This window comes from Ferruginibacter yonginensis (assembly GCF_042651465.1).
Taxonomy (GTDB): Bacteria; Bacteroidota; Bacteroidia; order Chitinophagales; family Chitinophagaceae; genus Ferruginibacter; species Ferruginibacter yonginensis.
On the sequence record NZ_JBHSCZ010000001.1, the window covers coordinates 1,371,240 to 1,425,179 of the forward strand.

The following is a 53,940-nucleotide window of genomic DNA, read 5'->3' on the forward strand; positions in this document are numbered from 1 at the left end:
TAAGCAGTTGCTCTTTATTTAGAAAGAGTGAAAAATATGGTTGCCCTACAAGTGGCAGTGCTCAAGGTGCTGAAAAACTAGCATCTGGCGACCCTAAAGCTTTAAAAGCCGCTAGCAAATCGAAGTACAAAGGTGGCAAAAAGTTTTAATACAGTTTATCTTCAATGGTATCTTTTATAGTAAGGTAACTTGTGTAACGTTCTTCAGAAATAACCCCATCATTTACAGCCGCTTTAACAGCGCAGCCCGGCTCGTTATAATGCACACAGTCGTTGAATTTACAGTTGTTCATAACGGCCCTCATTTCAGGGAAATATTGCGCTAGTTCATGTTGTGGTACATCAACCAAACCCATTTCACGTATACCTGGCGTATCAATAATACTACCGCCTGTTGGTAAATCGAACATTTCAGCAAAGGTGGTGGTGTGTAAGCCTTTTCCGCTCCAATCGCTTACTTCTTGTGTACGTAGTAATAACTCAGGAAATACTTCATTAATAAATGTTGATTTGCCCACACCGGAGTGGCCGCTGAGCAGCGTAATTTTATTGGCTAATAAATTTTTTACAGCATCGATTCCTATTTTTTGTTGGATGCTCATTTTCATTATTTTATAACCAATGGCTTCGTAGCGTTGTTGTGCAGCTTCAAATTTTTGTTGTTCATCGTCTGTATACAAATCGCATTTATTAAAGACGATGATGGCTGGTACTTTATATGCTTCTGACGTAACTAAAAAACGATCAATAAAACCGAATGAGGTTTTAGGGTCTTTTAAAGTGGCAAAGAGTAATGATTGATCGAGATTTGAAGCTACAATATGGTGCAGGTTTTTGTTATGTGGTGAAACCCGATTGATATAATTTTTACGGTCGTAAATTTTTGAGATAACAAAGCTATCTTCTTCAGCATCTTCATCTAACTCCACCACATCACCAACCGCAATAGGATTGGTAGAGGTAATACCTTTAATTTTTAATTTGCCTTTAAGACGAGCATTTAAAAATTCGCCTTTATCGTTTTTTAAAATATACCAACTACCGGTTGATCTGTACACTGTTGCCTGCATAGTTGCAAGTTATAAATAAATGCTATGGAAATTTTCTAAAAACGAGGTAACGCAATAAAATTTCTATGAGTAAAAAAAAGGCTGCTCCAATGGCAAAAGGTAAAAATTTATCAGTAAAACGGGTAGTGGTGGTAATTTCAATTTTCGATTTTTCGAGGGCATCAATAGTAGCGTAAATGCCATTGAGCCCTTCATTATCTTTTGCCCTAAAATACCGTCCACCTGTTTCAGTAGCAATTTGGGTTAGTAGTTTTTCATCAATAGAAACCTTTACAGATTGCATTTGAACACCCAAAGGCGTTTGCACTGGCTGTGGCGCTAGGCCATCAGTACCTACACCAATGGTATACACTTTTACACCAAAAGCTTTGGCAATTTCTTTAGCTGTTTTTGGGTCAATTAAACCGCCATTATTTTCACCATCAGTTAATAACACCACAATTTTTGAGGCCGTTTTACTGTTACGTAGCCGATCAATACTGGTGCTTAAGCCAGAACCTATGGCTGTACCATCTTCTAATAAACCATTGTGAATGTTTTGAATAGAGGCTATAAGCACATTATGATCTGTAGTTAAGGGGCATTGGGTAAAGCTTTCGCCAGCAAAAATTACCACACCTATTCTATCTGTAGTACGTTTGTTCACAAAATCAATAGCTACGGCTTTAGCAGCTTCTAAACGGTTAGGGGTAAGGTCTTGAGCGGTCATACTACCACTCACATCAATACATAACATAATATCAATGCCTTCGCCTTCAGCATGCTGTTCATCGTTACGGGTTTGTGGGTTAGCCAATGCTACTATAATACAAGCTATGGCCAATAAACGAAATACAAAAGGTGTATGCCGCATACTTGCTTTAAAAGAACCTAACCCCTTTGCCGAAGTTGTTGATACTTTTATAGCTGCCGTTTGCTTATTATTTTTTATGTACCAAAAAATAAGTATTGGTATCAATAAAAACAACGCAAAAAAATAAGGTTGTGCAAAAATGATATTTTGAAAATAATCGAAAACCAAGGTTATTGTTTAAGAGATGATTGTTCTATTTCGTTGATGGTATTTTTTAAAAACGATAGTGCTACTTCGTTTTCTGTATAGCTCGGGTGATACTTAGCAAACTTAACTGCATCGCCTGTTTGCAGTGCTTCTGCCGTTTGTGCTGCGGTGGTTGCTTGCAAAGCCATGTTTTGCAAGGTACGCAACACTTCAGCCGTAGTGCTACTTTGTAAATTAGCTTTACTTTTTTTGCTACAATAATTTTTAAAAATGGTCGCTAATGATGTATGGTATTGTTTGGTAGATATACTTGCGTTTTCATTCGCTTTTTGTAGTTGCGCTAACGCCTCCATAGCTTCTTCATAAGCTGATAAAGCATTTGATAATACGGGTTTATTTTTTTTACGTTTGATGATGTATCGTATAATAAAGAAAAGCAATACCATACCCACCAATATAGCAGCACCAACATATACCCAAAACCAATCAAAAAATTCAACCTCTACAATTGATTTAATATCACGTGGGGTACCATTTTTATCAAGTGGCATGTAACCTACATTCACCCTAAAAGTATCAGTATACAATACTTGCGATGCGGTGTTAAGGTGATTTATTTTATAACTCAATGGAGGAAAGGTCCACGAGCCAGAATCGAAACTGGTAAAAATAATTTTTTGTTGCCATTGGTATTGCCCATTTTTATCAACAGTATCAACAGCCGTTTTTTGAACAACATCAAAATGTGATAAACTATCAGGTATATTGAATGCAACCTTATAAGTTTGATCAGGTAAGTTTATGCTGAACTGGTAGGTAATTTGTTCACCTATCAAAATATCTTTTTTATCAACAGCAGTTTGCATGGTTTGTGCCGAAGCCCATTTGACAATAAAACAAATGCAGCACAACAACATCAATTTTATATATTTATTGATTAGACCCATACTTTTATTACTTTCTTTTAGCAAAAAACTGTTGTAAAATTTTTACGTAATCATCATCGGTTCGTATGTGCAACAAATCGGCCCCAGCTTTTTTAAACGAAGTTTTGCAAATATCAGTTTGCTCAAAAAAGTGTTGTTGATAATGATACCGAACGGCTGCGTTATCACTATCTACCCACGTGAGCTTACCTGATTCACTATCCTGCAAGGGTAATAAGCCAGCCATGGGTAATTGCATATCCATTTTATCGTACACTTTTAAACCAATTACATCATGCTTTTTACCAATTACTTTCAAATCATTTTCGTAGCCGGTAGCCAAAAAATCACTTAAAATAAATGCAATACTTTTTTGACGGGTAGTGTTATTAAAATACTTGATGGCTTCATCAATATCAGTACCAGTTGATATAGGTTGAATACCAAGCAAAGTACGAACTATAAACAAGGCATGTGCCCTTCCTTTTTTTGCAGGGATATATTGTTCTACTTTATCACTAAAAAATATAACACCTACTTTATCATTATTATTGACAGCGCTAAATGCAATGATAGCCGCCATTTCAATAATTAAATCTTTTTTACGTTTGCCAACGGTTCCAAATAAATTGCTAGTGCTCGTATCTACCATGAGCATCAACGTAAGTTCTCTTTCTTCTTCAAAAACTTTTGAAAAAGGTGTTGAAAAACGAGCACTTACGTTCCAATCAATAAACCTTACATCATCTCCAGCGCTGTATTCTTTTACTTCTCTAAAGCTCATACCCTTGCCTTTAAAGGCTGAATGGTATTCGCCAGTAAATAAATGGGTTGTAATTTTTTTACTTTTAATTTCGAGCTCTCTTACTTTTTTTAAAATAGCAGCAGTAGCATCATTATTGGTAGATGCTTGTTGTATGGGTGTGTTTGGCACCGCTGCTGCATTTTTTTTTGAAGTAAAGAATTTCATTTTTGTAAATAATTAAGGTACCATTACTGCTTTTAAAATTTCGTCAATCACATTCTCTACATTGATATTTTCAGCTTCCGCTTCGTAGGTTAAGCCAATACGATGGCGTAGAATATCTTTACAAACATTACGAACATCTTCTGGCACCACATAACCACGTTTATTTAAAAATGCATAGGCTTTTGCTGCCAATGTAAGGTTAATGCTTGCTCGTGGTGAACCGCCAAAACCAATGAGTGGCTTTAATTTTTGCAAATTGTATTTCTCCGGAAAACGTGTAGCAAATACAATATCTAAAATATAGTTTTCAATTTTTTCATCAACATATACCTGACGAACCAACTCTTTAGCCGCAATAATTTCTGATGCTGATGCTACTGCATTGATGGTAGGTGCTACCAACCCTTGTGTATTTTGCCTAATAATTAATTGCTCTTCGGTTTTTGAGGGATACCCTACCACTACTTTCAACATAAAACGATCCACTTGTGCTTCGGGTAATGGATAAGTACCTTCTTGCTCAATAGGGTTTTGCGTTGCCAATACTAAAAAAGGCTCTTGTAATTTATAACTGGCATCACCAATGGTTACTTGTCGCTCCTGCATGGCTTCTAGCAAAGCACTTTGCACTTTTGCCGGGGCTCTGTTAATTTCATCTGCTAAAATAAAATTGGCAAAAATGGGACCCTTACGCACATAAAATTCATTTTTGCTTTGGTTGTAAATCATAGTACCAATTACATCAGCTGGCAATAAATCTGGCGTAAATTGAATTCTACTAAATTGGGCATGTATGGTTTGTGACAATGATTTTATAGCCAATGTTTTCGCCAAGCCGGGCACACCTTCTAACAATACATGTCCGTTACTTAACATACCAATCATGAGCCGCTCTACCATGGTTTGTTGCCCTACAATTACTTTACTCAACTCATCGTTGATACGACTCACAAAACCTGCTGCATGATTAATTTTTTCGTTCAACAGGCGAATATCTTCTGCGGTTTGTAACATATGCTATGTATAAATTTAAACTGATGCAAATTTGCAGTATAAGCTCATAAGAATAATGCCTTACAACATTTTTGCAACAAAATGTTTGTTAATATTTTATGTTCAAGTAATTGTATTGGTTTGATTGTATTCAAAAATGTGACCAAACATACCATCAACTCAAATATTTTCCTACAATGGGCATGCGCCTACCAACACCAAAGGCTTTGGGCGATACCCTTATTATGGGACAAAACTGGTTACGTTTGTATTCATTTACGTTCACCATTTTTAACACCCTATCAACTAAAGCTGCATCAAAACCTAGTGCTTTAATTTGTGCAGGATCTTTCTGTAATTCAATATATTGGTACAACACCGCATCTAACACCGCATACTCAGGTAAGCTATCGCTATCTTTTTGACCTGGTCGCAACTCTGCACTCGGTGGCTTGGTAATAATATTGTTAGGAATAACTTCTTTATGCCGATTAATGTAAGCAGCCAATTCATATATCTGCACTTTATAACAATCGCCTAACACACCAATACCGCCAGCCATATCGCCATACAAAGTGCCGTAACCAGTGGCTAATTCACTTTTGTTAGATGTGTTTAATAAAATATACCCAAACTTATTGGCAATAGCCATGAGTAAGTTACCCCTGCTGCGACTTTGTATATTTTCTTCGGCAATGCTAAAGGGTAAATCTTTAAACAAGGGTGATAGTGTTTGTAAAAAAGATTCGTACACATTTTCAATAGGCATTACATGGTATTCGTTTTGTAAATTTTTGCTCAGCTGTGTAGCATCATCAACCGAATGACCTGTTGAGTACGGCGAAGGCATTAAAATGGCAGTAACATTTTCAGGACCTAATGCTTCGCAAGCCAATGCTAATGTTACAGCACTATCAATACCACCACTACTACCTATTATTGCTTTTTTAAAACCCATTTTACCGAAATAATCTTTTATACCGAGTATCAATGCTTGGTAAATGGCTTCCATATTTAAGGCTGCTTGTAAAGTAGCCGGTACTAATTCTTTATCGGGTACATTGGTAGCTTGTTGCAACACTTGTCCTTCAATAGTACCATCATCATTCAATACAAAAGCATGAGCATCTTCTTTAAATGAAGCTAGTTTGCCACATAGGTTTGCATGCTTATCAAACACCAATGAGTTACCATCAAATACAATTTCTGTTTGGCTACCAACACCATTGCAATAAAAAAGGGGGATTTTATATTTGAGTACATTGGCTTTTACGGCGGCATGCCTGTCTTCATCATGCGTATAATCAAACGGTGATGCAGATAAATTCAGCATCACATCTGGCTGTAACGCCATTAACTGGTCCATCGGACAAACTGTGTACAGTGGATTATCGCCTAAGTTCCAAATATCTTCACAAATAGTAACGGCTAGTTTTTTGCCTTTATAGTGCACAATATTCCATGTAGTTGCTGGTTCAAAATAACGGTCTTCATCAAACACATCATAAGTAGGCAAACAAGTTTTATGTATAATTTGTTGTACTTTTTTATCAACCAAAAAGTAAGCTGCGTTGTATAAATCTTTTCCTTGAAAGGCTTCGTTTTTATGAGGAGCACCTACTAAAACAGCAATACCATCAGCATGTGTAGCAATGTTTTCAATGGCTTTGTTGCATTTTTGAATAAAATCATTGAAATATAAAAAATCTCTTGGCGGATAGCCACACACTGCAAGTTCACTGAATAATACCAAATCGGCTCCCTCTTTTTTGGCTATTGAAATGGCCTCAATTATTTTTTGTGTATTGGCTTCAATATTACCTATGTGATAGTTCTGTTGTGCTAAATATATTTTCATGTTCAGTAATCTGTTAATTCAATATTAACTTTACGTTGAAAAAGTTTTTATTTGTTTTGTAAAGTTAAATATTCAATGTATGCGTTTTATAATTAGTTTGATATTACTGGCTGTGTTATTTTCATGCAACAACCAACATAAAATACCCGACGTTAGTAATGTAAAAGTAACATTAACTACACAGCGTTTTGAACAATCTTTTTTTAGCATTGATACGAACCAAATAATACCACAGGTTGATGCCCTTATTGCAAAATACCCATCGTTCGGTGAAAATTTTATGGGTACTATTTTAGGGTTAGATCCTAAATGGTCTGCCGATACCACGGCGTTATTTTTAAAACAGTTTATTGTGTTCAACAAAACGGTATATGATACATCACAAAAGCTTTTCAGCGATTTTTCAACCTACGAAGCACAAATTAAAAAAGCACTTCAGTTTGTAAAATATTACTACCCACAATACAAAATACCTACAAAAATCATCACCTATATTGGACCGGCTGATGGCTACGGCGACATTTTAGATGAAGATGTTTTTTATGTAGGATTGCATGCACATTTGGGAGCCAACTTTGCCATGTACAAAACGGGTATGGTACAAGAAATTTATCCTGATTACATTACTGCTCGTTTTACGCCAGATTATATTGTGGTAAACTGTATGAAGAATATTGTACTAGATATGTACCCTGAAAAAAATGAAGACAAACGCTTGTTAATTCAAATGATTGAAAAAGGTAAACGCTTGTATTTACTCAATAAGTTTTTACCAGAAACACCCGAGCACCAACTTATTGGCTACACCGTTGCACAATTAAAAGATTGCTACGAACATGAAGCAGTCATTTGGAATTTATTTACCCAAAATAATTTTTTACAAACGGCCGATAATAATTTAATTAAAAACTACGTATCAGAAGGCCCCAAAACTGCTGAGCTTGGAGAAAAAGCACCAGGCAATATTGGTTCATTTGCTGGTTGGCAAATTGTAAAAAAGTATATGCAAAATAATACGGAAGTAAAACTTGATAGCCTAATGCGTATGGACTGTGAAAAGTTATACCAAACTACCAAATACAAACCTTAATTAAGCAGCTGCTTTTATTTGCATTTCATTTAATACACCTGGGCCTTTACCCAAATCTCTCATTACCCTAAAATGCGAAGCTAAAGCTGAAAACATGGTTGGGTAATAATTGTATGGCATATTAAACTCAGCACATTTTTGTTGTACAATTTTGCTGATTGCAGGGTAATGTACGTGACTAATTTTTGGGAAAAGATGATGCTCTACTTGAAAATTTAACCCACCAACAAACCATGAAATTAATTTATTGTTCATCGCAAAATTTGAGGTAGTTTTTAACTCATGCTCTGCCCAGGCACTTTCTAAATGTTTGGTTTCATCAAGAGCGATATGCTCAAACTCTGTATTTTCAACAACGTGGGCTAATTGAAATACGTATGATAAAGTTAAACCTAAAGAAATGTTTGCAGCAAGGTAACCCAATATCCATGCGCCCCAACCCCAAACCATGATAGGAATTACCATAAACACCGTGATGTAGTAAATTTTGGTGGCCCAAAAAATGATATGGTTTTTAGTGTTGAGTTTCCAAGCTTCTGTTGTATAAATTTTACGGCTGAAGTATTTTGTAAAATCCATGATAAACACCCAAAAAATAACTGATAATGAGTAAGCAAACGACATATAAATGTGTTGCACTTTATGAGCTGGCACCCATTTTTGGCTTTCACATTGGCGAATGATAGGGCTTTTAGCAATATCATCATCAATACCATCAACATTGGTATAGGTATGGTGAATAATGTTGTGCTTTTGTTTCCAGAAATAAGAGCTTGCTCCTAAGAAATTTGCAGACAAACCTAAAAAATCGTTTAACGTGCTGTTAGGTGAGTAACTACCATGGTTAGCATCATGCATAACACTAAAGCCAATACCAGCCATTAATAAACCACCAAGCACACATAGTAAAATTGCAGGTAATGCACTGATGTTGGTTAACATCAACACCAAATAGATACCTATAACACTGCTTAATAAAATAATGGTTTTTGAAAATAAACGCCAATCACCCGTTTTTGCTATTTTATTTTCGATAAAATAGGCATCCACACTAGCTTTTAGACTTTGAAAAAAAGCATTATCCTTGTTGTTAAAAACGAGTTTCGCCATAATAAATAACCTCTATGGTTTTTAAATTATAAAGTTGAAATTAAATAAATTACTAATGATTGTTAGTATTTGCACTAAAGATACGTAAAAAAACAATTCGTTAGTTAAGCTTAAAAGGAGTAATCATTTCAAATGCAGGAATAGCCACCGTAAAAGTTTTTTTGTTGTGTACGTTTTCAAAGATGTAAGTGCCGTGCATTTTACCGGCATCTGAATTAAGGTTACAACCGCTTACATACTGGTAGCGGTCTTGCGGATCAATAACTGGTTTTAAACCTATAACACCTTCGCCTTCTACTTCACGTTTGGTGCCGTTGCTATCAAAAATAAACCAATGCCTGCTTAATAATTTTATTGGGAAAACATTGTGATTTTGCATGGTTACTCTGTAAGCAAACATATATTCGCTATTAGCAGGATTGCTATACTCTGGCTGATAAAAAGTTTCAACACTTACCGTAACACCTTCTGTTATTTTGCTAACCATCACTTAAATTATTTTTGATTGCTTGTAACCATTTTTTAATAACCACTGCAAAATTTTTTCTCTATGATCGCCTTGTACTAAAATTTCATCATCTTTTACGGAACCACCAGTACCACAGGCTGTTTTCAATTGTTTACCAATGGCTTCTTTGTCAGCTTTTGTGCCTATAAAATTTTCAAGTAGGGTAACCATTTTACCGCCACGGTGCTTTTTATCTAACTTAATTTTAAGTTTCTGTTGTGCAGGAGGCAATGTGGCCTGCTCTGTACTTTCGTTTGTTTCAAATGAAAAGTTAGGATCAGTTGAATAAACAACGCCAGTATATGATTGATTTTTTTTTGACATGATTTGCTGAACAATAAACTAATTTATAAAATAGTAGCGTATTTACAAAAGATAAGCAACTAAATAATAACTGCTTTTAAACTTAAATCTAAACTAACGGCTTGGTGTATTACTGCACCACTTGAAATATAATCAACGCCAGTGGCTGCGTACTCCGTAATATTATCGTAATTAATACCACCGCTTGCTTCTGTTTCGTATTTACCATCTATTAATTGTACAGCTTCAACAATACGTTCGGGTGAAAAATTATCTAACATAATTCTATCTACCTTACCTATGGCCAAAACCTTTTTAACATCATCAATACTTCTGGTTTCAACCTCAATTTTAAGGGATAATTTATTTTGCTGAACGTAATCAAATGCCTTGTTAATAGCGTTTTCAATACCACCGCTATAGTCAATATGGTTATCTTTCAACATTATCATATCGTACAAACCAATACGATGGTTGGTACCACCACCAATACGAACAGCTTGTTTTTCTAACAGCCTAAAATTGGGCGTAGTTTTACGAGTATCTAACAATTTGGTTTTGTAACCAGCTAGTTTAGCAACATATTTATGTGTAAGTGTTGCTATGCCGCTCATACGTTGCATGGTATTTAATACCAAACGTTCACATTGTAAAATGGTATGCACTTTAGCTAATACCTCAAAAGCAATATCACCCACTTGCATAGCATCACCATCTTTTTTAAATGCAGTAAAAACAGCATTGGGTTGTACTTGTTTAAAAATAGCTTCAGCAACATCTACACCTGCCAAAATACCCTCTTGCTTAACTTTTAATATGGCTTTTCCGTTGGCATTGGCATCAATAGCAGCTAATGTAGAATGATCACCATCGCCAATATCTTCTTTTAAAGCATTTGTTATTAATTGATGTAAAGCTTCGTTGTATGTCATGCTTACAAAGTTAAGTGGCACATATATTCAAAAAAGTTAAATGCAAAAAAAAGCTCCTTCTGTGAAGGAGCTTTTATAAAGTTGATGTGTTTACTTTTCAAACTTAATTTCTTGCAACACTTGTTTATCTGCCTTTTGTTTGAGGTTGATGGTGGTTCTAAAACTACCATTACTAGTAACCAAAGTACCTATACAAAACTGTGCCCCACCACTTTCGCCTTGGTGTACAATACTAAATGATTTAACGGTGTTATTTGCAAAAAAATCTCTCAAAACCGCCTCACCTTGTACCTTACTGTAACTATTATTTTTACCGGGTAAAGTAATATCAACCGTATTATCAAAATACTTGGCAATAGTAGCAGCGTTCCCAGCTTTAATACCGCTTATTACATCATTTAAACCTGTTAATACGGTAAAAGCAGCCATTACTGTTGCTATTGCGTTTAAAGTAAAAATATTTTTCATCTTAATTTATTTATATACCTACAATTGGCTAAAAGTATGCCAATAATTATTAAAGATTGTAAAATTACAAGGAATACTACACTATTAAATGCAATCAGTTAAATTTGTTTTATGCAACAGAAAAAATCAATTTTAATTATTATGGATGGATGGGGCCTTGGTAAAGATAAAGCCAGTGACGCCATTCAAAACGCTCAAGTGCCTTTTGTAACTAGCTTATATAAAAATTACCCCAATAGCACTTTGGTTACCTGTGGTGAAGATGTTGGTTTGCCACACGGACAAATGGGTAACAGCGAAGTTGGTCATTTAAACCTTGGTGCAGGTAGAATTGTGTATCAAGATTTAGAAAGAATTAACGTTGCCATTCGCCAAAAAACATTCGAAAAAAATGAAGCCTTACTCAATAGCATTAACTATGCACAAACCAATAACAAAACCTTGCATTTAATGGGCTTGGTAAGTGATGGTGGTGTACATGCACATATTGAACATATTAAAGCAATTACCTCATTGTGTGCAAGTAAAAATTTCAACAACGTATTCATTCATGCTTTTACTGATGGTAGAGATACTGACCCCAAAAGTGGTTTAGGATTTTTAGAAGATTTACAACAACACCTGAACCAAACAACAGGTACCATTGCAACTGTTATAGGTAGGTATTACGCTATGGATAGAGATAAGCGCTGGGAACGTGTACGCATTGCTTATGATGCCCTCGTGCATGCCACTGGCACTGTAACAAATGATATTTTTGCCGCTATACAACAGTCGTACGATGCTGATGTTACAGATGAATTTATAATGCCCCTTATTAATGGTAAAGCTGGTGACACTACTATTAAAGCTGAAGATGCCGTTTTATGTTTCAATTTTAGAACTGATCGTTGTAGAGAAATTACCGAGGTATTAACACAAATGGATTTACCACTTGAAAATATGCACACTATTCCATTGCATTATACTACCATGGCAAACTATGATGCATCGTACAAAAATGTATATGTAATGTATGATAAGGATAATCTTGACCAAACCTTAGGTGAAGTAATTGCAGCCGCTGGTAAAACACAGTTACGCATTGCCGAAACCGAAAAATATCCTCATGTAAGTTTCTTTTTTAGCGGTGGCCGTGAACAAGCTTTTGAAGGTGAAACAAGGGTAATGGTACCATCACCCAAAGTAGCAACTTACGATTTACAACCCGAAATGAGTGCTCATGAAGTAGCTGAAGCAGCCATAGTAAAAATTAATTCACTTGAGCCAGATTTTATTTGTCTAAACTTTGCAAATGCTGATATGGTAGGCCATACAGGCGTTTGGGAAGCTGTAATTAAAGCAGTAGAAGCGGTAGATGTTTGTGTTGAAAAAGTAGTAACTGCTGCGCTTGAAAAAGATTACTGTATTTTTTTACTAGCCGACCACGGCAATGCTGATTATGAAATAAATGAAGATGGTTCACCTAACACTGCACACACTCTAAACCCTGTACCATTTTTTGTAATTGATAAACATTGGAGGGGCACCGTAAAACCTGGTAAGTTAGGCGATGTAGCCCCAACCATTTTAAAAATGATAGACTTACCCATACCTGTAGCTATGACAGGGAACGTATTAATTTAATGAAATGTTATTAAAAAAAAGCCGCTAGAGATGTTACTAGCGGCTTTTTACTATTATTTACTTTTTTTAAAACTGAGCCCTTACACCCAATTGAAAATTTCTGCCAGCGGCTGAAAAACCTGAGGCGAAATAACGGTAATTCCTGTCAAAAATATTTTCAACTGAAATAGTTGCTTGTAAATATTTGTTGATGGTAATCGTATTTTTAAGGTTCAAAGTAAACCAAGCTGGCGAACCATCTTTAGTGGCATATACTGCGTTATCTTCTCCATCAGGGTTGTATTGGTCTAAACGCTTCCAGCCATTAAACAATACAAACAAATCAGTGTTCAATAATTTATTTTCAAATTGTACGCCTGCTTTACCAAACGTTGGAGGAATATGATCCAACGGCTTTGTTGCTACATTTCTTTTTACCAATGCATACGTTCCGTTTGATTGTTTTTCGTAAATGGTTGTTTGTTTTGTTTCATCTATTTTAAACCTGCCTTTTGTAAATGAAACGCCAGCATAAGCGTTTAAATGATTGTTGATGGTTGCTTGTAAATTAAATGTAGCACCGTAAATATAGGCGTTATTGCTATTTTGGCTAGCCAATACTTGACTCTTTACACCGTTGTAAACAATACTATCTTGTCCGTTTAATTGAAAAGGAGCTTTAATAATACCATTATCAAAATACGTGTAAAAACCTGTGGCTTCTATTTTTAGTACGCCATTAAATTGTTGCGCAATACTTAATTCAGCATTGTAGGTATACTCTGGTTTTAAATTGGCATTTGGTATTACAACTTGCCTTGCAGTACTACTCGATTCAAAAATTTTTGCTAAATCATCAATATTAGGTGCTCTAAATGCAGTAGATAATGCTGTTCGTATAGTTGTACTTTTAGTAGCGTTAAATACCAAGCCAAGGTTACCGGTAACAGCTACATTATTTTGTGTAATATTGGTAATAGGTAAATTGAAAAAACTATTATTTACAACATTACTTTTCAGTTGTACGTATTGTAAACGAATACCATCGTTTAACACAAAACGAGTATCCTTAAACTTATAAATATGCTGTGCAAATACCCCTATGTAATTCATGCTATTTTTTCCATCGGGGTACCTTGTATCTAAAGGCACAACGGCATTGGTTAACAAGTTGGTTCGAGTAGCTTTTGATGTTACATCATTCAATTGCATATCAACACCAGCTACCACTTCATGTTGCGTCATTAACTTTCTTGCACTAATGGTAGCACCAAATACTTTCAATTTTTCAATCCTACTATCAAAACGATCATAACGCTTATAATCCCTTTGCTGGCGACTTTCTTTAATATCTTGGTAATTGATATTTACTTTCAGTTCATCGAAAAAACCAATTTTTTGTGCTGATAATTCATAAGCAGTTAACAAACGTTGTTGCGGCCCATAATACCAATCTGCAAAACGTAACAACCCTCTATTTGCACCTGTTGTAAAAGTATCTTGTAACCGATCGTACCTTGGCACATTACTACTATTTGAGTATTGAAAATTTAAAGTATGTATAAGGCACAGAACAAACCGTACATATTTATAAAAAGCCCTTTTTTAATAAAAAGCCCTACTGTATTGACTTTCATAAAAAAATAGCCGATTTTGTTTTAAATCGAATCGTAAAATTAAGTACCATTTAGTAACATTGCACTCCCATTTTTAATCTGTTAACCCAAAAGTAAGTGCTATAGAGTACCATTTATATTAAATAAAGCCAGTTTAATTACCATTAAAAGCCTTTTAAATGCCCTATTTTAAGCCATTTACGGGATAGTGTTGCCCTTACCCTGCTGCTGAACGTTTTTGCGAAATATCATCATCTTTACCCATCTCACGTATTAAAGAATTTAACGTTGCGTTACTGTCTTTTAAAGCCGCTATCTGTCCTCTCAAAGCCTCAATAACACTATCTTTCAGCTCAATTTCCTTTAATAAATTATTGTAATTAGTATTATAAATTGTTTGGCTATCATTTAAGCTCCAATTGTTGCCTTTTTTTTGAGCATCCCCACCCAAATCCCCACCCAAATCCCCACCTTTTCTGCTGTTTTTAGCAAAGTTGTTTTTTTGCAAATCCCCACCTTCTAATAAGTCAAATTCAACTAACTGACTTAATGAAACGTCAAAATATTTAGATATTTTGATTAAATCTTCAAATTTTGGAAAACTTTTTTGGTTTTCATACATATTCCATGTTGTTCGCTTAAAACCAATACCATTAAGTATTTCGGACTGTGTGAGCCCTTTCTTTTTTCTTAAATACTTAAGATTTTTACCAAAAAATATATTATCCATTGTCAAAATATTTGGATGTGTCAAATTATTTATACTATATTTGTCTTCTAAGAGAGGACAAAAACAAGAACATAAAAATAGATGATAAATGGAGAATACTGTAAATAAAACTATTGATAGCGTAAAAAACAGCCCTAATCAGCTCGCAAATAACACCCACAAAAAGGAAGGTGGGGATTCTTTTAATTCAAAAGACCCACACAAAACAAGCCTTGTTTACAAAACTGCTGAGCTTATGAAATGTGATATTTCATTAGTATATAAAGTGCTTGCAGGTGAAAGAAAAAACGACCAGGTCTTTGCCTGCTACATGGAATTGAAGCATGGCGAAACACTACTAATGAAAGCAGTAAAAGAGTTAATACCATTCGATTTATAACTATTAAAAGCAACAACTATGGCACTTAAACAATTTGCGGTGGTAGTATTACCACACCCTGACAACCTAAATGAAATTGAACCTGAGTTTTTTGATGAATTCCATGATGCATTTACTGCACTTACTGAGGATACTGATGGCAGCCTGCGCCAACCCAAAAAGGCTGAACCAATGCGCATTGAAGTGGATGGTTATGTAAGAGAATTATGGATAGTAGAGCGAAAAGAACCTGAATTAGTAGGCTCAACATTCTTATAAATGCTCAAAAAATCAACCGAAAGCATTAAAAAATGCAACAAAATCGGTAGATGAAAACTTTAAAAAGTCAATAACAACGGCACTTACAAAGGATTTTAACCATAAAAACACACTGTTTTTTTATAAAAAAATGCTGTTGCTAGCTAAAACCACCATCTGAAAAAGAGCAGCTGGTTACTGTAAGCCCTGAAATGAGCTTTGGTGGTTTTTTAAAAAGTAAACTTTTAAAACAAATGGTACAATTAATTGATAATAAACCTTACCTGCACAAGGAGCTAATTACTAGCTTAGGTATCACAACAGAAAGGTACCTATGGAATGGCAAAAAGAAGCCAGCACATTGGGATATTCGATTGAATCCCGACAATAAAAAGCAAATGCTCATTGGATATGAAGCTTTGCTTGATGAACATAAAAATAAGATAGTTGAAAGTATTGGCAACCCATACGAATTGGTGGTACGCCAACCAATACTTTCGATGATTAAACATAAAACAGAAGCTTACCAGTTTTTTACTAAGAAAGGTTTAACGTTAAAAAGAGTACTACAATACACAAGAGCTGAGGCTATACTTACATTCTTAATCAACCATACCAACATTAAAGATATTCGCAAAACCTTTGGTATGGATGCGCCAGCTTTCTACAGCCACATTACTGAAATTATTGATAAGGAAAAGGTTAATGGCTTCAACATTCAATACGAAGGTCAACAGCAGCTCGATGGTAAATTTCCAAGCAGCTACTCAAAGCTTATAAAACGCAGTCGTGAGTATGCTGCTACTAATTATGATTTTAACTTTTTTGTACACCCAAATTTTGGCAATGCTCACAGGCTAAAAGTAACTGATGATACTGAGCAGCTTTTGAATGATATATATGTGTTGAATGAAAAGCCTAATTATACAAAAGTACACACCATATACACTAAGTTTTTAAAAGGTAAAATTTCACTTGTTAATAGAGTTACTGGTGAAGTATACGACCATACTCAATATAAAGAACTAAGTGTATCAACGGTTTACAGCTACGTATCAGCATGGGAAAACAAAGTGGTTACCCAAAAGAAACGCAGCTCTGATAAAATTGCTTACAACGATACTCACCGCCCATACGTTAGCTTGGAACGCCCACACTTTGCTGGCTCATTAATAAGTATGGATGATAGGGATTTACCTTTTAAAACCATCAATAACATTAGAGTTAAAGCATACTTAGCAATGGATGTTGCCAGCGAGTGTTTTATTGCGCATTCATTCAATGCTACTGATAAAGATTTAACCCTTGTATATGATTGCTTTACCAACATGTACCACAATCTTGAAAAGTGGGGCTACAATCAACCAGCTGAGGTTGAGGTTGAGCAGCATTTAATGAGCAGCCTTAAAGAAGGCATATTGAAAGAAGGTGCTTTATTCCCTTACGTTCGTTTTGCACAAGGTGCCAACCCCCAAGAGAAAAGTATTGAAAATGCATTTAGACGGGTAAGGTATACAGTTGATAAACAAGTTGATGGTTGGATACCACGACCATTTGCTAAAGATGAAGCCAACCAAAGTCGTACTGAAGATGATATTAAGACTGCCTACACACCCGAACAAGTTATTGCCATCGCTAAAGCAAATATTGATGAGTGGAACAACCAGTTACACTTCAACCAAAAAGAATTTAAAGGCTTAACAAGGCTTCAAGTGTGGCAACAAAAACAAAACGAAAACCTATTACCAATTCGCTGGCAGCAGGTGGCAAAATACTTAGGTAAAAAAACACCATCGAGCATAAACAGAGGTGAAATAAGGGCATTTAATAGCCTGTATGTTTTAGATGATATAAACCAAAGGGCTGAGTTAGAAAATGGAAAGGATTTAACCATAAATGGGTTTGAAAAGGCTAATGGCTCTATTGATGAAGTATACGTGTATAAAAATGATGAATTGATTTGTACAGCCTACAAAAAATTACGAACACAGAAAGCACGTATCGAGCAAACCGAAGAAGACAAAATAAAGATGGCTCACCAACGCAAATACATTGCTGTATTTGATGCCAAAGTAAAAGCCCAAAAGCAACAGCTCAACGAATTAGCCATTATCAACAACGATGCTATTAATAAAATTGATGTTGAAGATGTACAAATTATTGAAACCGTAAAAGAGCAGCCTGTAGAAATTGAGTTAAACGATAATACCGATTACCAAGCAATGGCAATAGATAATTTATAACCTTTTAAAATAAAAAAAATGCAAAGCAACAGCACTAACAACACCATTGATGTTCAACTAAAACAAAAAGTTGTTGAAGCCATCATTAACAGTAAACAAAATTTTAGCGGCTCAGATAGTAAGCATGCTAAATCATTAAACATTAACAGCGCAGTATACAGCCAAATTAAAGCTGGTAAGCTCGATGGTAATTTACTGAGTAAAGGCGAATGGATACGCCTAGCTCGTGAGCTTGAAGTGCCAATTGGTAACGAAATCGTTTGGAAAACTGCCAATACCTCAGTATACCAAACCATATCAGCACAAATGAAGTTTTGTAAAGAAAATAGCCAGTGCGCTGTTTTCTGTGATGATGCCGATTTGGGTAAAACACACACAGCTAAGGATTTTGCAAAGCGAAACTTAAATACAGTATATCAAGACTGCTCTCAAACAAAAACGAAACAGTTACTGGTACGCACAATAGCTGAGTCGTTCGGTTTAGACAGCGTGGGTAAATACATTGATGTAAAAAACAATTTAGTGTACTACCTAAAAACATTGGAGCAGCCAATGATTATACTCGATGAGTTTGGCGATTTAAACTATGATGCCTTTTTAGAAATTAAAGCCCTGTGGAATGCTACTGAAGGTGCATGCGCTTGGTATGCTTTAGGTGCTGATGGCTTGAAGGTGAAAATTGAACGTGGTCGCAATTGTAAAAAAGTAGGTTATACCGAATTCTTTAGCCGATTTGGTAAAAAATACCAGCATGTGGTGCCAATGGGTAAAGATGATAAAGAAGCCTTTTACCTGCAATTGGTAGCCACCGTACTAAAAGCAAATTTACCTGCAGGTGTTGATGTACAAAAGGTAACTAAGAGTTGCAACAATTCTCTACGTAGAGCAAAAATGGAAGTAATCAAAATCGCACAACGCAATGGCTAAAATATTAAGTGGCAAACAAATAGTTGATAAAGAATTTATCAGTGTAGAAGGTATTAGCCAGCGCATGAAGGATAGCATTGGCGATATTGAAGATACTTTTAGCTGCTGTATTTGGGGCGATAGCTCCAACGGTAAAACAAGCTTCACCTTAGAGCTAGTTGCCAACCTGCAAGTGTTGGGCGATGTGTTATACTTAGGCTATGAGGAAGGGCATGGTAAAAGTTTTAAAAAAGGTTTAGAGCGTAGCTCTGTTGACCTTAATAAAATTAGTGTGGTTGACCATTGCGAATTTGATGAGCTGGTTGAAATACTCAACCGTAGGTTCTCAGCTAAAATAGTGGTTATTGATAGTATACAGTATAGCGACTTCACACTAAAAAATTACAAGCTCCTAAAACGCCAGTTCATGTTTGGCAGGGCTAAAAATGCACGTAAAATTTTCATTTTCATAAGCCATGCTACTGGTAAAAAGCCTGATGGCACAGTTGCTGGTAAAATTGCTTACGATGCCAATGTAAAAGTTTATGTAAAAAACTTTATAGCCTTTGTTGGCAGCAGGTTTGGCACTAAACAAAACTATGTCATTTATGAAGCTGGCGCACGTGATAGGTGGGGCGATAAGTACGATGATGTAACCTGTGTAATTGGCACTAAGAAAACTAAAAAAACAATCAAAAAACCTAAAGCAAAAACCAATGCAAAAGCAATACCAACAGCAACGCCCAATGAGCCAAACGCATAAAGATGTATCGGGTTTTAAAAATATCATTAGCAGGGTTTGTTATAACACAAAAATTACGGCAGATGCTTACCAAATGTTTTTTTTCGATTACGGCTGCAAGTTTATTGAGCATATTTATAAAGATGATTACATAAGCCAAATGAAAATACTTACTCAAGAAAAGCTTGGTTTTTGGAAGTGGTTTTTGATAAAGTATATAAAGCATGATGAAGACCTGCACAACTCAAATGTACCATACCGAAATTATATGCCTTGTAAAGAAATGTTTATTCACTCACTAAGGCTTGCCGATGATTTTGTTAAACACTTAAAAACCAAATAATGCAACAAACTAAATTAAAATTAACTATTTCAGCTCATTCTACTGTTGCCTTAGATTCTTTGATTGAAAAAGTGGTAAGCGACCCTTTGAATTATGATACTGATGCTGATAAGCTTCACATGGCTGCACTTAATGAAATACTGTTCATTATAAAACCAAAGATTTGCTTTTTTGAACCAAAATATAAGCTCAAGCTTTCAGCTACTCAATGCTTTGCTTTAAGGCTATTATTCTTATACACTGACATTATTGGCGAACATTTCAAAAATGAAATGCTACAAATATGTAACACCATTCATCAATCATTTTCAAAAAACTAAACTATGCAAGAGGTACACACATCATTCAACTGGCTCCTAAGTATTATCGATTCCAGCACAACACAATTTCACCAGCTCTGTGTTGATAAGCTCATTATGCAATTTTGGCTAATGTATGCTGATAAGGATTTAGTTGTAGAACTGGAGCAAAAATCAAAACATCATTTTGAAAAACTAAACATAACACCCATTAATAATCACTAAAATAAGAAAATGAAAAAAGTAAAATTCCACAACAGTAAAGATGCTATTTGGTGCAATGCCGATGGCGATAACGTACCTGTAAAATTTGTACCTAAAGCTGATAAGCAAAAAGAAGTGTTAGCTGCTAAAGTATATAAAGCTGCATTGGCTACTGAAGGTGCTATTGCTAGTGCCTTCAAAACTTTAAACGATGCATTTGCTGAGGTTGATAAACTCATTAAAGAAGAGTTTGAATTGAAAGAAAAAAAGCGCAAGCCATCAAAAGGCAACTTCACATGGTTCAATTTCGATAGAAGCCTAAAAATTGAACGTGAGGTAAACGAAATTGTAAAGTTTGACAATGCTTTAATGTCTGAAGCTTTAGAGCAGTTAAAAACCTATATCAATAACAGTATCGGCAGCGATTCAAATGCACTTATTAATGGCTTAGTTACCAAAGCTTTTGCCAACACAAAGGGTATGATAGACCCGGGCAAAGTTTTTCAAATACTCAGCTATCAAGATAAAATTAAAAACCAAAATTTTCAAAAGGCCTGCGAAATCATCAAAAAGGCACAGAGCATTGATAGAACCAAGCAGTACATACGGGTTTTTGAAAAAACTGAAACAGGCGAATACCGCCACATCAATTTAAACTTTAGCTCACTTTAAATACTATTTAAATGGCATTTAATCGTTACGCTGCTTTTTATGCAGCCTATAATAAAACACTAGCACAAGGCAACACTTTAACAAAACAAGAGGTGGTGCTTGATTTTACACAAAATAGAACCAAAAGCCTTCAAGATTTAGAAGATGATGAGCTGCAGCTATTAGTGAAACACCTTAACCAAAGTGCTGGTAGTTTTTATAAAAAACCAACTGAGCCTGCTGAGGTTGAAAAAGATAACCTACGTAAGGCAATTATTAGCCAATTCCATCAAATGTATCGCACACCTAGCAATGCAATTGCATGGGCTGAAAAGTATGGCGTAAATGGCTCAAAAAAGCGGTTTAACGATTATGATGCTAAGGAGCTAATGCTATTACTTCAAAATGCAAAAAAAGTTAAAGAAGATTGGCAAACAGCCATCAGTAAAAAAACATTTTAATTATGGTAACTGGTAACAAAAAATACTTGTGGTCGGCTGATTCAATTGATGGCTCTATTTCATTTGTATTTAATGCTGAAGGTGTATTACTGCAGTACGATACAAGTGAGGCTAATATGAACAGTGAGCAGTTAAAATACTTTGCAGAAAAACTACCACGAAGTTTGGTTGATTTAAAAGCCTTCAGTGCTAAAGTGAAAGGCAGCATTTTAAAAGAAGTAACGCCTGAGCCTGTAACGTTCGATTTGTTTTGGAATAGGTACAACGAAAAGGTACGCAGCTCCAAAAAAAAGGCACTCAAAATTTGGAATAAAATGAGCCCAAACGAGCAAAGCAAAGCCTTCATGTTTATAGCCAATTACGAACGTTCAATTAACGATGGCATCGCAAAAAAATATGCTGAAACTTACCTCAATGCTGAATTGTGGAACAACTAGATAAAACATGCAACCAACCATTTTAACACCATTAAACGAGCTAACAAAAAAAGACCAGGTACTTGTAAATAAGTGGCTTGCCGAAATGAAAGAATTAAAGCTTAGTTACAACGATATGCTGAAGGTTTTTAGCTTGGTAGCTCAAAAATTAAACTACCTCAAATACAAATCACCAATGGAAAAAGTAATATATAGCAGTAACATGGGCTTAGGTATCATATGCGAAGATGATGAGCCACTACCAGTTAACAATACTCCTATAAATGTAGCTGGCGAAGTTTTAAACGTTGGTACTAAAACAACCATGAGTGGTTACTTCAAAAAGCCACTAGAGTATTGCGGCTTGCTAGCTGGTGAAGAGCTTGAAACTAATGTAATGGTGTTTCATATCGGCGACGTTCAAAACCTATTTAAAAAATTAAGGTATTACCAGTGTATTTATTGGGTTGAGCAAAATAGGCTGTTTGAAAAGTATACCGAAAGCTCAGGAAGAGATTACAAGTTTATAAACGGCATTTGGAAGTAGTTTAAAAAAATCAACATTAACGGCATCAATAATACTTACTGATGCACAAATACAACATTATGGATGTTACAGGAAACGATAAAATAGTAATTAACATTATTTCATACGGTGAAAAAATCAAAGGCAGGTTAGAGGGTGGTTCTGTTGAAGCTAAATCAATTATTATTAGGATTAATGGCAAAGTTGTTTATCGAAAATTGCACACTAATATTTTTTTAAATGATGGTAGTATTATAGATGCCTCTGTGAAAAATATTGAATTGCTCAAATATGACAATAACATTAACGATAGACTTATAATGCCTATTGAAACAAAAGAAAGCACTTCAAATGGTGGTGTTTTAGATGATGATAATGATGTTACACTTCGTTCACTAATTGATATGTGGTGTGTTAAAATACATGGCAATAACGATGAAGCATTAGAAAAAGCCAACAATATGTTTGAAGCTGCTCGTAAAGAGTTTTACAAAAACGAAAAGCCTTTATTCCCTCCTGATAGAATTGAAAAGCATTCATCAATATAACTATCATTTCAAAAATTACATAATTATGATAAGCACCGAACTAGTTACCAACAAGCTAAAATTAAATAAAAACAATCAGTGCAGGTTTACACAAGGTTATGTTAATGCTGTTGTTTGTATGATTGAATTAGATAAAGTAAATACGTTAACAAGAGAGATTTTTCTTACAGGTATTGGTAATCAAACATTATACTCTTTAAAAAATAAAGGTGTAGATGAGCATGATTTACAAGTGCTAAAAAGTAATTGGAAGGCTTTACATCAAAAGTAATAATCTAAAAAAATAACAACCATGTGGAAAGTAACCGAACATAAACTGAGCAGGCAGGCGCAAGAGCTTAAAGTATCAATGCTGGTAAAACAAATGGCACAAAATACTTATGCAACTTATGCCGATGCATTTATTGAACAATTTAAAAGTCGCATCAACGACATACCACGTAGCAATAACTACTCAGCTAATTTATTATATGAGTGTAAATGGGTTAACCATTACGCTGTTGAAGTTAACAAGCTCGATGTTGAAGGCAACTTTAAGTATAAAATGTTTACAGTTGAATTTGAAAATATTAAATCATCACTTTAAACGAAAATGAAATGAAACGTACACTATCAAGGATTGTATTATGGCTTATAATGGCAGCTACTTTTATAATTTTTATAATAGAAATTATCATTAAGAATTGTATTTTTTTCTATAAAGTAATGGGTGTATTGGGAGTATTTTACTATATAGGAATAGTAATATTTTTCTGTTTAGCAATGTGGCTATTTGTACTTATTCTCTCTTGGTTAGCTACTAATGCTGAATAATTTTTTAGTAAAGCTCACAACAAATAATCAATCACAAAAAATTATTACAATGGCAAGATTTACTGATAAAGATGCTCTTGAATTTAATATGCCTTTGCCACTTTTAAAAAAATGGGATAAGGTAATGAATGCTTTGTGGCATTTTCTAAGAGCGTATAAAAAAGTAGCAAAAGATGTTACTGTTGAAGCAGTGGATTATACAATCAAATATCAAAGAGGACAAGGCAAAAAGTTTACAATTGGAGTGAATTTTACCAATAAAAAATACTTAAGCCTTTTTGTAAAAATTGATGGTGATAACATTTTTGAAGCAATTATTGATAAGATAGAAGCATTTAAAAATGAAGGCATAGTTAAAATAGTCGCTAATATTCTTCAGTACGCAGAAGACATTAAAAATTAATCAACCACAAAAAAATAAAGCTATGATTAAAATATCAGACAATATCGGTGAAACAATTTTTGAAGGTAGTGTTGAAGATGCTATAAAGTTTTTTGAAGCAAAATCAGCAATAAAGGAAAAAGCAAAAGATAAAAACCTACGTGAATGGGCTACTGCAGCTTTTATGGCTCCATTTATTATTGCTTTTATGACAATCGTTTTTAAAATGATTGAATACATTTTAACCCTCATTTAATTATGAATACACAAGCTTTAAATACCAACGGTTTTGATAAACAACAATTGTTTCAAGAGCTTAAAAAAGCCATTGAATTATTAAATGTGGCTTTCCAACAAGTTGCACAAGCTTTTAAAATAATGGCTACTCAAATACATAACAGGTTGAACTACTTAAGAAAAACAGCAAAGCTAAAACGCTCAAAAATGAAAATTAAAAAAATGCATAGTTGGTATAAACTTTGGTTGCGGCAAGAAAAAAACTATAAAAGAAACCACTCCTTAATAAGGCGCATTTGTTGGTTTAACAAAAGTACCAACCTAACACATATACACCATAATCAAGATTTACCATTCTAAAATAAATAATCACAATGGATTTAAAATTTTCATTCAACTGGAACAATAAGCTTGATTGTATAGCTTTCACTACTATAAGAATATTCAATCCAACATTACATACTGAAGGTAGAGCAGTTAATATTTTTTTGAAAGAAAAGCCTTTGGCAACTGGTGTAATTAAAAAAGTAAAGCCCTTCTTTTTAAAGGATTTAAATGATTACATCAGTTATCTCGATACTGGTTATGATGTTGAAAATTGTACAGCGGTATTACGCAATATGTATCAAAGCTTTGATTTCAACAACAAACAATTAGCCCTAATACTTATCGTAAAAAACAAAATAAAATGAGCCACCCAACATTCGCCAAAATTTTTAACCTTCCAATAGCACAAGTACTTATTACAAAAGAAGCTGCTGCTATTAATTACTTTTTTGTTGAACAAAAAACACAGTTTAATGATATATTATTTGAAACTTGTACGACCTTTACTGAAGAAAAAAAAGCCCTTGAATTTTTTGAAAGCTATAATGAAACCGATGCACAATCTTTTTGTAACCTCATACAAAATTTAGTACCGTTATAAAAAAACCCACTTAAAAAAGTGGGCTACAATTATTTTATTGTTGTACTGGTAATACAAATATATAAAATAATTTATGAGCTACAGTCGTATCAACTATTTAAAAAAAGTAAAGCTAGTGTGTGAGTTGTACAACAAGCATAAAGTGCAAGATGTACCAAGCTCTATCACCTTTCGTGATTACATCGAGCCTGTGCACCCCATGCACATAAAAACGTTTTACAAGTTTTTAGGCATCAACTACGAACGGGAGCTTAAAAAGTTAGAGCAAAAAAAACAACCGCAAATGGAAACGGTTTAACATATATTTTTGTAACAAATAAAAACTACAATATGAAAAAAGGTCTATTAATCGGATTAGCAATTTTAGTTGCACTTATTTTATTAGGTGTAATATTTGGCAAACGCCCAACCAGTACAAGTAAAGACTTATCAGCAAAGCTTTATCAAAATGATACCGAATTTAAAAACGATTTAAAAGAGCTTACAACTCAATTTAAATTAAGTGAAAAACAAATTCAGTGCTTAGGCTTTTATATTTCATATAGGTCTAAAAATGACACTGCTTTAAAAACTATGACTTATGCAAGAATTATTGAAGCGGCTGACTCTTTATGTAAAACACGAAACGAAGACCTTTCAGCAAAAGAAAGTTTTAGTAACACAGCCGATACATTAAACAATGCATTCGTAAAAACCAAATGGCTATATGATAGTTCAGTTGATAAAATGACATCAGATGTAACTTATACTGCAGTAATACAATCTAATAGCGATATTCAACTACATAGCCCTTATGGTGCTACGCCAGTAAATATTATGATCAGGAAAAGGCGAAAAGAAACAGATGTTATTTTATCAATAAATGAAGGTCAGTTTTATGTTGAGTACAATTCGCCACAAGCTGTTTTAGTAAGGTTTGATGATGATAAAGCTTACCGATTAAATTATAGTGAGGCAGCTGATGGTAGTAGCAATTACATATTTTTAAATGCGCCTCAAAAATTTATAGCTCAAATTAAAAAATCTAAAAAGCTACTTATAGAAGCAGGATTTTATCAAGATGGTTTAAAACAAATAGATTTTGATATAGAAGGTTTGGTTTGGGATAAATAGTGAATGGTTTAAAATGAATATGAGCTACAATTTGTAGCTCATTTTTTTATGTATCTAATCCAATACCATTATCAACTTCTAACTGCAGTGTTAACCCTGTAACTTCACCAGTGTTACTTTCAGCAATATCATTTACCACAAATTTGTATACTACTTTAAACTCTTGTATACCATCATCACGTTTAATGCGTTGCCATCTGCTCCTTACCAACCTACCACACCTGCTAGTTAAGTTATAGTGGTGTAAAGCATCATGCAAGCTCTTTATATACCCATGTATGGCATAGGCTTGTTGTTTTTGTGGCAATGGAGCTTTACCACTGGTATTAGTGAGCTTTTGCGCTGCAACAGTCAGTACCAATTCAGCATCGCCTTGTTGCGCTTTATTTTGCTTGCTTGCCCATACTACAGCAGGTATATCAATTAGGCAGCATGGAAATTTTACAGGAAATTGGTTAGTGTAATAATCCAACTGCCCCCAATCTTCATCTACATGCAACACAGGCACTTTTTGCATAATGTAGTTTTGTGCCGCTAATAATTCTTCTGTCATATTATTGCTTTTTAAATTCAAGTTTAAAGTGTTCACCAACCTTCAATACAGCGTTATCAACGTTTTGCCGTATGATGGTTTTTACATTTGGGTGGTCGCCAATAAAGCGCCTTTTAGGTATGGTTATTTTATCACCTACTTTTTTTAAAGCCATAGCTTTCCAAATTTCAGCTTCAGTACTATTGGCTCTGTTGCCTTTTGTGTTACGCACCGATTTTGTTTTTACAGAGTATACAAGTTTGTTCATAGCCTGCATATATTTAAACCAAAAAAAGGCTTTCATTTTAGCCGTAACAACGAGTACACCTCCGTTATTATGTATGCTGGCATAAGGCAATGAGCTACTCCAGCTAATGGTTTGGTTTACTATTTTATCAGCAATGCTTCCACGTAAGCCACTGCCACCATGTACATTCAAAAGGTTATCACCTGGTCTTAATTTTCGCTGCTGCCAACGCTCATCAAAAAATGCCTGCCGTTCAAAGTTTTTATCAAACTCATCAGTTAAATCAGTTTTTACATCCTTTAAAACATCTTTAATAAAATCCTGTGGTTTCATTTTTATAAAAAAGTTTTATATTTGTGTTCTAAGGGCAATTAAGAATACTGCGTTGGATTGCAAATCCGATGGCGAGGGTCTTAATTGCCCTTCTTAATTTTATCAACTATTGAGTAAAAATGAAACTCATTTTTTTCAGTTTCTTTTATTACAACGTATGATTTGTTAGCTGCTATTTCTACTTCTACATAATGAAATAATTTAACCCTATTTTTAGAGTCTTCAGCTGAACCAATATAAGTACCGTTTTTAATCAAATTTTGTATATCAAGTAACGCCTCATTTTTAGCTTCATAAAATTTATGACCCTGATTTAAGGCTTCTTTAATACCATTCATACCAAAATTTATTTTTCCATCAATACCTTTTACTGTTACTTTTTTACCAACAATATTTTCTTTTGCTAATGCTTTTATTTCATTTCTACGTTGTGCTAATCTTTCATTTGATTGTTTATTAAGTACCTGCAGTACTTCTTTTTTCTCTTCACTTTTGCCAGCTCTGTACGGGTGCTTTGGTGGAAATATAACTGATTGTTTGCCCGGGTTAAACCTGAAAATATCGAGTGTGTTATTTCCATCTTTACCAATTTGTGTGGTAGCATCTTCACCAGCTTTAATAGCCGCATCAGCATCGCTTACATCATACTTATCTTTCAACACTTCAACAACGGTACACCTACAACGCCAGCCATTTGGTGGGTAATAACTGTTCCAAAAATCATCAGTAGCAGGTAAGGTAATATTGCGTAATGCTGAGTGGCTTTCACGTACCCTGCTATCACCTGCAGTACGGTATTGTAAGTTATACCTGCCACCTTCATCAATACCAGCCCATTTAGCTGCCATTTGTGCTGAACCAACTGCAAAGAAATACTCAGCTTCTAAATACTTCATATTGTAGTTAGCATGTATGGCTTCTACATCTGCAGCAAATGTTGCAAATGGTTTTCGTTTGCCGTTTTCATCAAGTAATAACTCACTCGCTGTTTTTAATTGGCTGTATGTTTTAAAGCCACTAAACAGGTACACATCGTTACGCAGCTTATTGAGCATGGTGGCTGGTACCTCATTATCAGTAATGGTAAAATCAATAGCATCTTTTAAAATACTATTGGTTTCATCAGTAAGTGCTTTTATGGGCGCATCAGCTAGCATAGCAGGCTTTATTTTGCCTTTCTTATGTAGGTGTGCCACTGCACTATCAAACACCTTTTTATTGAAAGCTTTGGCTTTATTTTTATCAGCCAATGTAGCGGTACAATTTGGGCAACTGCATTGCGTATACAGTTGGTTTAATTGAGCATGGTATTGCTTTATTTTGGGGCGATGCTCATGCGCCCTTAATCGAAAAAATTGATACTGTCATTAAATAATTTACCAGCTGCAGTAGGCTGTTGGCGTTCACCAACAATATCAACCCCGAATTTATCTTTAACCCACTCAGGGTTTACGTTATAAAACGGTAAGGCATCTTTGGTAATGCTCCACAACTTTGTTAAGTCTTCAACTTTTTGAAATTGAAAACGAACATCACCTTTTAAAAAGCCCAATTGAATTAAAGCAGGTATAACAGTGCTGTTCATGCATTGTTCTAAATAAACCAAATCACTTTGCACCAGCTCATTCAACTGCTCTTTGCCGCTTTCATCTTTACTGCGACTTCCATTTTGTGTATCTTGACCGATAACAGCACCAGTAATGAGTAAACTCAATTCATTATTACACAGGTTTATTAAATTACGGTATACATCACCATTCGTGTCTTGACTTTGAGCCCATTCAAATTTTTCTTCACCATCAATAATAAACCAAGCAGCTGCAGCCATTTCACTCATCATTTTTTCAGCTCTGTTGAGCATGGCAGTATCTTGTGTATTGGTGGTAAGTACTCTTGGTGGTATGCCGTATAGTTCGCATAATTCACTCCAGCAGCTTTGTGCAAACCTTTTAAATAACACATGTGGTATAGCTTTATTTAGTAAGCCAATTTCGCCAGTGTCAAATTCTAAAATATACTTTCCGTACTCTTTCATTTTGCGATAATCAGTAAAAGTATCTTCAGTATAGTCTTCGTAGAAATATCCTTTTTGTTGTACAATGTTAGCTCTAGGTACTAATCTACTTTGTAAGGTATCACCAGCCACTGCAATTTCTAAAACAGTACAACCATTGGTTATTGAACGCCAAATTTCTTTGAGCATGTGTAAGTAGGCAGTTGAGTTACGAAGCTTAGCAGTTTGCTCAATATCAATTTCACCTTTTGCGTTTACTAATGTTGAGGGTACACTCACAGCCTTCAACATTCTGTTTTGAATTTGTGAAGTCAACAACGCATCAATTTCAGCCTCCGTAAAAGTATTTTGTATTAAATAGTTCTTTGGCTCTTCAGCATAAAAAAATTGGTATGCTGTATTCCATTTAGCCATATCCTGCCTTACCCTTGTTAGTGGTTTGCTCTTAGCTTCTAAAACTCTTTTTTGTTTAGCTAATGTATTTTTTTCGTTGATACTATTATCGGCTAATTGTATTTGGTTAAATGCAAGTATACTTTTTACTGTATTAATAAAGCTCATTTAATGGCTGTTTAAAAGTTAATTATTCGTGTGAAAATTTAGGTCTGCCACCCATTCTAAATGGTGCAATAGTTTCAGCATTATTACTGCCGTCAGTTGGTAACAATGGCAATGAGCTAATGGTTACTTCACCCTTACCCAATTGCTTTAGGTAAGTAATAGCTCTATCATATCGCTCCTTCACATGCTCATAAATAGCATCAGCATTGCATAGTTTAATAATCCACCATTCAGCAACTGTTTTTGTTATTTCTAACAACAAAGCATTTCTATTATTGCCTGTAGCAGCAAATATTGTGGCTACATCGTACAAAGGTCTGCCGTCTATCCACGTTTTTTTATTGTTGCTGGTTAGGTAACTTTTTACCTCATCAACAGCGGCATTAATTCCCATTAATATAATGCTATCATCACCTTCAGATATTTGCTCTAACTGGTAGCTGTACATGGTGCTTTTTAATTCTTCTTTTTGAATAAACATTTTTTAAAATTTAAAGTTTTGTCGTTTACCCATACGGTATGGTGCATTTGTTTTGCGTACTCTTTTGCTGAGTTTTTCAATAGCCTGTGCATCAGCATCGGGGCTATCATCATGCCCTTTATAGCCAGCTTCAATACCAAATAATTGTGCAATACCTAACTGCATATCAGCATTATTTTTTTCGGCTTGGTTGTAAAAAATTTTACGCTGCTGGTAGTATGGCAACATGTTGAGCATACGGTCAAACTTAGCTCCTTTCGGTTTTTCACTTTTTGAAAAATTCACTGGCTCATCATAACTCTTGTTTACCTGATGCATTACCATCATTAATGCATCGTTCCAAAATTGGCTTTCAAACCACCAGTTAATTGTTGCAGATTTTGCTAGGCTCAAACTATAATCATTTACCCAACGAATGGCTACATCCATTTTACATTGCCTCACAAAAGCTTTTATTAAATAGAAGTTGCCATTTTTTACCCCCCATACTTTTATAGCATTGTAATCGGCTGTTTTGGCTTCACTGTAAGCCACATCCCAAAAGCCAATAATACTATCAAAGTGATTGATGTTTGGTATTGGTGCCCATTGTATCATGCTTTCGGTAAAAACAGTACCCTGTACGTATGGGCTGTTGTTATATTCAGCAGCAAAGCTTAATGCACCCATTGCCTCCAATTGGCTCAGGTAAAATTCTCTAGTATTTTTTGCAGCCCATGTAGGGTTGTAATTTTCATCTGTAGCGTTTTGTTGGTCGTACGTAAAGCCACTACGTGTATCACGTATTTCGGTTAAGATAGTATGTGGTGCAAACACATTATTTACCATAATAAACCTGCTGCCTCTCTCATCTAACGTACCTAATAAATCCTCACAAACCCAATTTGCATATTCACGAACCCGTTTAGGGTTACGGCACACTTCTTTTGTATCTAAATCATCAGCAATAATATAATCGGGTCTATACTGGCGATGCCTCACACCTCTAGGGCTTTCACCCATACCCAATGCAAAAAAGGCGCAATCATTTTTTGTAACAAACTTTCCTTCCTCCCAACTACCAATAGTTCTTTGTGCGCCATAGTCATGTATGAGTAATGGGTTGGCTTCAAATTCAGCTTGTATATCACTAATTAAAATACAGGCTTTATCAGCATTTTGTCCTACTAAAACCATTACTTTCAAATCATCATTTATCCATAGCCACAATGGTATTAAAATATCGAGCATGGTTGATTTTGCTAAACCACGACCCCAACCTAATAAACGCTTTATGCGCTTATCAGCTCGTATTTTTTTAGCCAACTTTATATGAAACGGTGCAAGCTCAGCTGTAGCATAATGTGGAAAGTAAGTGTTTACAAAATAGGCAAAATCAACCTTCGCCTTGTTAATGCGTTCCTGTTGTTCCTTTTTACTTTCAAGTGGGTTTACGCTGTTACTTTCGCTTACCTGTTTTAGTAGGTTACGGTAACGCTCCAGTGCTATTTTATCTTTTCCACTTAGCATCATCCGTTAGCGTTTTTGTTTTCAATAAAATCCATGCTAAGCGTTGCAAACAACGGTACATGCACTGGATGGTTACGCATTAAAAAATCAATAAAAGAGCTAAATACATCGGTATAAATTGCTAGTGGTGCATCGCTCAATCTGTCAATTTCTCTACCTAAAATATTCTTCGCATCGTACAACTCTTTTGTTGGTACGTTGCCATTGAGCTTTATTTTTTCGTTAACAGCCTGTAGTTGTTTAAAGGTATCAGCCAGCAATTGTTTTTTAGTAATTGTCTGCATATCCTTTTGTGCATCCCATTCGTATTTCTCTATCCAGCTATCTAATGTTTTAGGCGTAACCTTCACTATTTCGCAAATCGCTTTTTTGGTTTGGTTGCCTAAAATATATAGCTGCTGCGCCATTGATTTTTTAGAATCGCTATGCTTCATCAGTTTACTTATTTATTCAAAACTGCATTTTAAATAGTGCGTAAACAACCATTCACCGTAGGGTATTACCACGAGGGAGTACGCTACTACACTTATTTGTAAGCAGCATATTACTTCGTTTGCTTTGTGTTCTACAAGTCAAAAAAATTAGACGCCATGAAAAAAATTTAGTTAAACAAAAAGTGAAGATGAAAAAACCAAAACCTTTTGTGCTTAATGATGAAACCGTTGAAAACTGCTACGGATTTTCAATACCTAACAATGGTATTGATTTAAACCAGTTCAGTGATAACCCTGTAATGCTCAACAGCCATCAGAATGATGTTGAGCATGTGATTGGCAAATGGAACGACATCAATGTTAGTGGCAACCAATTATTAGCCACACCTGAATTTGATGTTGAAGATGATGCCGCAAAAAGTATCGCTGGTAAAGTTGAACGTGGTTTTGTAAGAGCATGCTCAATGGGTTTTGGTTTTTTAATGGAAGACCTAAAGTATATAGGCGGCAAAGTGGTGCTTACAAAATGTGTATTAAAAGAGGCATCAATTGTTGCAGTACCAGGTAATGCAAAAGCACTTCGCCTGTATGATTTAGCTACTGGAAATTTAGTAACTGAAGATGAGTTACAAATTCAACTAAATGGCTTAAAAGAAAAAGAGCAAAACAATTTTCAAACACAAATAGAAAAAATGAAACAAATACTATTAAGTGCCCCGGCATTAGTGGCATTGGGATTAACAGCACAGCCCAATACAAGTGAAGAGCTTGATGCAAGCATTACAGCATTGAAAGGAAAATTAGAAGCTGCACAAGCTAATGCGCTTACTGAAAAACAAAATTTAGAGCAAAAGTTAACCGCTGCTAAAACTGAGTTAGCTAATTACAAAACCGAACAAATGAAAGTTTTGTTGGATGCTGCTGAAGCTGAAGGTAAAATTACCAATGCTGAAAGAGCTGATTACGAAAACTTAGAGCTTGCCACTGCTACCAAGTTTTTAGCAAAATTAGAAGCTAAACAAACCTTAGCTGATAAAGTAGTTGGTGGTGGTAAAACTTCATTTACTGAGCCAAAAACATTTGAGGAATTAATGAAGTTGACAGATGCTCAAAAAGATGAGTTTAAAACAGCGAACCCAACAAAATACAATGCGTTGTTAGCTTAATTGCCACAACAAAACGATCTATCAAAAAAAACAATTCAACAATAATTTTTCAATAAAACAATCATAAAATTTTATGCCAGCAAATTATCCTGAAATATGGTTAGGCACCGTAAAACGTTTATTTAACTCATTAATAGCCGCTGCATGGTTAGATGGTATTCCTGAAATCGCAGCTGATGTTACAACTATTAATGGCGGTAGTGCCACAGAAAAAAATATCATTTACGTACCAAGCACCACATTCGCTGCTGAGGTATTAGTAAATAACACTACTTACCCAATAGATGTACAAGAGTTTGAAGATGATACAATCTCTTTGACATTGGATAAGTTTCAAACCAAAGTAACCACGTTGAGTGATGACCAAACTAAAGGTAGTAGCTACGACAAAATTGTTGAGGTTACTAAAGGTCATGTAGAGCCTTTGGCACAAACGAAGTATGTAAAAGCATTACATGCTATTGCTCCACAAACCAACACAGCTCGTACACCTGTAATATTAACTACTGGTGATGATGATGGTACTGGTCGTAGACGTTTAACGTATGATGATTTGGTGCGCTTTAAAAAGGCAATCGATGATACTGATTGTAACCCATTAGGTAGAAGGTTAGTATTATGCAACGACCATTGGAACGATTTGTTGCTCGACCGTAAAAACTTTGGCGACCAATTTATTAACTATAAAACTGGTTCGGTTTTAGAAGTATTGGGCTTCACTTTTTACCAATGGATTCAAACACCAAAGTATACATCAGCAGGTGCAAAGGTTGCTTTTGGTGCAGTAGCTCCAGCAGGTAGTAGAGCTGCAAGTGTCTTTTTCCAAAAAGATAACATCGGTAAAAAAACGGGTAATACTACACAGTACTTCTTAAAGGCTGAAAACAACCCACGTACTCAAAGCAATGAGTTAAACTATCGCCACTACTTCGTAGCAATGCCATTCTTAAACGAATACATTGGAGCTATTAGAAGTGCATCAGTAGCGTAACCCCAAAATAACCCACACACTCATATACGATGACGGGAGGCTAAATGTTGAATTCTTTAGCCTCCCATATTTAAAAGCAATTAAGTGAGCATAGTATGCTGAGCTGCTCTACAAAAGCACCAAAATGGTACTGCTCACTTCTAAAAAACTACAATGAAACACCTTCTAAAAATATTTGAATGGAACACAACTTTTGATTTTTTGCAAAGTTTGTTGCCATCCATAAAACTTCAAATAACCATACCACTATTATTTACTGGCAGCTTCTTAGGCGTTGTGAGTGATTTAATGGGTGTTAAAATTAATACGGTGCTAGCTATATGTGTGGCATTGTTTGCTGAGCTAGTAAGTGGTGTGTATGCATCAATAAAACGAGGTGAAAATATAAGGAGTGGCAAATTTGGAAGGTTCGTTGTAAAAGCATTTGTATGGCTTTTATCAATATTTATTGTTAATGCTTTTTGTAAAGAGTTTAGCAGCGATGTTAACCCTTTAACAAGTGAAGTAATGCAATGGGTAAGGTCAGCTTTCTTAATGACCTGCTTTTTGGAATATATGATTTCAATAAACGAAAACATGGAAAGCATTACTGGTAAAAAAAGTGTGTTCATCAAAATTTTCAAACAAAAATTAACTGATTTAATAACAGGTGCCAGCAAAATAAAAGATGCTGATACCATAATAAACGACAATGAAAAGTAAAATTTTATTGATGCTCTTATGCAGCATTATGGTATTGTTTGGCTGTGCCTCAACAAAGCCTACCTACTTACCAGCTAGTACCGAAAAAACCAGTACTGTAGTAAAAGAAAAAAAAGACACTACACTTCATTTACCTGCTGATACAAGCAGTGCTAAGGCTAAGCTGGTAATAAATGAAGCTGGCAAAATAAGCCTGCAAAATTTACATGTAAATCAAATTGCAAATAATGCTTTTGATATTGTAAATGAAACTCAACAAACTACTGCAGCAGCTGCAAAAAACAATACTAGTGTTAGCTCCAAAAGTAAATACCAAAAGCCCGATAATAAACGAGCCTTACCACCTGAGCTAATGATTGATGATAGTAATAATTTGTACGTTAACTGCTATTGTGATACAGGAGCCATATTACTTACCTACGAGCAAACACACCAGTACGATAATACAGTTATTACACAAGCTCCTAAAGAGGTTATAATTGAAAAGCCTTTTACAGGCTGGCAAAATTTTCAGCTTTGGTGTGGACGGATTTTTATACTGCTATTGCTAATCCTCATTGCAGTTATTGCCATAAGAGCCTACAACATTTTTAAACAAAAAAAACTACAATAATGGATGCAAAAACTTATTTAAAAGAAAATCCTCGTTGTGATGTTATTCACTCAACTAGCGATGGCAATTTGTTTTATGTGCATTGCGATGCTGTTAACCATGCTAAAACATTGGAAGATAAAACAGTGGTTACTGAACGACAACAGCCAAAAACTGAAAGTAATAAACCTGTTGTTGCTAGTAATAAAACAGTAGACAAAAAAAATGCTGAAGCTGAAAAATCTGCTGAAGCTGCAAAGGCTGCTGAAGCTGAAAAAGCTGCTGAAGCTGCTAATGCTACAGGTGAAAATGCAACACCAGCTGATAATGTTAATGAAGATGCTACTAATACAAATGTGCCAGCTATTGCAGCAGTAAATAAACCTACTGCAGCTGCAAAAAAAGGTGCTAACAAAAAAGCATCAACAAAGTAATTATTACAGCATTTAAACAACATTAAAAAGGCATTTAAATAACAATTATGAACGGAATATCATTTAACAGAGAGCAGGGTCAACTAGGCAGAAAAGCTGCAGGTGAAGACCATGTGTCTCTTTTAAGTTTTTACAATATGGAGCTGGCAGCATCAAACCCTTCGCTAGACTGTACCAGCTTACCACAAGCCATTACGCAAGGCTTATCAACAACAGACAGTATGTTTTATTACCACGTAGCAGAGTTTTTTAGAACTGCGCCTGGTGCTAGACTTATTACTGCTGTTTATCAAAACCCTTCAACTGATTACAGCGAAATAAAAGCTAAAGTAATTGAGTCTGCAGGTGTAGTAAAACAAGTAGGTATTTGGAATGGCTCACAAGCTGTATCATATGCTAAAATTGAAGCTCTTAATGCTATTTGTGAAGAGTTGGCGGCTTTGAATATGCCAGTGTTTAGTATTGAAAGCCCGATGGTTGATGAAGAGGATTATGCAACCTTACTTGATTTATCAACTGTGGATTGCCCATTTGTAAGTGTGGTAATTGCACAAGATAATGCTGGCTTTGGTGTTAACTCAACTGAAAACGTACAAACGGGTATTATCGGTGCTGCATTAGGTGCATTGGCTCGTAGCCAAGTACATACTTCTATCGCATGGGTTGAACGCCAAAACATGGTAACTGATTTCATCAAAAACCCTGTAACAAACCAATTTCACCCAAGCAGGGAATTAGATAATTTGGGCTTTTTAGGCGGTACGAATTATAGTGAATTCACGCCTGCACAAATTGATGCTTTGGATGCGAAAGGTTACATCTTTTTACGAAAGCACGTAAGCCTTGCAGGCAGCTATTTTAACCACAGCCGTACAGCTACAAGTGTAACAAGCGATTACGCTTTTATTGAAAACACCCGTACCATGAATAAAGTACAAAGAGCAGTGTATGCTCAGTTGTTACCTAAGCTGTCAGCACCTGCATACATTGATAGAAACACAGGGTTTTTACAAGCTGATAGTGTTGCAGGTTTAGAAGCCATTGCTGAACAAGGTTTAGCACAAATGGAAAGAGATGGCGAACTATCAGGCTATGCTGTACAGATAGACCCTGAGCAATCAATATTATCAACTAGTAAACTTCAAACTAAGGTAAGAGCAGTACCAGTGGGTGTACTACGGGAGTATGAAGTATCACTTGGTTTCACCTTAAAAATTAATCAATAATGGGCGTAGAAATTAAACCATTAATAAATGGGTATGCGTACGGTTGGGGCGATATCAGCATCAACATCAATGGTATTACTTATACAGATGCCACTGCCATAAAGTATGAGGAAGAGCAGGAAAAAGTAAATGTGTATGGTGCAGGTCGTAGACCAGTAAGAAGAGGCAAAGGCAGGGTAAAGCCAATGGCATCGGTAACATTATCTGTTGAAACTGTAATGGCTATTACCCGTACAGCTCCAAACAAAATGCTTACTAACATAGCACCATTCCCAATTGTTGTAATGTATCAACCAGAATCTGGACCAATCGTAAAAGATGTTATATGCAACTGTGAGTTTAAAAAGAACAGTCGTGATTGGAAGGAAGGTGATATGACTAAAGAAGTAGTACTCGATTTACTCATCAGTCACATTGAGTGGGATAAACAATAATAACAACATTAATAATTTTTAGAAAGCTGAGTTAACATTCAGCTTTCTATTTTAAAAGCTAAACGTATGAGTAAAATATTGATTTGCGGACATGATGAAAGTGCTATTGAAGCCTTGAAATCTAAGCATGGTTATTTGTTTGTTGCTGAGGTAAAAGATGAAGATGGCAAAGTGTACAATGCAATTTGTAAAGAGCCAACAATGGAAGCTGTTGAGGCTACAGAAGCTATTAGTAAAAGTAGTACAGAGTTAAAAGCATCAATGGTGTTATTTGATAACTGTGTAGTGGCTTGCGATGAGGAAATAAAAAGTCGTTTTTTATTGAAAGTGCAAGTGGTTAAAGCCATTGGTAACAAAATGAAGAGCATTAGTGTTACCACAAAAAACTTATAGCCCTCTTAGATGAGGGCATTGATGTACGAGGTCAGGGTAATGCTCTTATACGTTCAAACTTAGGCATTGACCCTATGCCGCTTCAACAATCTGATTGGGTAAAATTCCAAGCACAAGCCATTTGGCTCGAAAAATTTCGATTAAAAAACACTGCCAAAATGTTGTATGACTTATTAGGTGGTGATAAAAAAGAAGATGATGAATAAAACTTTTGAAATAAAGCTGGAGCGCACTTTAAAAGCTAAAAATTATACTGAAGGTAAGCTTTATGTAAACGGTGTTTTCTTTTGCCATACGATTGAAGATGTTGTGAGAGCTAAGGCAGGTTTTTGGAGTAAGCTCGTAAAAGTGTACGCTCAAACGGCTATCCCTTACGGAAGATACCCTGTATTGGTTACATGGAGTAATCGCTTTAAAAGAATGTTGACTGGTGTATTTGCTGTACCTGATTTTGAAGGTATACGCATACACTCAGGTACCTCTGAATTAAGCAGTGCAGGCTGCATTATTGTTAGCTACAAAAAAAGCATTACTGGTAGGTTGGTATTAGATGCCGCTGCTATGAATGATTTGTGCAATATGGTAACTGAAGCACAAAAAGAAATGAAATGTTACATCACCATAGTAGATAAAGTTTAGGCAAATACATGAGCGAAGGTTTACAATATCACATAAATTTTACTGGCAACGCTGTTGAAGTGTTACGCCATGTAAATGAGCAGTTGGGTGATACCATGACCTCAGCCAAAAAAGCTACTACAGCTTTTAAAGACACGTGGCAAAGCCTATTGGCTTTTAACCAAGTTGTACAAAGTATTGATGCTGTAAAACAATCCCTGCAGGAATTGAATGCACCGGGCATTTCATTAAATGCCAACATGCAGGAGCTATCAGCAATTACAGGTGTTACAGGTAAAGGACTTGATGCAATAAGCGATGCTGCAAGGCAATCAGCTAAAGCATTTGGTACTGATGCTTCACAAAATTTGGAGAGCTACAAAGTGTTGCTTTCTAAACTTGACCCTGAAATTGCAAAGAATAATGTTGCACTAAAAGCAATGGGTGATAGCGTTAATGTTTTAAGTAAAAGTATGGCAGGTGATACCGTTGCAGCCACAACAGTATTAACCACTGCCATGAACCAATTTGGTGTAAGTACTGAAGACCCAATTGCTGCCAGCAATACAATGGCAGAAATGATGAACATAATGGCTGCAGCTGCTCAGGCAGGTAGTGCTGAGTTGCCGCAAATTGGTGAAGCTCTTGAAAAAAGTGGTATGCAAGCAAAGTTGGCAAACATCAGTTTTGCTGAAACGAATGCAGCCATACAGGTGCTAGACAAAGCAGGTGCAAAAGGTAGCGAAGGCGGTACCGCATTACGTAACATAACTGCGATATTAAGTGAAGGAAGGTTTATGCCGAAAGAAGCTAGAGAGGCTTTACAATCGGCAGGTATTAGTGTAGAAGCTTTGGGCGATAAATCAAAGACTTTAAAAGAGCGTTTGCAGTTATTGCAACCTATTTTAAATGATAGTGCATTGCTTGGTAAAGTATTCGGTAGAGAGAATGAAGGAGCTGCAATTGCTTTGATTAATGGTACTGAAAAGTTAGGCGAATACACCAAAGCAATTACTGGTACTAACTCAGCAGTTGAGCAGGCTAATGTGGTAATGCAGAGTTACGAGGAAAGACAAAAAAGAACGCAGGCGGCTGTTGATGATATGAAAATATCTTTTTTCAACGCAACTGAAAGCATACAGCCATACTTACAAAGTACCATGAGTGTATTAAGTGAAGTTGGTAAATTAGGAGCTGGTGTTCATGCACTTTCAAGTGTATTTAATAACCAATTCACCAAAAGTATTTATGATGGTGTAAAAGGGTTGTTTACCAAAACAGTAGCTGTAAATGCTGATACTGCAAGCCTTGCAGGTAATACTGTTGCTATGGGTGCAGCATCAGTATCGGGCGGCATTTTTAGCGGTGTAATGCAGGTAGTGAAAGCAAGTATTGCCAGTGCTACTACATCTGTACAAGGCTTTTCATTATCATTAAGCAGCATACCAGTAATTGGTTGGATAGCAGCTGCTGTTACTGCAGTAGTAATTGCCTTTAAATATTTATGGGATCATAGTAAAGCATTTCGTGAGCAATTGTATGGCATTTGGGAGGCGGCTAAAGCTGTATTTCACAACATTGGAGTTGTTATACAAAGGTTATATAATGCAATAATTAAACCCATTGTACAATCTATTACAGAGGCGTTTAATTGGCTGTATGAAATTGTAAGTACAGTATTTAATGGTGTAGTTGATGTTGTTGCTGGTGCCTTTGATTGGATTTATGAAAAAGTATCAATGGTGCTTAATGGCATTGGTAACTTTTTTAAAGGTTTGTGGGATTGGTTCAGCAATCTTTTTTCGGGCTTTATCAAAATAATCAACGAATGGATTATTGACCCTATAAAAAATGCCTTCAATGGGTTGATGGATTTTTTGTTAGGCATATTCAATTGGATTGGTGATAAACTAAAAGCCCTCATACAGCCACTCATTGATATGTACAATTACATATTTGGTGATGAAGGCATGGAGAATGTAAACAAGGCGTACGAGAACGGGCTTAAGAAAGGTGGTGAAAGCTTTGATAAAGATAACCCTGCAGTAAAAGAAGCACAAAGTAGTGTAACACAGTTTGCTAGCGAAACAAATTTTAAGGCTACTTCAGCTAATAATTTCGGTGGAGCTTCAGCAATTGCTGATAAAAAAACAGCTATCAAAGGTGCTGGTGCTGCAGCAGCAAAAACAAATTCAAATAGTAGTGCTTCATCAAGAAACATTAATCAATTAACAATAAATAAGTTGGTTGAAAATATTGTAATACACACAACCAATTTGAATGAAACTAAAGAGAAAATTAAGCAGGTTGTTATAGAAGCATTGTTAACAGGTGTAAGTGATTTCACCTTAGCCAATAATTAAAATGAGCATCATTACAGTTACCATACCAACCATTAAAACAGTAGCAAGAGGTGTTGCTATCAATACTTTAATTGGTAAAACTTTCCCAATGGGTAAGGCTTTGCCAGTAGGTTTTGAAACTACCAATTTAGGTGGTACTAATACTTATTTGGGCGTACCATCATTAACGGAGCTGGTATTTATTTACAAAGGAACTAATTATGTTTTGAATGATGCAGTATGTACTGTTAGTCAGGAAAAGAACATTGTGCAAACTTCATTACAAGGAAGACCTGGTACTGTAAAAGAATATATAGCGGATGGTGATTATAGCATAAACGTACAGGCATCTATTGCGGCTGATTTTTTAGCCAGCACGCAGTTAGGTTATCAAGTTAGTGATGAGTACCCTTTGCAGGAAATACAAAGTTTTGTGCAATTATTAAAAGCAAAAGAAACCATTGCTGTTGCTAGTGATTTTTTAGAAATATTCGGTATAAAATCAGTTGTAATTAAAAGCTACGACATGCCGCAAGAAACGCACAGCAACTTACAAAACTTTACAATGCAGTTGTTGAGCGATGAGCCTTACGAAATTAAACTAGTTAAAAATGCTTGAGTTAACATGTGACATAACCATCACCAGTGCCGACCAAAAAAATAAGTGGCAATTTGGTTTTTTGCATGAATGCGTAATTGTTGAAGATACAGATACACTTACTGATACTTGTACAATTGAATTACCTAAAAAAACAAAGTGGGAACGTAGAGCAGTAGGAGCTGGTGAAGATGCACCTATAAAACGTGGCGATGCCATATTGGTTAAGCTTGGTTATGATGGTGAATTAAAAGAAAGGTTTAATGGATTTGTAAGGTCGGTTGATAATAAAACGCCTGTTAAAATTATTTGTGAGGACTCCATGTTCAAACTAAAAATAACCACCTTAAAACCTAAAGCCTTTAAAAATGTAAAGTTATCAGAGCTGATAGAATACCTGTTAACTGGTACAAATTTTAAGGCAAAGCTCATTGATAAAGATGTGGAGTTGGGTTATTACCGAATTACAAAAAATACAGTTGCTGAAGAGCTTAACCAACTAAAAAAAGAGTATGCTTTAAAAAGTCACTTCAGAAGTTACGAAGGTGAGCAGTTTTTATATGTTGGCTTTACGTACCCGTTTGATAGTGTAAATACTCAAAAATTTATAACGGGTAAAAACATTGTAGCGGAGGATTTTGAGTATAAACGAAAAGATGATTTGAAGGTAAAAGTTAAAGCTACTTCAGTACAAAAAAATAACAGCAAAATCGAATTAACTGTAGGTGATGAAGATGGTGAGCAGGTTGAAATAAAAGTGATGAGTGTTGATAGAGCTACTTTATTACACATGGCTGAAGCTGCATTAGCTGCAGCAAAGTATGAAGGTTTAAGAGGTCGTTTAACAACATTTGGTGAGCCATTGCTTACTAAAACTGATAAGTGTTATATAGAGAGTGCTGATGGTAACAAAGGCACTTATCTATCAAAAAAAATTGAAATAACGTTTGGGCAAAATGGTTACAGACAAATAATTGATTTAGGACAAATAGTAAGCAAGTAAATGGGCGGCATACAAGAAGCAATAAAAAAGTTAGGCGATAAAGGCGATGAAGTGTATGGTAAAATATGCACAGTTGTTTCTGTAGATGCTGATGCCAAAACTTGTGATTTAAAGCCAATTGATGGTAGTGCTGAGTTGTTAGATGTACCATTTAATGCAGATGCTACTACAGCAGCTGCAGAAATAAAAAAACCAAAAGTAGGTAGTAAGGTGTTAGTTGTTTTTTTAGATAAGCACCATGCACAAATATGTAACGTGAGTGAGCTGGATAGTTACTTTTTACAAATCGGCTCAGTGGTTTTAAAGATTGATGATAGTGGCTTTTTGATAAAAAAGGAAAACGAGAATTTAAAAAAGTTGATGAATGATTTATTAGTGGCTATTAAAGCCATGAAGTTTACCACCAACGCTGGCCCAACTATTCAACTTATTAATAGTGCCACATTCACCCAATTGCAAACAAGGTTTAATAACCTTTTAAATGATAATTAAATGCTTAGTGAAACAAGGTTAAAAAATGCCATTATTGCCACTAAAGAAAACAATGAAACTATTGATAGTGATGCTGCGTGGGAAAGGTTTGCATTAAAGCTGGCACAGGCAATCATCTTTGAAATTAAGAACGCAAGTATTACTTATACCAGTGGTTTAACAAATGGTGGTGGTGCAGTAGTAGGAACATTTAATAATACAATTAGTTAACCATGAGGCAGGATATTTTAATAGATGAAAGTGGAGTGCCAATTGTAACAAATGGTGATTTCACCATTGGCGAAAGTGATGCACAGCATATTGAATTGCTATTGAAAACAAGCCCCAACGAATGGAAAGCCAACTCAATAGTTGGTATTGCCATCCGCAAAGCTTTGTCGGGCAATTTAAACGGTGTTATTAAACGAAATATACGTGTGCAGTTAGAAGCTGATGGGTATAAAGAAAAAACAATTACTGAAAACGAAAATGGTATCAATGTTATCGCAACAACAATATAGTGTACATGACGGACAGAGCTTGTTTGATGTAGCTGCATGTATTTATGGTGATGCTTCTATTGCCTTTGATTTAGCCATAGTTAACGATTTAAGCATTACGGACAAATTAGTACCAGGACAAAAAATACAAATGGTTGAAGCCAAAATAAAACAGGATGTAGTGAGGCTTTATGAGAACAACGGAACTATACCAGCTACAGCCGTAAGCATTGATAGTAATAACAATATTATTGAACAACCCGATGGCATTGGTTACATGGCTATTGGTACAACATTTATAATACGATAATGGCAGATTCATTACAAGATATAAAAGCAAGCTTGGTTGCAGAAAAAGAGGCAATGCCTGAATTATCAACCCTAACGAGTGATAGCAGCACTGCAATTTGGAATTTATGGTTAGACATTATATCGTTCGTAACCTTAGATATTCAGAAATTATTTGATGCTTTTAAACAAGAAGTACTTGATTTACTTGCATTGCTCATGCCACATACAGCTCGTTGGTATGTTTATAAAACAAAGCAATTTTTGTACGGTGTAAACTTATTACCTGACTCAGATAAATTTGATACTGCAGGTATGACATCGGCACAAATTGCCGCTGCTAAAATAATAACCAATGCAGCTCTAGTTGAGTTAGAGAGAGGCGTTCGTTTAAAAGTAGCCACTACCATTAACAACCAGCTTGCACCCATTAATAACGATCAGTTGATTTCGTTGCGTAATTACATTAAAAAAATAAAAGATGCAGGTGTTAGGGTTACTGTAACAACTGGCGAGCCTGATAACATAAAAGTAAACTTGGTGGTGAAATTTAACCCACTCGTTCTTAAAAGCGATGGTAGCAGGTTAGATGGTACTGCACAAGCTCCAGTAAAAGATGCTATTAATAACTATTTAAAGAACATCGGGTTTAATGGTGTTTTCAGCATACAGAAAATGGTTGATGCCATACAAGATGTTAGTGGTGTTGAAGACTTGTTACAACAAAATGTTTTAGTAAGGTATGGTGCATTACCATTTACGCCTGTGTTTATTAATAGCATCCCTGATAGCGGTAGTTATAAAATGGAAGATGTTGATTTTACTGTAACCTATGAACCAGCATAATGAAATATTTAATTGATTGGAAAAAGTTTATTGAGCAGTTACTACCTAACGACCTTACGAATGGGTTTATGCTGCAATGGCTATTGGTACTTACAAAGCCATTCAGAAAAGTACATGATGCATTTTTAGTATTTAGAAAAGCAATCATTTACGAGCTTACCATTACACCACAAGTGTGTTATTTAGAAAAGCTGCTCAATGATAGGTTTGATTTTACAGACCGAAGAATTTATATAGATGATGGTGTTGATAAGCCACCCAAATACATTTATGTAAATGCTGAATTGAAGCCCCAATTTATAAGGCGTAGAGCTGAAGCTTCACCAGTATTTATTTATACAAGGAGTGAAATTGGCGCATTAAGTAACGACTTCATTGTATTTATACCACTAACATTAATGGTTGATTTAAATGAGGTGGTGAGTGTGTTAAAGTCAAAAAAATTACTAGGTACAAAATTTAAAATACAAAGATTTTAAAATGAACAACAAAATTGATTTAACCAATAACGGTGGCTTTCCTTTAGAACAGGATACGTTGGATTTTATGCAACAAACCTATTCTAAAGCATTTGATGCCATTGCAAATTTAGTAGGTGATAAAACTATTATTTATGGGGTTGAAAGCGATGGTATAAATGTTACTGCAGGCTGGATAGTGGTTGGCGGTGAATTGATACCTTTTGCAGCTGGCTCATACGCTCCACAAGTACAAATTATTGAAGTGCCAACACAAGTTGAGTATGAAGATGGCATTTTAAAAGAAGCCTATTTTACAAAGGTTGCTTATTGCGTTGCTTTTGGCGACTTTGATTTTATTGAATTAGTACCTATGGTTTCACTTAAAAATGTTTGGAAAAAGAACGATTTAAGGCAGGCTTATGTTGATAGTACTTACATGAGTGAAAACTTTGATGTGGACGGTTATGGCATCAATGCCGAACGTGGCTGGCGCATTTTTAGCAAAGCAGTACCTGAAGCTGCTGGAAAGGTGTTGGTTAATCTTGACCCAGATGATGCCGATGGCTTATTTGATGTAGTAGGTAAACATGGTGGTGAAAAATCACACACTTTACAAAGTGCTGAGCAGGGTACTTTTTCATGGGCTGCAAAGGCTGATGATGGTGATAATACTACAGGTAGCTATAGAAGCATTACAGCCATTAATTTTAATGGTGATGAAGTAAGTGCGCCTGCATTACCATCAGGCTCGTATTCGCCAAATAAAACCGTTCAGCTAGCACCAGCTTCAGATGCTCACAATATTTTACAGCCATACTTTGTTGTTTTAACATTAATAAAATTATAACCATGAGTGCATTACGCAACCAAGCAAAGCAATGGTTTCAAACCAACGACAAACCTACTGAAGAGCAGTTTGCTGCTTTTTTAAATTCTATAAGGTTTAATGATGAGCCAATAGCATTAAGTGAGGTAACTCAACTTATACCCGTTTTAAATGGGCTAGCAAACCCAGTTGAAAACTATCTAAAAAACACATCAGACGGTGCTGACTTTTTGTATACGCTGCCACAAAGTTTTTTATTGGAAAGCATGGTTATTTCAGTACCAAGCGATACACAAATTACTGTAACAAAAAACGGTGAAGAATTGTTTACTGATGAAGATGTAACAATTGATGGTAATGCCTTTGCACTATTGATACCAGCTATTAATGCTGATGTAAACATTGTTATCAGTGGTTTACCAGTGAACACTCAATTAACTTTTATAAAACGAAAAATTAGATAAAATGAAAAAAGGATTATTAGCAATTGTAATGATTTTTATAGCAACTATTTGCTATGCACAAACCTATAGTGGTGATGGTGCAATTTTAAAGAAACATATAACATTAAATGGTGTAAAAATTACCAGCATCATTAATGATTTAGCTACTGTAAGCAGTAACAATCAGTTGGCAACAGCTAAGGCTATTAAAGATTATATTGCGGCTTATGGAGGTGGTACACCAATTGATACTGCTTTACTTTTACAAAACTATGTTACAAATGCAGGGTATGGATTAACAAAAAGCGTTAAGACTTTTATAGTAGATACATCAGGTGCTATTGTTAGTAAAACAAGGCTCACCAATACCATTGCCAATTATTTATTAAAAGCTGATACCGTTAATATTCGTTTACGACCTATTGCAGGTACTAATATTACTATATCAGGTAATTACCCAAATTTAACATTTGCTGCAACTGGCACAAGTGGTTGGGCTTTAAATGGCAATTCAATTAATGCTGCTACAGATTATTTAGGTACAACTAATAATGCTAGCATAAGGTTTAAGTCTAATAATATATTAAGAGCTACTTTGGATACAACTGGCAATTTTATTGTTCATGGTCAAGTAAATTATAATGATATTATTCTCAAAAGCTCTACAGATGGTAACATCCCGAAAATAACAGTTTGGAACCCTACTTTTGGAGGTAATATTGAAATGGGGTATGGTAATTTTGGCGTAGGCGGTGGTCAATTAGCTTTATCAACAACTGGCCCACAAGCAATATCTTTTTATACTAATTCAACCGATAGAGGAAGGTTTTCTCCAGCTGGAAATTTCCTGTTAGGAACATCTACTGACGTTACATCAAGTAAGCTTACAATATCAAGTACTACACAAGGTTTTCTTCCTCCACGTATGACTTCTACGCAAAGAAATTCAATATCAAGCCCTGCTACTGGATTAGTAGTATTTGTAACAAATGGTAATTATCTAAGTTTTTACAATGGTCGTAATTGGACAGGCGACGGTCCTTATCCATTGTATTATGGGGATGTAGCAAAATGGGGAAACACATACTATATCTCAGATGGTGAAGGAACTGAAATTGATAGTCCAAGCAGTAATACAATACTTGGTACAGGTAATGAAATTAAGTTGCATAACACCGATGGTGTAAGTATAACAATGACATGTTCAGGTTATACATTTTATACAAATTTTAATGGTACTCGAATTATAACATCTGGTTCATTCACAGTGCCAGCCTACAGAACGGCAATTTTAATGCCCGGGTTTTCAAACATTATACGAGTATCAATTTTATAATAATAAAAATTAAGTTTATGAACTTTGAATTTAAAGTCAACGTTACAAGGGTATTTCAAAAGCCTTACAACCCTAAATCCTTAAAAGTATGGATTGAAGAGAACACAAATGAAGTAGAAGGTGTTCAACATAAAAAAGTTGAAACCGAAACTGTTGAGGAGCTAGAGAATGGTACACGTAAAGAAAATAGAACTTTCAATTTACCTGTAATGTTATTGCAGCAGTTAATTGACGGTTACGACTTTGTAACAGGTAAACCAATTATTAACGTTGCTGCCTTCAATCAATTTCTAATAGAATACGATTTAGAAATTGATACCACTCCAGCACTAACAGAGCTAAACCATGAAAGTAATAAAAAGTAGTAATGTGTTGGCTTTAGCTACTGCAGCTGAAGTATATTATGATACACCCTTATTTACAAATAAGGGTGTATTTAGAGCTATCAAAACAAGTGTTTGTTTTGAGCTAAGCAATGGCAGCCACCTAATTATTAGAGAGGGCATGTATTGGGATGAAAACTCGATACCGTACTTGTTACAATGGGCGTTCCCCAAGTCAGGTAAATACGCTGTACCAGCCTTAATACATGATGCGTTGTATTACAAAGCCACAACAACACAGAAATTTGCAGATGACGAATTTAAGTACTGGATGCAGCATTTAAACATTTCAAAATTTCAAATTGCCTTTAGGTATTATGCTGTAAGGCTCTTTGGTGGCAGCTGGTTTAAAAAAAATGTAACAAGACCAGGAGAGCGTTGTTTGCATAACAAGCAGCTCATTGATATTGTATAAAAAGAGATTTAAGATAAGTGAAATAAGCAATTACTTAATCTTAAAAATTTATAAATGTCGAAAGCAAAAACACCGATTACTTATTACGGTGGAAAACAAAAATTAGTACCAAAGATTTTAAAACAAATACCTCAGCACAAAATGTATGCTGAGCCATTCGTTGGTGGAGCTGCTGTGTTCTTTAGCAAGCCACCGAGCCACATTGAGTTAATAAATGACACCAACTCTGAGCTTATAAATTTTTATAAGGTTTTACAAAACAGGTATGTTGAATTAGAGCAAATGGTAAAGGTTACACTGCACAGCAGGCGTTTACATGCCGATGCAAGAGTTGTTTATGACAACCCTCATTTGTTTGATGAAATAAAAAGAGCATGGAGTGTATGGGTGCTTTCAACCCAAAGCTTTTGTGCTATGCTGGATGGTAGCTTTGGGTATGATAAAAACGATAACACTACAACAAAGAAAATCAGCAATAAACGTAATGAATTCTCTGAGCAGTATGCATTAAGGATGCAAAACGTATTGATAGAATGTACTGATGCCCTTTACATTATCAAGAGCAGGGACACTGAGCATACTTTCTTTTACTGCGACCCACCTTATTTCAATAGCGATATGGGGCATTATGATGGGTATAGTGAGCAGGATTTTGAGAACCTATTGATTGCACTATCTGAAATAAAAGGCAAATTTTTATTAAGCTGTTACCCATCGCCATTACTAAGTAGGTATTTAAAGGCTCATGGCTGGCATACAAAGTGTTATGAGCAAGGTGTGTCTGTCAATGCTAAAGGAGGCTATACAAAGCGAAAATGGGAGATGCTGGTAGCTAATTATGAACTGGTTGATTAAAAAGAGGCAGGGGCTGTGATTCTTTGCTACAAAAACACACATTACAGGATTTAACTGCATGCCCCTGCTTTATTCTAAGTGAAATAAGCCAGTTTTATATGTGTTTTTGTAGCAATGCAAAGGTAGGGTTTAGGTGGTTTTAATAGCCATTTAAACCCTATTTAATTTATTAATAAGTAAATTGCAGAAATTGAACGATTTGAATTAAAAGTTTGAACGGTTTGATTTGCCGATTATATATGGGTAAGATGATCGTTCTGCTTAAAAAGTATTTTTTCTAACCAATCCCACTGCTGGTAACCTGATGCCACTTGTTTACGATCATCACTATTTTTTAAAATGGTATCTAGGCCATTAATTTGAGATATGTATAAACTTCTTCTTCCAAAATTGGGAAAAGCACTTAAATAACGATCACCCATTTTCATATCATCAAAATCGCTGTAATTAAATGATTGTAAAAAAGCTATTTTTTTACCGCCTACATTTATATCAGCATGAAATGTTTTTTCATTATTAGCACTACTAAACCTTGTAAAAGCCATGCCTTTAAATAACACGTTTTTAGTGGTAGATAAAGTAGGATTTTTGGTAAGCAATTGTATTGTACCACCTAAAGCATCGCTACCATAAATGGTTGATGCAGCGCCATTCATTACTTCTACACTGCTCAAACTATTTTGATCAACTGTAATAATATTTTGCAAATGCCCACTTCTGTAAATAGCATTGTTCATACGAACACCATCTACTACTAATAAAATTCTGCTTGCTTCAAAACCACGTATAACTGGGCTACTACCACCCTGTTGGCTTTTTTGAACAAATACTTTGCCTGACTGTATTAATAAATCGCCAGTGTTTTGGGTTTGACTTAATGCGATTTTTTTAGCACTTATTACATCAATCGTTTGGGCAATATTTCTTTTTTTCTCTTTAAAATTAGAAGCTGAAATTACAACTTCCTCTAACTGTATATTTTTTGATGAATCGTTTGAAGGGCTGTTTTTTGTTTGAGAAAATACTGCTGTTGTACTAAACATGAGCAGTAAAATAATGTTGAGTTGTTTCATGCAAATAATATGGTGTTGTTTTTTTTTGGTAAAAGTGTTTATTCAAAAATACAATAAACACCTACATTTTCAATGTTGTTATTAACCAAATTCGAAAACCTCCACGGGTTTTAAATACGTAATTTTAGTTATTGAATGGATAAATACTGGAAAATATTATATGATGCTTACAGTGGGTATGCTCAATTTTTCTTAAATGAAATATTGAAGCCTAGTTGGCATAATTACTTTTATTGGCTCGTGGGTGCTTCGCTGCTCATTTGGTTAGCTGAAATATTATTTCCTTGGCGTAAAAACCAACCACTTATTAGAAGTCATTTTTGGTTAGATGCTTTTTATCTTTTATGGAATTATTTTTTGTTTGCATTAATAGCATACAATGCACTTTCAATGGTAGCTGTACAAGCTTTTAATGATTTTTTAAGTTGGTTTGGTATTACCAATATGGTGGCTTTAAATGTTGCTACATGGCCCCATTGGTTGCAGCTCGTTTTTATTTTTGTAATAAGAGATTTTATGCAATGGGCCATTCATCGGCTGTTACACAATGTAAATTGGATGTGGCAATTTCACAAAGTACACCATAGTACGAAAGAAATGGGGTTTGCTGCACTAATGCGCTACCATTGGATGGAAAACATCATCTACCGCTCTTTAGAATATATTCCATTAGCTATGATTGGCTTTGGTATAAGCGATTTTTTTATAGTACACATTTTCACTTTGGTAACAGGGCAATTAGGGCATGCCAATTTAAAAATCAATTTGGGGCCTTTAAAATATATTTTTAATGGGCCACAAATGCACTTATGGCACCATGCTAAAGAAATGCCAAGAGAGCACCCTAGAGGCTTTAATTTCGGTATTACACTAAGTATATGGGATTATTTATTTCGTACCAATTATTGGCCTAAAAACGATGCTTACTTGCCAGTAGGTTTGCCAGACGATGATTATATGCCCGAAGATTTTATCGGTCAAAATGTACAACCTTTTAAAAATGTGTTTAAAAAGTTGTAGCCTTAAGATTGTTTTGTTAATAAAAATAGAGTGATGCAGCACATCATCTTCAAAATTTGCCTATATTTATAGGTAAAAACTTACACTATGACCGAAGAGCAAATGCTTGCCGGAACTATCAAAAACAACGCCGCTGCACAAGAGGCATTTTACGATCGCTATAGCAGTAAAATGTTAGCCGTGTGTTATCGTTATGCTAAAAGCAGAGAAGATGCGGAAGATATGTTACAAGAAGGTTTCATTAAAATTTTTACCCAAATACATCAATATCGTGGTGAAGGTGCTTTAGAAGGGTGGATTCGTAGAATCATCGTTCATACCTGCATCAATATCTTAAAAAAGAATAAAAAATTTTCTGATACAGTTGATTTAGTCAATGCACACCATCTTCATACAAAAAATGATATGGTACCTAGTATTATGCAAGCCAAGCAAGTAGTGGAATGTATAAGAATGTTACCTGTAGGTTATAAAACAGTACTCAACTTATATGCTATTGAGGGGTACTCACATAAAGAAATTGGTGAAATGTTGGAGATTGGTGAAAGTACAAGTAGAAGCCAATATACAAGAGCAAAAGCAATGTTAGAAGATATATTGGTTAAAAAAGATATTATTCAGAAGAACCAGTTTAAATCAGTAAAACAACAACAAGTATTGTAGTTAGTATTATAAGTTTGATAACAATACAAAAGGGGTAAAGCAAATGGAGTACAATTTTACAGATAATGAGTTTGAACAATTTTTGAGGGAAAGCATTGAAGATTATAAGATGGTGCCCTCTAGAAGAGTTTGGTACGGCATTTACAATAATGTGCACCCTGCCAAACGTTGGCCATCGTTTGCAGTTTGTTTGTTAATTTTAACCACTTTCTTATATGTTGGTATAGCAAACAACAATTCCATCAGCAAATCATTTTTAAAATCAAAGGCAGAACAAATTAGTTTAGAAACAACTTCACTACAAACCATTCAACAAAATACAGCAGATAGCAAAACTTTACTTTTCAACTTACCTAGTATTACTTTTAATAAAGCAGCATTTTCAACTCCACAAACCAATGATGCTATTGTAAACATGAGTGCTGATATTGTTCCATCTGAAGTTAATGCAACCGTTATTTCAAATACAGTGTATGAAGCAATTGACGAAACAAACACAACATCATTAAATACGGAAAAAAACTTCATCACAAAAAGCCGTACAAGTGTTGCCATTAAAGCAGGCAGTATTGCAGGCAAAGAAAGTAATGACTTTACAGTAGATAATAATGGCGAAAATATTACTACACCAGATGATAATGATATTCAAACAAAGGGTAACATATTGGCTGATTTAAAGAATGATAGTAAAACGACTGCCAATAAAAATCTGGTTTTTAACACAAACATTGATAAAGCTTGGATAGAAGATTTTGCTTTTAAAAACAAAGCAAAGCCAAACAAGTTTAAACAAAACGCAGTAATAAGTTATTTTATTACACCATCATTTGGTTATAGAGGTTACGCCAAAAAAGTTACTACCAAGCAAAATAACACTTTATTATTATCAAATTCACTGAGTAATAGAAATATAGATGATGATCCATTAATTGATGGTGCTGCGTTAAATTTAGAGGCTGGCGTAGCTATGAAATATAAAATAACAAACAATATTAGGTTAATAGCTGGTGTACAAGCCAACTATACCAACTATGTTTCAAATGCTACTTCACTAGGGCACCCAACGCAAACCTACCTAGCGGTTACCGGAAGTTCAAATACAGCTCGATATTCTGATTATGCAACTAAAGCAGGCAATACTAAA

General features: G+C 35.1%; 73 protein-coding genes (2 of these 73 running past the window's edge). 52 read left to right on the forward strand and 21 right to left on the reverse strand.

The genetic code is table 11. The features are described 5' to 3' along the window. Nucleotides 1–149: the 3' portion of a hypothetical protein gene (locus ACFOWM_RS06015; protein WP_379707814.1), read on the forward strand. The gene continues 40 nt to the left of window position 1, outside the view; only the last 149 of its 189 coding nucleotides appear in the window; the start codon falls outside the window, past its left edge; it ends in the stop codon at nt 147–149. On the opposite strand, the gene rsgA is transcribed toward ACFOWM_RS06015, so the two are convergent. The 6 genes from rsgA to ACFOWM_RS06045 form a co-directional block, all read right to left on the reverse strand. Continuing rightward, nucleotides 146–1,069, reverse strand: coding sequence for a ribosome small subunit-dependent GTPase A (rsgA, locus tag ACFOWM_RS06020; RefSeq protein WP_379707816.1), 924 nt, complete (start codon nt 1,067–1,069; stop codon nt 146–148). The two genes, ACFOWM_RS06015 and rsgA, sit on opposite strands and share 4 nt — an antisense overlap. 22 nt (nt 1,070–1,091) lie before the next feature. Further along, nucleotides 1,092–2,090 (reverse strand): vWA domain-containing protein, encoded by a 999-nt coding sequence (locus ACFOWM_RS06025; RefSeq protein WP_379707818.1) that lies wholly within the window; start codon nt 2,088–2,090, stop codon nt 1,092–1,094. A gap of 2 nt (nt 2,091–2,092) precedes the next feature. Beyond that, nucleotides 2,093–2,935: a hypothetical protein gene (locus ACFOWM_RS06030; protein WP_379707820.1), complete on the reverse strand. Its 843-nt coding sequence runs from the start codon at nt 2,933–2,935 to the stop codon at nt 2,093–2,095. A gap of 88 nt (nt 2,936–3,023) precedes the next feature. Beyond that, nucleotides 3,024–3,965, reverse strand: a complete 942-nt coding sequence (locus ACFOWM_RS06035) for a DUF58 domain-containing protein (RefSeq protein ID WP_379707822.1) — start codon at nt 3,963–3,965, stop codon at nt 3,024–3,026. 12 nt (nt 3,966–3,977) lie between these two features. Beyond that, nucleotides 3,978–4,979, reverse strand: a complete 1,002-nt coding sequence (locus ACFOWM_RS06040) for an AAA family ATPase (RefSeq protein ID WP_449267376.1) — start codon at nt 4,977–4,979, stop codon at nt 3,978–3,980. A gap of 154 nt (nt 4,980–5,133) precedes the next feature. Continuing rightward, nucleotides 5,134–6,816, reverse strand: coding sequence for an NAD+ synthase (locus ACFOWM_RS06045; protein ID WP_379707824.1), 1,683 nt, complete (start codon nt 6,814–6,816; stop codon nt 5,134–5,136). Between the two features lie 79 nt (nt 6,817–6,895). On the opposite strand from ACFOWM_RS06045, the gene gldB reads away from it, so the two are divergent. Then, entirely contained in the window at nt 6,896–7,906 is a 1,011-nt protein-coding gene (gldB, locus tag ACFOWM_RS06050; RefSeq protein WP_379707826.1) for a gliding motility lipoprotein GldB, read from the forward strand. Here gldB and ACFOWM_RS06055 read toward each other — a convergent pair whose 3' ends face one another. The 5 genes from ACFOWM_RS06055 to ACFOWM_RS06075 form a co-directional block, all read right to left on the reverse strand. After that, complete coding sequence (locus tag ACFOWM_RS06055; protein WP_379707828.1) at nt 7,907–9,016, reverse strand: fatty acid desaturase family protein; 1,110 nt, start codon at nt 9,014–9,016, stop codon at nt 7,907–7,909. Between the two features lie 100 nt (nt 9,017–9,116). Next, nucleotides 9,117–9,503, reverse strand: coding sequence for a Co2+/Mg2+ efflux protein ApaG (gene apaG / locus ACFOWM_RS06060; RefSeq protein WP_379707830.1), 387 nt, complete (start codon nt 9,501–9,503; stop codon nt 9,117–9,119). A gap of 3 nt (nt 9,504–9,506) precedes the next feature. Then, nucleotides 9,507–9,848: a translation initiation factor gene (locus ACFOWM_RS06065; protein ID WP_379707832.1), complete on the reverse strand. Its 342-nt coding sequence runs from the start codon at nt 9,846–9,848 to the stop codon at nt 9,507–9,509. Between the two features lie 59 nt (nt 9,849–9,907). Then, complete coding sequence (gene nadC, locus ACFOWM_RS06070) at nt 9,908–10,759, reverse strand: carboxylating nicotinate-nucleotide diphosphorylase (protein ID WP_379707834.1); 852 nt, start codon at nt 10,757–10,759, stop codon at nt 9,908–9,910. Nucleotides 10,760–10,849: 90 nt separating this feature from the next. After that, nucleotides 10,850–11,227 carry a DUF4783 domain-containing protein gene (locus ACFOWM_RS06075; RefSeq protein WP_379707836.1) on the reverse strand — a complete coding sequence of 126 codons (378 nt, stop codon included), beginning with the start codon at nt 11,225–11,227 and terminating at the stop codon, nt 10,850–10,852. Nucleotides 11,228–11,338: 111 nt separating this feature from the next. Here ACFOWM_RS06075 and gpmI point away from each other — a divergent pair, with 111 nt between their 5' ends. Further along, nucleotides 11,339–12,853: a 2,3-bisphosphoglycerate-independent phosphoglycerate mutase gene (gene gpmI / locus ACFOWM_RS06080; protein ID WP_379707838.1), complete on the forward strand. Its 1,515-nt coding sequence runs from the start codon at nt 11,339–11,341 to the stop codon at nt 12,851–12,853. 66 nt (nt 12,854–12,919) lie between these two features. Here gpmI and ACFOWM_RS06085 read toward each other — a convergent pair whose 3' ends face one another. After that, nucleotides 12,920–14,404, reverse strand: a complete 1,485-nt coding sequence (locus tag ACFOWM_RS06085) for a TonB-dependent receptor (RefSeq protein WP_379708271.1) — start codon at nt 14,402–14,404, stop codon at nt 12,920–12,922. 261 nt (nt 14,405–14,665) lie between these two features. Beyond that, nucleotides 14,666–15,178, reverse strand: coding sequence for a helix-turn-helix domain-containing protein (locus tag ACFOWM_RS06090; RefSeq protein WP_379707840.1), 513 nt, complete (start codon nt 15,176–15,178; stop codon nt 14,666–14,668). An 88-nt stretch (nt 15,179–15,266) separates the two neighbouring features. Here ACFOWM_RS06090 and ACFOWM_RS06095 point away from each other — a divergent pair, with 88 nt between their 5' ends. The 21 genes from ACFOWM_RS06095 to ACFOWM_RS06195 all read left to right on the forward strand — a co-directional run bounded on the left by ACFOWM_RS06095 (nt 15,267) and on the right by ACFOWM_RS06195 (nt 26,606). After that, nucleotides 15,267–15,557: a hypothetical protein gene (locus ACFOWM_RS06095; protein ID WP_379707842.1), complete on the forward strand. Its 291-nt coding sequence runs from the start codon at nt 15,267–15,269 to the stop codon at nt 15,555–15,557. Between the two features lie 18 nt (nt 15,558–15,575). Then, nucleotides 15,576–15,815 carry a hypothetical protein gene (locus tag ACFOWM_RS06100; protein WP_379707844.1) on the forward strand — a complete coding sequence of 80 codons (240 nt, stop codon included), beginning with the start codon at nt 15,576–15,578 and terminating at the stop codon, nt 15,813–15,815. Nucleotides 15,816–16,048: 233 nt separating this feature from the next. Further along, nucleotides 16,049–18,037: a hypothetical protein gene (locus tag ACFOWM_RS06105; protein ID WP_379707846.1), complete on the forward strand. Its 1,989-nt coding sequence runs from the start codon at nt 16,049–16,051 to the stop codon at nt 18,035–18,037. Between the two features lie 18 nt (nt 18,038–18,055). After that, nucleotides 18,056–18,964 carry an AAA family ATPase gene (locus tag ACFOWM_RS06110; protein WP_379707848.1) on the forward strand — a complete coding sequence of 303 codons (909 nt, stop codon included), beginning with the start codon at nt 18,056–18,058 and terminating at the stop codon, nt 18,962–18,964. Next, nucleotides 18,957–19,706, forward strand: a complete 750-nt coding sequence (locus ACFOWM_RS06115) for a hypothetical protein (protein ID WP_379707850.1) — start codon at nt 18,957–18,959, stop codon at nt 19,704–19,706. The genes ACFOWM_RS06110 and ACFOWM_RS06115 overlap by 8 nt, the downstream gene beginning before the upstream one ends. Beyond that, nucleotides 19,660–20,028: a hypothetical protein gene (locus ACFOWM_RS06120; protein ID WP_379707852.1), complete on the forward strand. Its 369-nt coding sequence runs from the start codon at nt 19,660–19,662 to the stop codon at nt 20,026–20,028. Before ACFOWM_RS06115 ends, ACFOWM_RS06120 begins: the two co-directional genes overlap by 47 nt. Then, nucleotides 20,028–20,348, forward strand: coding sequence for a hypothetical protein (locus ACFOWM_RS06125; RefSeq protein ID WP_379707854.1), 321 nt, complete (start codon nt 20,028–20,030; stop codon nt 20,346–20,348). The genes ACFOWM_RS06120 and ACFOWM_RS06125 overlap by 1 nt, the downstream gene beginning before the upstream one ends. A gap of 213 nt (nt 20,349–20,561) precedes the next feature. Beyond that, the gene (locus ACFOWM_RS06130) at nt 20,562–21,203 is read left to right on the forward strand and encodes a DUF3164 family protein (protein WP_379707856.1); all 642 of its coding nucleotides are present in this window, start codon (nt 20,562–20,564) and stop codon (nt 21,201–21,203) included. Nucleotides 21,204–21,214: 11 nt separating this feature from the next. Further along, the gene (locus tag ACFOWM_RS06135; RefSeq protein WP_379707858.1) at nt 21,215–21,643 is read left to right on the forward strand and encodes a hypothetical protein; all 429 of its coding nucleotides are present in this window, start codon (nt 21,215–21,217) and stop codon (nt 21,641–21,643) included. A gap of 2 nt (nt 21,644–21,645) precedes the next feature. Next, nucleotides 21,646–22,080, forward strand: a complete 435-nt coding sequence (locus tag ACFOWM_RS06140; protein ID WP_379707860.1) for a hypothetical protein — start codon at nt 21,646–21,648, stop codon at nt 22,078–22,080. Nucleotides 22,081–22,087: 7 nt separating this feature from the next. Beyond that, on the forward strand, nt 22,088–22,606 hold the full coding sequence (locus tag ACFOWM_RS06145; protein ID WP_379707862.1) for a hypothetical protein: 519 nt from the start codon (nt 22,088–22,090) through the stop codon (nt 22,604–22,606). Nucleotides 22,607–22,665: 59 nt separating this feature from the next. Further along, the gene (locus ACFOWM_RS06150; RefSeq protein WP_379707864.1) at nt 22,666–23,133 is read left to right on the forward strand and encodes a hypothetical protein; all 468 of its coding nucleotides are present in this window, start codon (nt 22,666–22,668) and stop codon (nt 23,131–23,133) included. 25 nt (nt 23,134–23,158) lie between these two features. Further along, complete coding sequence (locus ACFOWM_RS06155; RefSeq protein WP_379707866.1) at nt 23,159–23,404, forward strand: hypothetical protein; 246 nt, start codon at nt 23,159–23,161, stop codon at nt 23,402–23,404. A 21-nt stretch (nt 23,405–23,425) separates the two neighbouring features. Continuing rightward, the gene (locus ACFOWM_RS06160; protein WP_379707868.1) at nt 23,426–23,719 is read left to right on the forward strand and encodes a hypothetical protein; all 294 of its coding nucleotides are present in this window, start codon (nt 23,426–23,428) and stop codon (nt 23,717–23,719) included. A gap of 276 nt (nt 23,720–23,995) precedes the next feature. After that, the gene (locus ACFOWM_RS06165) at nt 23,996–24,349 is read left to right on the forward strand and encodes a hypothetical protein (protein ID WP_379707869.1); all 354 of its coding nucleotides are present in this window, start codon (nt 23,996–23,998) and stop codon (nt 24,347–24,349) included. A 22-nt stretch (nt 24,350–24,371) separates the two neighbouring features. Next, a complete protein-coding gene (locus ACFOWM_RS06170) occupies nt 24,372–24,584 on the forward strand; it encodes a hypothetical protein (RefSeq protein ID WP_379707871.1) in 213 nt (70 codons plus the stop codon). A gap of 2 nt (nt 24,585–24,586) precedes the next feature. Continuing rightward, nucleotides 24,587–24,925 (forward strand): hypothetical protein, encoded by a 339-nt coding sequence (locus tag ACFOWM_RS06175; RefSeq protein ID WP_379707873.1) that lies wholly within the window; start codon nt 24,587–24,589, stop codon nt 24,923–24,925. Nucleotides 24,926–24,939: 14 nt separating this feature from the next. Beyond that, the gene (locus ACFOWM_RS06180; protein WP_379707876.1) at nt 24,940–25,257 is read left to right on the forward strand and encodes a hypothetical protein; all 318 of its coding nucleotides are present in this window, start codon (nt 24,940–24,942) and stop codon (nt 25,255–25,257) included. Next, on the forward strand, nt 25,254–25,493 hold the full coding sequence (locus tag ACFOWM_RS06185) for a hypothetical protein (protein WP_379707878.1): 240 nt from the start codon (nt 25,254–25,256) through the stop codon (nt 25,491–25,493). The genes ACFOWM_RS06180 and ACFOWM_RS06185 overlap by 4 nt, the downstream gene beginning before the upstream one ends. A 73-nt stretch (nt 25,494–25,566) precedes the next feature. After that, nucleotides 25,567–25,791 carry a hypothetical protein gene (locus ACFOWM_RS06190; protein WP_379707881.1) on the forward strand — a complete coding sequence of 75 codons (225 nt, stop codon included), beginning with the start codon at nt 25,567–25,569 and terminating at the stop codon, nt 25,789–25,791. Nucleotides 25,792–25,823: 32 nt separating this feature from the next. Next, a complete protein-coding gene (locus ACFOWM_RS06195; protein WP_379707883.1) occupies nt 25,824–26,606 on the forward strand; it encodes a hypothetical protein in 783 nt (260 codons plus the stop codon). 46 nt (nt 26,607–26,652) lie between these two features. Here the strand turns inward: ACFOWM_RS06195 and ACFOWM_RS06200 are convergent, their stop codons facing one another. The 7 genes from ACFOWM_RS06200 to ACFOWM_RS06230 form a co-directional block, all read right to left on the reverse strand. Continuing rightward, entirely contained in the window at nt 26,653–27,159 is a 507-nt protein-coding gene (locus tag ACFOWM_RS06200; protein ID WP_379707885.1) for a hypothetical protein, read from the reverse strand. A gap of 1 nt (nt 27,160) precedes the next feature. Further along, on the reverse strand, nt 27,161–27,718 hold the full coding sequence (locus ACFOWM_RS06205; RefSeq protein WP_379707887.1) for a hypothetical protein: 558 nt from the start codon (nt 27,716–27,718) through the stop codon (nt 27,161–27,163). 80 nt (nt 27,719–27,798) lie between these two features. Next, nucleotides 27,799–28,968, reverse strand: coding sequence for an LPD3 domain-containing protein (locus ACFOWM_RS06210; protein ID WP_379707889.1), 1,170 nt, complete (start codon nt 28,966–28,968; stop codon nt 27,799–27,801). Between the two features lie 92 nt (nt 28,969–29,060). After that, on the reverse strand, nt 29,061–30,293 hold the full coding sequence (locus ACFOWM_RS06215) for a phage portal protein family protein (RefSeq protein ID WP_379707891.1): 1,233 nt from the start codon (nt 30,291–30,293) through the stop codon (nt 29,061–29,063). Nucleotides 30,294–30,315: 22 nt separating this feature from the next. Beyond that, the gene (locus ACFOWM_RS06220) at nt 30,316–30,774 is read right to left on the reverse strand and encodes a phage protein Gp36 family protein (RefSeq protein WP_379707893.1); all 459 of its coding nucleotides are present in this window, start codon (nt 30,772–30,774) and stop codon (nt 30,316–30,318) included. A 3-nt stretch (nt 30,775–30,777) separates the two neighbouring features. Continuing rightward, entirely contained in the window at nt 30,778–32,286 is a 1,509-nt protein-coding gene (locus ACFOWM_RS06225) for a hypothetical protein (protein ID WP_379707895.1), read from the reverse strand. Then, nucleotides 32,283–32,717 (reverse strand): terminase gpP N-terminus-related DNA-binding protein, encoded by a 435-nt coding sequence (locus ACFOWM_RS06230; RefSeq protein WP_379707897.1) that lies wholly within the window; start codon nt 32,715–32,717, stop codon nt 32,283–32,285. Before ACFOWM_RS06230 ends, ACFOWM_RS06225 begins: the two co-directional genes overlap by 4 nt. A 188-nt stretch (nt 32,718–32,905) precedes the next feature. On the opposite strand from ACFOWM_RS06230, the gene ACFOWM_RS06235 reads away from it, so the two are divergent. The 25 genes from ACFOWM_RS06235 to ACFOWM_RS06355 all read left to right on the forward strand — a co-directional run bounded on the left by ACFOWM_RS06235 (nt 32,906) and on the right by ACFOWM_RS06355 (nt 50,040). Beyond that, on the forward strand, nt 32,906–33,883 hold the full coding sequence (locus tag ACFOWM_RS06235) for a hypothetical protein (RefSeq protein ID WP_379707898.1): 978 nt from the start codon (nt 32,906–32,908) through the stop codon (nt 33,881–33,883). 73 nt (nt 33,884–33,956) lie between these two features. Continuing rightward, nucleotides 33,957–34,874: a phage major capsid protein gene (locus ACFOWM_RS06240; RefSeq protein WP_379707900.1), complete on the forward strand. Its 918-nt coding sequence runs from the start codon at nt 33,957–33,959 to the stop codon at nt 34,872–34,874. A gap of 153 nt (nt 34,875–35,027) precedes the next feature. After that, nucleotides 35,028–35,576 (forward strand): phage holin family protein, encoded by a 549-nt coding sequence (locus ACFOWM_RS06245; protein ID WP_379707902.1) that lies wholly within the window; start codon nt 35,028–35,030, stop codon nt 35,574–35,576. Then, nucleotides 35,566–36,189 carry a hypothetical protein gene (locus ACFOWM_RS06250; protein ID WP_379707904.1) on the forward strand — a complete coding sequence of 208 codons (624 nt, stop codon included), beginning with the start codon at nt 35,566–35,568 and terminating at the stop codon, nt 36,187–36,189. Before ACFOWM_RS06245 ends, ACFOWM_RS06250 begins: the two co-directional genes overlap by 11 nt. Further along, on the forward strand, nt 36,189–36,602 hold the full coding sequence (locus tag ACFOWM_RS06255; protein ID WP_379707906.1) for a hypothetical protein: 414 nt from the start codon (nt 36,189–36,191) through the stop codon (nt 36,600–36,602). Before ACFOWM_RS06250 ends, ACFOWM_RS06255 begins: the two co-directional genes overlap by 1 nt. Before the next feature lie 47 nt (nt 36,603–36,649). After that, nucleotides 36,650–37,828 (forward strand): DUF2586 family protein, encoded by a 1,179-nt coding sequence (locus tag ACFOWM_RS06260; protein WP_379707908.1) that lies wholly within the window; start codon nt 36,650–36,652, stop codon nt 37,826–37,828. After that, entirely contained in the window at nt 37,828–38,262 is a 435-nt protein-coding gene (locus tag ACFOWM_RS06265) for a hypothetical protein (RefSeq protein ID WP_379707910.1), read from the forward strand. The genes ACFOWM_RS06260 and ACFOWM_RS06265 overlap by 1 nt, the downstream gene beginning before the upstream one ends. Nucleotides 38,263–38,328: 66 nt before the next feature. Continuing rightward, on the forward strand, nt 38,329–38,655 hold the full coding sequence (locus ACFOWM_RS06270) for a hypothetical protein (protein WP_379707912.1): 327 nt from the start codon (nt 38,329–38,331) through the stop codon (nt 38,653–38,655). 74 nt (nt 38,656–38,729) lie between these two features. After that, nucleotides 38,730–38,861: a hypothetical protein gene (locus tag ACFOWM_RS06275; RefSeq protein WP_379707914.1), complete on the forward strand. Its 132-nt coding sequence runs from the start codon at nt 38,730–38,732 to the stop codon at nt 38,859–38,861. Then, nucleotides 38,854–39,294, forward strand: coding sequence for a DUF5675 family protein (locus tag ACFOWM_RS06280; RefSeq protein WP_379707916.1), 441 nt, complete (start codon nt 38,854–38,856; stop codon nt 39,292–39,294). The genes ACFOWM_RS06275 and ACFOWM_RS06280 overlap by 8 nt, the downstream gene beginning before the upstream one ends. A gap of 8 nt (nt 39,295–39,302) precedes the next feature. Beyond that, entirely contained in the window at nt 39,303–41,636 is a 2,334-nt protein-coding gene (locus ACFOWM_RS06285; protein WP_379707918.1) for a phage tail tape measure protein, read from the forward strand. Nucleotide 41,637: 1 nt separating this feature from the next. Next, nucleotides 41,638–42,234: a DUF6046 domain-containing protein gene (locus tag ACFOWM_RS06290; protein WP_379707920.1), complete on the forward strand. Its 597-nt coding sequence runs from the start codon at nt 41,638–41,640 to the stop codon at nt 42,232–42,234. Continuing rightward, complete coding sequence (locus ACFOWM_RS06295; protein ID WP_379707922.1) at nt 42,227–43,216, forward strand: hypothetical protein; 990 nt, start codon at nt 42,227–42,229, stop codon at nt 43,214–43,216. The genes ACFOWM_RS06290 and ACFOWM_RS06295 overlap by 8 nt, the downstream gene beginning before the upstream one ends. Beyond that, complete coding sequence (locus ACFOWM_RS06300) at nt 43,217–43,708, forward strand: hypothetical protein (RefSeq protein WP_379707924.1); 492 nt, start codon at nt 43,217–43,219, stop codon at nt 43,706–43,708. Further along, on the forward strand, nt 43,709–43,918 hold the full coding sequence (locus ACFOWM_RS06305) for a hypothetical protein (RefSeq protein ID WP_379707926.1): 210 nt from the start codon (nt 43,709–43,711) through the stop codon (nt 43,916–43,918). A 2-nt stretch (nt 43,919–43,920) separates the two neighbouring features. Further along, entirely contained in the window at nt 43,921–44,208 is a 288-nt protein-coding gene (locus ACFOWM_RS06310) for a hypothetical protein (RefSeq protein ID WP_379707928.1), read from the forward strand. Continuing rightward, nucleotides 44,186–44,497 carry a hypothetical protein gene (locus tag ACFOWM_RS06315; RefSeq protein ID WP_379707930.1) on the forward strand — a complete coding sequence of 104 codons (312 nt, stop codon included), beginning with the start codon at nt 44,186–44,188 and terminating at the stop codon, nt 44,495–44,497. The genes ACFOWM_RS06310 and ACFOWM_RS06315 overlap by 23 nt, the downstream gene beginning before the upstream one ends. After that, on the forward strand, nt 44,497–45,321 hold the full coding sequence (locus tag ACFOWM_RS06320; RefSeq protein WP_379707932.1) for a hypothetical protein: 825 nt from the start codon (nt 44,497–44,499) through the stop codon (nt 45,319–45,321). Before ACFOWM_RS06315 ends, ACFOWM_RS06320 begins: the two co-directional genes overlap by 1 nt. Then, entirely contained in the window at nt 45,321–45,800 is a 480-nt protein-coding gene (locus ACFOWM_RS06325) for a hypothetical protein (protein WP_379707934.1), read from the forward strand. The genes ACFOWM_RS06320 and ACFOWM_RS06325 overlap by 1 nt, the downstream gene beginning before the upstream one ends. A 1-nt stretch (nt 45,801) precedes the next feature. After that, nucleotides 45,802–46,629, forward strand: a complete 828-nt coding sequence (locus tag ACFOWM_RS06330; RefSeq protein ID WP_379707936.1) for a hypothetical protein — start codon at nt 45,802–45,804, stop codon at nt 46,627–46,629. 2 nt (nt 46,630–46,631) lie between these two features. Then, on the forward strand, nt 46,632–47,072 hold the full coding sequence (locus tag ACFOWM_RS06335; protein WP_379707938.1) for a hypothetical protein: 441 nt from the start codon (nt 46,632–46,634) through the stop codon (nt 47,070–47,072). A 1-nt stretch (nt 47,073) separates the two neighbouring features. Then, a complete protein-coding gene (locus tag ACFOWM_RS06340; protein ID WP_379707940.1) occupies nt 47,074–48,387 on the forward strand; it encodes a hypothetical protein in 1,314 nt (437 codons plus the stop codon). Between the two features lie 17 nt (nt 48,388–48,404). Beyond that, on the forward strand, nt 48,405–48,752 hold the full coding sequence (locus ACFOWM_RS06345; RefSeq protein ID WP_379707942.1) for a hypothetical protein: 348 nt from the start codon (nt 48,405–48,407) through the stop codon (nt 48,750–48,752). After that, nucleotides 48,733–49,185, forward strand: coding sequence for a DUF1353 domain-containing protein (locus ACFOWM_RS06350; RefSeq protein WP_379707944.1), 453 nt, complete (start codon nt 48,733–48,735; stop codon nt 49,183–49,185). The genes ACFOWM_RS06345 and ACFOWM_RS06350 overlap by 20 nt, the downstream gene beginning before the upstream one ends. Nucleotides 49,186–49,239: 54 nt before the next feature. Next, on the forward strand, nt 49,240–50,040 hold the full coding sequence (locus ACFOWM_RS06355) for a DNA adenine methylase (RefSeq protein ID WP_379707946.1): 801 nt from the start codon (nt 49,240–49,242) through the stop codon (nt 50,038–50,040). 233 nt (nt 50,041–50,273) lie between these two features. Here the strand turns inward: ACFOWM_RS06355 and ACFOWM_RS06360 are convergent, their stop codons facing one another. Beyond that, nucleotides 50,274–51,113 carry a TonB-dependent receptor plug domain-containing protein gene (locus ACFOWM_RS06360; protein WP_379707948.1) on the reverse strand — a complete coding sequence of 280 codons (840 nt, stop codon included), beginning with the start codon at nt 51,111–51,113 and terminating at the stop codon, nt 50,274–50,276. Nucleotides 51,114–51,248: 135 nt separating this feature from the next. Here ACFOWM_RS06360 and ACFOWM_RS06365 point away from each other — a divergent pair, with 135 nt between their 5' ends. The 3 genes from ACFOWM_RS06365 to ACFOWM_RS06375 form a co-directional block, all read left to right on the forward strand. Further along, nucleotides 51,249–52,133 carry a sterol desaturase family protein gene (locus ACFOWM_RS06365; protein ID WP_379707950.1) on the forward strand — a complete coding sequence of 295 codons (885 nt, stop codon included), beginning with the start codon at nt 51,249–51,251 and terminating at the stop codon, nt 52,131–52,133. Between the two features lie 87 nt (nt 52,134–52,220). After that, nucleotides 52,221–52,796, forward strand: a complete 576-nt coding sequence (locus ACFOWM_RS06370) for an RNA polymerase sigma factor (protein WP_379707952.1) — start codon at nt 52,221–52,223, stop codon at nt 52,794–52,796. Between the two features lie 43 nt (nt 52,797–52,839). After that, nucleotides 52,840–53,940 carry the 5' portion of a hypothetical protein gene (locus ACFOWM_RS06375; protein ID WP_379707954.1) on the forward strand. The gene runs 360 nt beyond the window's last position, so the window shows 1,101 of its 1,461 coding nt (coding positions 1–1,101); it begins with the start codon at nt 52,840–52,842; its stop codon lies beyond the right edge, outside the window.

What these genes read in the sequence shown, in the direction of transcription:
- ACFOWM_RS06305 (WP_379707926.1), top strand. Translation starts at nt 43,709, where the DNA reads ATGCTTAGTGAAACAAGGTTAAAAAATGCCATTATTGCCACTAAAGAA.
- ACFOWM_RS06255 (WP_379707906.1), top strand. Translation starts at nt 36,189, where the DNA reads ATGGATGCAAAAACTTATTTAAAAGAAAATCCTCGTTGTGATGTTATT.
- ACFOWM_RS06230 (WP_379707897.1), bottom strand. Translation starts at nt 32,717, where the DNA reads ATGAAGCATAGCGATTCTAAAAAATCAATGGCGCAGCAGCTATATATT.
- ACFOWM_RS06275 (WP_379707914.1), top strand. Translation starts at nt 38,730, where the DNA reads ATGCCGCTTCAACAATCTGATTGGGTAAAATTCCAAGCACAAGCCATT.
- ACFOWM_RS06265 (WP_379707910.1), top strand. Translation starts at nt 37,828, where the DNA reads ATGGGCGTAGAAATTAAACCATTAATAAATGGGTATGCGTACGGTTGG.
- ACFOWM_RS06330 (WP_379707936.1), top strand. Translation starts at nt 45,802, where the DNA reads ATGAACAACAAAATTGATTTAACCAATAACGGTGGCTTTCCTTTAGAA.
- ACFOWM_RS06135 (WP_379707858.1), top strand. Translation starts at nt 21,215, where the DNA reads ATGGCATTTAATCGTTACGCTGCTTTTTATGCAGCCTATAATAAAACA.
- ACFOWM_RS06195 (WP_379707883.1), top strand. Translation starts at nt 25,824, where the DNA reads ATGAAAAAAGGTCTATTAATCGGATTAGCAATTTTAGTTGCACTTATT.
- ACFOWM_RS06205 (WP_379707887.1), bottom strand. Translation starts at nt 27,718, where the DNA reads ATGAAACCACAGGATTTTATTAAAGATGTTTTAAAGGATGTAAAAACT.
- ACFOWM_RS06245 (WP_379707902.1), top strand. Translation starts at nt 35,028, where the DNA reads ATGAAACACCTTCTAAAAATATTTGAATGGAACACAACTTTTGATTTT.
- ACFOWM_RS06130 (WP_379707856.1), top strand. Translation starts at nt 20,562, where the DNA reads ATGAAAAAAGTAAAATTCCACAACAGTAAAGATGCTATTTGGTGCAAT.
- ACFOWM_RS06215 (WP_379707891.1), bottom strand. Translation starts at nt 30,293, where the DNA reads ATGAGCTTTATTAATACAGTAAAAAGTATACTTGCATTTAACCAAATA.
- ACFOWM_RS06240 (WP_379707900.1), top strand. Translation starts at nt 33,957, where the DNA reads ATGCCAGCAAATTATCCTGAAATATGGTTAGGCACCGTAAAACGTTTA.
- ACFOWM_RS06350 (WP_379707944.1), top strand. Translation starts at nt 48,733, where the DNA reads ATGAAAGTAATAAAAAGTAGTAATGTGTTGGCTTTAGCTACTGCAGCT.
- nadC (WP_379707834.1), bottom strand. Translation starts at nt 10,759, where the DNA reads ATGACATACAACGAAGCTTTACATCAATTAATAACAAATGCTTTAAAA.
- ACFOWM_RS06160 (WP_379707868.1), top strand. Translation starts at nt 23,426, where the DNA reads ATGTGGAAAGTAACCGAACATAAACTGAGCAGGCAGGCGCAAGAGCTT.
- ACFOWM_RS06065 (WP_379707832.1), bottom strand. Translation starts at nt 9,848, where the DNA reads ATGTCAAAAAAAAATCAATCATATACTGGCGTTGTTTATTCAACTGAT.
- ACFOWM_RS06055 (WP_379707828.1), bottom strand. Translation starts at nt 9,016, where the DNA reads ATGGCGAAACTCGTTTTTAACAACAAGGATAATGCTTTTTTTCAAAGT.
- ACFOWM_RS06155 (WP_379707866.1), top strand. Translation starts at nt 23,159, where the DNA reads ATGATAAGCACCGAACTAGTTACCAACAAGCTAAAATTAAATAAAAAC.
- ACFOWM_RS06140 (WP_379707860.1), top strand. Translation starts at nt 21,646, where the DNA reads ATGGTAACTGGTAACAAAAAATACTTGTGGTCGGCTGATTCAATTGAT.
- ACFOWM_RS06100 (WP_379707844.1), top strand. Translation starts at nt 15,576, where the DNA reads ATGGCACTTAAACAATTTGCGGTGGTAGTATTACCACACCCTGACAAC.
- apaG (WP_379707830.1), bottom strand. Translation starts at nt 9,503, where the DNA reads ATGGTTAGCAAAATAACAGAAGGTGTTACGGTAAGTGTTGAAACTTTT.
- ACFOWM_RS06290 (WP_379707920.1), top strand. Translation starts at nt 41,638, where the DNA reads ATGAGCATCATTACAGTTACCATACCAACCATTAAAACAGTAGCAAGA.
- ACFOWM_RS06280 (WP_379707916.1), top strand. Translation starts at nt 38,854, where the DNA reads ATGAATAAAACTTTTGAAATAAAGCTGGAGCGCACTTTAAAAGCTAAA.
- gldB (WP_379707826.1), top strand. Translation starts at nt 6,896, where the DNA reads ATGCGTTTTATAATTAGTTTGATATTACTGGCTGTGTTATTTTCATGC.
- ACFOWM_RS06355 (WP_379707946.1), top strand. Translation starts at nt 49,240, where the DNA reads ATGTCGAAAGCAAAAACACCGATTACTTATTACGGTGGAAAACAAAAA.
- ACFOWM_RS06200 (WP_379707885.1), bottom strand. Translation starts at nt 27,159, where the DNA reads ATGACAGAAGAATTATTAGCGGCACAAAACTACATTATGCAAAAAGTG.
- ACFOWM_RS06250 (WP_379707904.1), top strand. Translation starts at nt 35,566, where the DNA reads ATGAAAAGTAAAATTTTATTGATGCTCTTATGCAGCATTATGGTATTG.
- ACFOWM_RS06360 (WP_379707948.1), bottom strand. Translation starts at nt 51,113, where the DNA reads ATGAAACAACTCAACATTATTTTACTGCTCATGTTTAGTACAACAGCA.
- ACFOWM_RS06260 (WP_379707908.1), top strand. Translation starts at nt 36,650, where the DNA reads ATGAACGGAATATCATTTAACAGAGAGCAGGGTCAACTAGGCAGAAAA.
- ACFOWM_RS06300 (WP_379707924.1), top strand. Translation starts at nt 43,217, where the DNA reads ATGGGCGGCATACAAGAAGCAATAAAAAAGTTAGGCGATAAAGGCGAT.
- ACFOWM_RS06095 (WP_379707842.1), top strand. Translation starts at nt 15,267, where the DNA reads ATGGAGAATACTGTAAATAAAACTATTGATAGCGTAAAAAACAGCCCT.
- ACFOWM_RS06145 (WP_379707862.1), top strand. Translation starts at nt 22,088, where the DNA reads ATGCAACCAACCATTTTAACACCATTAAACGAGCTAACAAAAAAAGAC.
- ACFOWM_RS06325 (WP_379707934.1), top strand. Translation starts at nt 45,321, where the DNA reads ATGAAATATTTAATTGATTGGAAAAAGTTTATTGAGCAGTTACTACCT.
- ACFOWM_RS06365 (WP_379707950.1), top strand. Translation starts at nt 51,249, where the DNA reads ATGGATAAATACTGGAAAATATTATATGATGCTTACAGTGGGTATGCT.
- ACFOWM_RS06165 (WP_379707869.1), top strand. Translation starts at nt 23,996, where the DNA reads ATGGCAAGATTTACTGATAAAGATGCTCTTGAATTTAATATGCCTTTG.
- ACFOWM_RS06125 (WP_379707854.1), top strand. Translation starts at nt 20,028, where the DNA reads ATGCAACAAACTAAATTAAAATTAACTATTTCAGCTCATTCTACTGTT.
- ACFOWM_RS06185 (WP_379707878.1), top strand. Translation starts at nt 25,254, where the DNA reads ATGAGCCACCCAACATTCGCCAAAATTTTTAACCTTCCAATAGCACAA.
- ACFOWM_RS06190 (WP_379707881.1), top strand. Translation starts at nt 25,567, where the DNA reads ATGAGCTACAGTCGTATCAACTATTTAAAAAAAGTAAAGCTAGTGTGT.
- ACFOWM_RS06040 (WP_449267376.1), bottom strand. Translation starts at nt 4,979, where the DNA reads ATGTTACAAACCGCAGAAGATATTCGCCTGTTGAACGAAAAAATTAAT.
- ACFOWM_RS06075 (WP_379707836.1), bottom strand. Translation starts at nt 11,227, where the DNA reads ATGAAAAATATTTTTACTTTAAACGCAATAGCAACAGTAATGGCTGCT.
- ACFOWM_RS06090 (WP_379707840.1), bottom strand. Translation starts at nt 15,178, where the DNA reads ATGGATAATATATTTTTTGGTAAAAATCTTAAGTATTTAAGAAAAAAG.
- ACFOWM_RS06150 (WP_379707864.1), top strand. Translation starts at nt 22,666, where the DNA reads ATGGATGTTACAGGAAACGATAAAATAGTAATTAACATTATTTCATAC.
- ACFOWM_RS06270 (WP_379707912.1), top strand. Translation starts at nt 38,329, where the DNA reads ATGAGTAAAATATTGATTTGCGGACATGATGAAAGTGCTATTGAAGCC.
- ACFOWM_RS06035 (WP_379707822.1), bottom strand. Translation starts at nt 3,965, where the DNA reads ATGAAATTCTTTACTTCAAAAAAAAATGCAGCAGCGGTGCCAAACACA.
- ACFOWM_RS06285 (WP_379707918.1), top strand. Translation starts at nt 39,303, where the DNA reads ATGAGCGAAGGTTTACAATATCACATAAATTTTACTGGCAACGCTGTT.
- ACFOWM_RS06315 (WP_379707930.1), top strand. Translation starts at nt 44,186, where the DNA reads ATGTTATCGCAACAACAATATAGTGTACATGACGGACAGAGCTTGTTT.
- ACFOWM_RS06310 (WP_379707928.1), top strand. Translation starts at nt 43,921, where the DNA reads ATGAGGCAGGATATTTTAATAGATGAAAGTGGAGTGCCAATTGTAACA.
- ACFOWM_RS06235 (WP_379707898.1), top strand. Translation starts at nt 32,906, where the DNA reads ATGAAAAAACCAAAACCTTTTGTGCTTAATGATGAAACCGTTGAAAAC.
- ACFOWM_RS06320 (WP_379707932.1), top strand. Translation starts at nt 44,497, where the DNA reads ATGGCAGATTCATTACAAGATATAAAAGCAAGCTTGGTTGCAGAAAAA.
- ACFOWM_RS06340 (WP_379707940.1), top strand. Translation starts at nt 47,074, where the DNA reads ATGAAAAAAGGATTATTAGCAATTGTAATGATTTTTATAGCAACTATT.
- ACFOWM_RS06370 (WP_379707952.1), top strand. Translation starts at nt 52,221, where the DNA reads ATGACCGAAGAGCAAATGCTTGCCGGAACTATCAAAAACAACGCCGCT.
- ACFOWM_RS06170 (WP_379707871.1), top strand. Translation starts at nt 24,372, where the DNA reads ATGATTAAAATATCAGACAATATCGGTGAAACAATTTTTGAAGGTAGT.
- ACFOWM_RS06115 (WP_379707850.1), top strand. Translation starts at nt 18,957, where the DNA reads ATGGCTAAAATATTAAGTGGCAAACAAATAGTTGATAAAGAATTTATC.
- gpmI (WP_379707838.1), top strand. Translation starts at nt 11,339, where the DNA reads ATGCAACAGAAAAAATCAATTTTAATTATTATGGATGGATGGGGCCTT.
- ACFOWM_RS06295 (WP_379707922.1), top strand. Translation starts at nt 42,227, where the DNA reads ATGCTTGAGTTAACATGTGACATAACCATCACCAGTGCCGACCAAAAA.
- ACFOWM_RS06225 (WP_379707895.1), bottom strand. Translation starts at nt 32,286, where the DNA reads ATGATGCTAAGTGGAAAAGATAAAATAGCACTGGAGCGTTACCGTAAC.
- ACFOWM_RS06335 (WP_379707938.1), top strand. Translation starts at nt 46,632, where the DNA reads ATGAGTGCATTACGCAACCAAGCAAAGCAATGGTTTCAAACCAACGAC.
- ACFOWM_RS06175 (WP_379707873.1), top strand. Translation starts at nt 24,587, where the DNA reads ATGAATACACAAGCTTTAAATACCAACGGTTTTGATAAACAACAATTG.
- ACFOWM_RS06045 (WP_379707824.1), bottom strand. Translation starts at nt 6,816, where the DNA reads ATGAAAATATATTTAGCACAACAGAACTATCACATAGGTAATATTGAA.
- ACFOWM_RS06345 (WP_379707942.1), top strand. Translation starts at nt 48,405, where the DNA reads ATGAACTTTGAATTTAAAGTCAACGTTACAAGGGTATTTCAAAAGCCT.
- ACFOWM_RS06220 (WP_379707893.1), bottom strand. Translation starts at nt 30,774, where the DNA reads ATGTTTATTCAAAAAGAAGAATTAAAAAGCACCATGTACAGCTACCAG.
- ACFOWM_RS06110 (WP_379707848.1), top strand. Translation starts at nt 18,056, where the DNA reads ATGCAAAGCAACAGCACTAACAACACCATTGATGTTCAACTAAAACAA.
- ACFOWM_RS06030 (WP_379707820.1), bottom strand. Translation starts at nt 2,935, where the DNA reads ATGCAAACTGCTGTTGATAAAAAAGATATTTTGATAGGTGAACAAATT.
- rsgA (WP_379707816.1), bottom strand. Translation starts at nt 1,069, where the DNA reads ATGCAGGCAACAGTGTACAGATCAACCGGTAGTTGGTATATTTTAAAA.
- ACFOWM_RS06105 (WP_379707846.1), top strand. Translation starts at nt 16,049, where the DNA reads ATGGTACAATTAATTGATAATAAACCTTACCTGCACAAGGAGCTAATT.
- ACFOWM_RS06180 (WP_379707876.1), top strand. Translation starts at nt 24,940, where the DNA reads ATGGATTTAAAATTTTCATTCAACTGGAACAATAAGCTTGATTGTATA.
- ACFOWM_RS06120 (WP_379707852.1), top strand. Translation starts at nt 19,660, where the DNA reads ATGCAAAAGCAATACCAACAGCAACGCCCAATGAGCCAAACGCATAAA.